The sequence below is a fragment of the Kitasatospora sp. Root107 genome (assembly GCF_001424875.1).
Lineage (GTDB): Bacteria > Actinomycetota > Actinomycetes > Streptomycetales > Streptomycetaceae > Kitasatospora.
The window spans coordinates 36993-94663 of sequence record NZ_LMCT01000025.1; the positions used below are offsets into that span (position 1 = coordinate 36993).

Sequence of the window (57671 nt, forward strand, 5' to 3'; positions counted from 1 at the left end):
CGACCGCCCGGCGTGACCCGAAAGAGAGGCCCTAGTGCGCGACCGCCCGGCGTGACCCGAAAGAGAGGCCCTAGTGCGCGCGAGTGACCGCAGTACCGACGGCGAACACCTGGCGGAGCCGGACCTGCAGGAGAAGGGTCTGCGCTCCGGCGCGGTCGGCCTGGTGGCGAGCGTGGTGCTCAGCGTCTCCTCGGTGGCGCCGGTGTACGCGCTGACCGCGACCCTGGGGCCGACGGTGGGTCAGGTCGGGCTGCAGATGCCCGCGGTGTTCCTGGCCGGCTTCCTGCCGATGCTGCTGGTGGCCTTCGCGTACCGGGAGCTGAACCGGGTGATGCCGGACTGCGGCACCTCGTTCACCTGGACCGCGAAGGCGTTCGGCCCGCACGTCGGCTGGATGTGCGGCTGGGGTCTGGTGGTGGCCACCATCATCGTGCTCTCCAACCTGGCCGGGGTGGCGGTCTCGTTCTTCTACCTCTTCCTGGCCCGGGTCTTCGACCACCCCGGCCTGGCGGATCTGGCGGACAACAAGGGCCTCAACGTCCTGACCTGCGTGGTCTTCGTCGCCGCCGCCACCGCGATCGCCTACCGGGGGGTCGGGCTCACCAAGGAGGTCCAGTACGTCCTGGTGGGACTCCAGTTGGTGGTGCTGGCGCTGTTCGCGCTGTTCGCCTTCGTCAAGGCCGACCAGGGGCGCTCCGAGCTGGCCATCGAGTTCAGCTGGCAGTGGCTGGACCCGTTCGCGGTCGAGTCCTTCGCCGCCTTCACGGCAGGGCTCTCGCTCTCGCTCTTCATCTACTGGGGCTGGGACACCTCACTGACCGTCAACGAGGAGACCAGCGGCAGCGCAAAGACGCCGGGCCGGGCGGCGCTGCTCACCATGCTGGTGATCCTCACCAGCTACCTGGTGGTCGCGATCGCGGCCCAGCGCTTCGCCGGGGTCGGCAGCACCTCGTACGGCCTGGGCAATCCGGAGACCGAGGACAACGTCTTCGCGGCGCTGGCCGATCCGGTGCTCGGCAACCTGGCGATCCTGATCTTCATCGCCGTACTGGCCAGCTCCGCGTCCAGCCTGCAGACCACCTTTCTGCCGCCGGCCCGCACCATGCTGGCGATGGGCACCTACCGGGCCGTCCCGGCCAGGCTCGCCAACGTCCACCCGCGCTTCGCCAGCCCGTCCACCGCGACCCTGGTCTCCGGGGTGGGCACCACGGTCTTCTACTCGGTGATGACCCTGGTCAGCGACAGTGTGCTGGTGGACACCATCTTCGCGCTGGGCCTGATGATCTGCTTCTACTACGGCCTCACCTCCTACGCCTGCGTCTGGTACTTCCGCCGTGAACTCACCCACTCGGTCCGGGACTTCCTCTTCAAGGGCTTCTTCCCGCTGACCGGTGCGGTACTGCTCACCCTGATCTTCGCCAAGACCACCGTCGACACCTGGGACCCGGACTACGGCTCCGGCACCTCGCTGTTCGGCGTCGGCACCGTCTTCCTGATCGGCTTCGGACTGCTGCTGCTCGGTGTGGTCCTGATGTTCCTGTGGCAGTACCGCGCCCCCGCGTACTTCCGGGGCGAGACCCTGCGGCACGACACGCCCTCCCTGATCGTCGAGGACTGACCGACGCACCCTGCGGTCACCGGCTGAAACAAGTCACCCTCCTTGCCGAACAGTTGACGATCCGTCAGGCTCGTAGCAGTGGGGGGAGACCACGAACCGTTCCGGCACGGCCTCCTCCGGCATGCCCGCCGCCACTCCGGCGCGGGCCGAGCAAGGGGGGAAACCATGCTCCGCAGACTCCTGCTGTCCCATCGCGTCCCGGCCGCACTGCTGCTCGCCACGGCGCTTGCCGTTGCGGGCGGCGCCCCGGCCGTCGCCGCCGACCGGGAGGGCGTGGTGCGCGGCGACGGTGCACCTGGCACCGTCCCGGGCAGCTACCTGGTCATCCTCAAGTCCCGGGCGCTCAAGGCCGATTCCGGCTCCGAGCTGGCCGCCCGCTACCACGGGAAGCTGCGCCGCAGCTTCGACGCGGCGTTCCACGGCTACTCGGTGGAACTCGACTCCCGGCAGGCCCGCCGCCTCGCGGCCGACCCAGCCGTCGCCTCGGTGGTACCCAACCGCCGGGTCCGGCTGGACGCCACCGCCACCCAGACCGAACCGCCGTCCTGGGGCCTGGACCGGATCGACCGCAGGCGGCTGCCGCTCGACAAGCAGTACACCTACCCCGACACGGCGGGCCAGGGGGTCACCGCGTACATCGTCGACACCGGGGTGATGATCGAGCACCACGACTTCGGCGGCCGGGCCAGTTACGGCTACGACGCCATCGACGGCGACAACGTGGCCGACGACGGATACGGCCACGGCACCCACGTCGCGGCCACCGTGGCGGGCACCCTGCACGGGGTCGCCAAGCAGGCCAAGGTGGTCGCCGTCCGGGTACTCGACGACTCCGGCTCCGGCACCACCGAGCAGGTCGTGGCGGGCATCGACTGGGTCACCTCGCACGCCGTCAAGCCGGCCGTGGTCAACATGAGCCTGGGCGGCGATCCGGACGAGGCGCTCGACACCGCCGTCCGCAACTCGATCGCCTCCGGCCTCACCTACACGGTGGCGGCCGGCAACTCCGGCGTGGACGCCTCCGAGCACTCGCCCGCCCGGGTGGCCACCGCGCTCACGGTCGGCGCCAGCACCAGCAGCGACAGCCGCGCCTCCTACTCCAACTACGGCCCGCTGGTGGACCTGTTCGCCCCCGGCTCGGACATCGTCTCCGCCGCCACCTGGTGGGAGGACGGCGAGACCAGCATGTCGGGGACCTCGATGGCCGCCCCGCACGTGGCGGGCGCCGCCGCCCTCTACCTGGCGAGCCACCGCACCGCCACCCCCGCCCAGGTGGCCACCGCCCTGACCGGCAGCGCCGTGACGGGCTCCCTGCACGACCTCGGCGAGGGCTCCCCCGACCGGCTGCTGTACACCGGCACCGCGCCGCTCCGCCCGCCGGGCCCGCGCTTCACCAACACCACCGACCAGATCACCGACGACGGCCCGATCACCTCCCCGGTCACCGTCACCGGCGTCACCGGCCGCGCCCCGGCCGACCTCGAGGTCGAGCTCGACATCAAGCACGGCTGGAGCGGCGACCTGCGGGTCGAACTGATCGCCCCGGACGGCACGGTCTACCTGGTCAAGGAGGAGGACATCGCCGACGGCACCGACGGCCTGACCGGCATCTACGGCATCGACGCCTCCAGCGAGACCGCCAACGGCGTCTGGCGGCTGCGGGTCACCGACGTCCTCCAGATCTTCAGCGGCTACCTGGACAGCTGGACCCTCCGGTTCTGACCCGAGCTGCTCCTGACATCCGCCGCCGGCCGGTCGATCACCCGGCCGGCGGCGGGGCGAGCCGCATCAGGGCCGTGTAAAGCAGCAGCGCCGCCCCGAAGCCGACCGCCCAGCCGTAGTCGGCCAGCGGCTTGAGCAGCGGGATCAGCCCGTCGGCCGGGAACGGGCCGCCGATACGCCGCCAAGCCATGCCGCCGGCTCAGTACGTGAGGGTGGGATTGGCCCCGGACGGCGGCCAGTTGTTGTCATTCTTGTAGGCCCAGTACTCGAAGGGGTTGTCGTAGTAGGCCGCGGTCTCGATGAGGCTGCCGAGGCCGGAGGCACCGGTGTCGGTGTGCCAGAGCCAGACGACGCTCCCGACGATCACGCCGCCTACCGCCCACACGACGTAGGTGGTCTGGAACAGCGGGCCGAAGAACCGCTGTTGCGTGATGTGCAGTTCCTCGTGGTTGGCGATGAACGACGCGTTGATGCCCTTGCCGCCCTGCCCGGCGTTGGAGATGACGTTGCCCTGGGTGAAGGCGAAGTCCTTCTTCAGCGCGAAGCCGCCCTCGTAGACGTTGCGATTCTGCCGTCGGCTCAGGTCCTCACGGTAGTTGGCATCCTTGTAGAACACATTGATCACGTGCACGACGTTGCCCAGCGAGGTGCCGATCAGACTCCAGGTCGAGTCGGACAGAAAGGAGAGCCAGCCGGACGGACTGGACCAGTCGTAGACCCCGTGCAGGCCGCAGATCAGTCCGTTCATCCCGCCCATGGCGAGCCCGAACGGGCCGGCGACCGTCCAGCCCAGCCAGGCGCCGGCGGCCGTGGTCAGCCCGGTCTCCAGGGCGGTCAGCAGACTGCCCCAGCCCTGGCCGTTCGCCAGGCCGTAGACCAGCCCGGTGACGAAGCCGACGGCGAAGCCGACCGCAACGACGATCAGGTCGTCGATACCGAACCACAGGCCGGACGGGTCCTTGAAGGACAGCGGGTTGTTCAGCGCGTACGCGTAGACGGCGAAGCCCTGCGGCAGCCGCACGACCTTGCCGGGGTGCTCCAGCACGTACCAGTCCGCGGACAGGAAGCGCCCCAGGGCCGGGTCGTACCAGCGGGCACCCAGCTGCAGCAGCGCCAGCTCCACGTCGGGCTCGCGGCCGAGGTAGCGGGCCGGTCCGCCTGGGCCGGCGGCCTGGGTCGAACCGAATGGCGCGTACCGCTGCCAGGCCAGCACGGTGCCGACGGAGTCCAGCGCCGCCACCACTGTGCCGTGGTGGTCGCAGAGGTGGAACCGGGTGCTCGGCACGCCGCCGACCGGGGTCTCGACCTCGGCCAGCAGCTGGGAGCCGAGGAACACCTGCCGCACGGTGCGCTCCGCGGACATCTCCCACAGCCCGGCCAGGTAGCGGGTCCGAGCCGTCAGCGCTCCCGCCCCGTCGCGCACCTCCTTGAGCACGCGGCGCCCCTGCGGGTCGTACCGGAAGCCGACCGTCGCCGTCCCCCCGCCGGGCAGCACGGTGACCGCGTGCACCAGCCGGTCGAAGGCGTCCATCAGCAGCCCGCTCAGACCGCCGTACCCGGTGACCTCACCGCGTGCGCCGTACGCGACGGGTGCCGCGGGCGCGCCGGGGCGGCGCACGGAAGTGACCCGGCCGGGGCGGGCCGCATCGGTGTAGTCGAGGTCCGCTCCCCCGGCGTCGCCGAACGTGAGCAGGTTCCCCGCGAGGTCGTACGCGTACACGTGCCGCCGCACCACCGCTCCGCTGGGGCCACCGTCGCGCACGGTGGCGTCGACGAGCCGGTGCAGTCCGTCGTAGCGGAATTCGCTGAGCTCCGTACCGCCCGGTGCGGTGTCCAGCATCCCGGTGATGCTGCCGTCTCCGCCGTACGTGTACTCCAGCGCGCGCAGCACCGGCCCGCCGCCCGCCGGCACGGCCCGAACGGCGGCCAGGCGGCCGGAGTCGGGGTCGCGCGGGGTCTCCACGCGGGCCCCGCCGGGCAGCCGGTACGCCAGCAGCGCCCCGTCGGCCGCGTACTCCACCGCGTCGGCGAAACCCCCGACGGCGAGCACGGCCCCGCCCGCGTGCAGCTGGTAGCCGACGCGCGCCCCGTCGGGGTAGGCGAGTGCGACCAGCCGGCCCTGGAGGTCGTACTCCCGGCGCAGGGTCAGAGTCTCCCCGTCGACGGTCTGCTCCTCGGTCACCGGCCGGCCGGCGGCGTCGTACGAGTACCGGAAAGTGGCGGCCGATCCGATGGGGCCTTCGTGCAGTACCGCGACCCGGCCGTCGAGGAACCGCCCGGCGGACGGGTGGGCGGGGTCGGGGTCGGCGTCGTACACGACCTCGCGCACACGCACCGGTGCCCCGCCCCCGACCGGGACCTGGTCCACTGCCGTGACCCGGCCCAACACATCGAAGGAATAACGCAGTTCGGCGCCGTCGGATCCGGTCTGGCGCACCAGCCGTCCGGCCGCGTCGCGCAGGTAGTGCCGGCTGCCCGCGTCGCGGTGGCTGATCCGTACCGGCTCGGACGGCCCGGCGTGCAGCCAGCTCGCCACCTCCGCCCCCATGCCGTCCCGCAGCACCGCCACCCGGCCGTCCGGGTCGAGTTCGTACCGGTGCTCCGCGACCGTGCCGTCGCCGACGTGTTCGAGCACCGCCGTGAGCCGGCCGCGTGCGTCGTACCGCTCCTCGCGGGTCAGCGCCCCGACCGGCCCGCCCTCCCGGTGCGCGATGGTGAAGGGCGCCCGCTCGGCGGCGAACACCGCCCCGCCGGGATCGGTGACTCCGGTCACCAGTCCCGCGGCGTCGTAGCTGGTGTGCTGGGTGGACGGGTGTGCCAGCTGTTCGGGTGCCGGGACGCCGGGCCAACCGAGGTCCGCGGCGAAGGCCGGGGCGAGCTTGGCCACGACCAGTGAGCGGCCGTCCAGCACCACTCGGTCGGTCAGCGCGGCCCGGGACGGGGCACCCGGCGGGCCCGGCACGGTGGTCGCGGTGACCAGCGGGTTGCCGAAGCCGTCGTGGAACACCCGGGACACCGAGACCCCGGCGGTGTCCGGCAACGTCATCGGGTCGGCAGCCAGCAGCGCGGCGCGCTGCGCCCCGGGCGCGGACGGGGCGTAGGAGGTGACCGACCCCGGCACGTTCGCGCAGTCCAGCGCCCACGCCTTGGTCAACTGCTCAGTGCCGTCCGGCCCGGACGGTGACTCGTACACGGCGATCAGGCGGCCGAGGAGGTCGAACTCCGAGCGGGTCGTGCGACCGCCGGGCAGTACGGTGGTCGAGGGCTCGCAGGAGCGAAGGTCGAAGGAGATCGTCGTGGTCCGCCCGGCCCCGTCCGTCGCGGCCGTCGGGAACACGCCGTCCGCGTCGTACGCGGTGACAGTGGCGGCACCGGTCGGATCGCGCATCTCGACCGGGTTGCCCCGGGCGTCCCGGCGCACCGCCTCGGCCCGCGCGTACCACCCCGCTGCCGGCCCCTCCACGCGTACGTAGCCGAGGTCGGCCGGATCGGTACCGTCGAAGTGGGCCGCAGGCAGGCGGGCGTCCAGCAGCCGGGCCTCCCAGACGGCGGTGGTCAGCCCGGCGCTCGCCGTGCCCGTGGCCAGCCCCTCGAAGTCGGGCCCGTCGTAACGGGTGATGCGGCCGCCGAACGGAGTTCCGTCGCCCGCCAGGGCCGTCACCCTCGCCGGAAGGTGCACCAGCCAGCGGTCGACGGCCGGGTCCGCCGGGGCCGCCACCCACTCGGTGCGCTCCTCGGAGCGCAACCACTCCTCCTGTGGCGCGCCGTCGGCGAAGCTCGCCCGCAGCTGCACCGTCAGATTGCCGTACGGGTCGTGGTGTGCGTGGGTGGTGCGCTCCACCCGGTCCGGGACGCCCGGTTCCGTTGTCTCGATCTCGGCGACAAAGGGGAACCAGACACTCCCGGACGGACCGTCGTCGTACTCGAGCCGGGCGTCCCAGCGCTGGGCCGAGCGCTGGAGCGGCCGCCACCCCGTGCCGTCACGCTCGAAGCTCTCGGTGCCGACCGGACTGCCGGCCAGCGCCCGCTGCCTGGCCCGCTCGACGAGGTCCGGCTCGTCCGGGTCACCCTGGAAGAAGCTCACCTGCTGGCGCACCGGTACCAAGGGATCCCCGCCGTCCACGGTCACCCCGCGGAAGCCGCGGAACTCCCGGTTCGGCCCGTCCCAAACTCCGTCGTGGTAGCGGAAGGCGGTGGCCGTCGTCCGACCGGTGACGGTGTCCGTCCGATCGAGCGACGCGAGCACGTGGACGACGAGCGGCAGCGACCCGCTCCACGGGTGCCCGTCCGCCTCGTCCAACCGTCGCATCGCGGTGGTGGTCCGGTACCGCATCCGGGAGATACCGCCCATGCCGTTGTCCACCACGGTCATGAGGTACGGTGCCTCGCTCGCGGCAGCGAACCGCAGCACCCGGTAGCCGCTGTCCCCGGGGGCCGCGCCACCGTCCCAGACGAACCCGGGCCGCCCGTCCCCGTACAGGTCGGCGGGCAGGACAGGTCGGCGGGCAGGACGCGGCGGCCCGGCGGCGGCGCGATCGGCACGGACACCGGCGGCGCGAAGCCATTGCCGCAGCGGTTCAGCCAGACCGTGGTGCCCTCGTCTCCGAAGTACACGACGTCCGCGCAGCCGTCGCCGTCGATGTCGACGAGGTGCAGCTGATCATCCCGGTAGCCGGGGGGAAGCACGGGCGCGCCGGTCAGCGTCACCCGGGGCCCGTAGCGACCGCCGCCGAGTGCCGGCCAGTAGCACGCCTGGCCGCTCCGCAGCAGCACGATGTCCTGCAGGCCGTCACCGGTCAGGTCACCGAGGCGCACCCCGCGTTCACCGAAGCGGACGTCGGGGAACGCGTCGAGGTCGCGGACGCGCGGGATCACGGCCGGTTCCTGCCAGCCCCGGCCCGGGGCGTGCCGGAAGGCGACGAAGGCGTCCGGGCCGGTCCAGAGCAGGTCGGTGACGCCGTCACCGTCGAGGTCGGTCAGCCGGGTCGCGGGGTCGGCCAGCCGCACGGACGGGCGCTGCGCAGCGACCTGCGGGAGATCCTCGAAGCCGCCGTGCCCGTCGGCGCGGAAGGTCAGTGAGGTGGGCTGGTCGACGGCGAACAGGTCCGCGCGGCCGTCTCCGTCGAGGTCCGCGAGGGCGACGTTGCCGCGGGCCAGCGACACCAGGGAGGGCAGCGCCGCCAGCCGGAACGGGCCCTCGAACGCGCCGCCGCTGTTGTGCCAGCGCAGGGCGACACCGTCGGCGAACTGCAGCACGTCTGGCAGCCCGTCACCGTCGAGGTCGACCAGTTGGGTACCCGGGTCCCCGATCCGGGGAGGCGGCAGCAGCGCGGCCATCCGGTCGACCCGGGCGTCGGCGACCTCGAACGGGGCGTAGTCGAAGGTCAGCGGGGGTTGTGCAATCCGCTCGGCGCCCTCGCCGGCGGACAGTTCGATTCGGCGCAGCAGCGAGGCGCCGTTCGCCGCCTCGCTGTACTCGAGCCGCCAGCTCCGCAGCGGCTGTGCCGCCCCGGACAGCGTGGAGTGCAGCGCGATGGTGCGGGCCCGCAGCCCGGTGGTCCGCAGGAAGCCGGCCCGGCCCGACCGCAGTACGTCCGCGCGCGGCTCGTACGCGACTTCCAACGCCCAGACCGACCAGCGGAGCGCGGCCGGGTAGAGCCGCTGTCCGTCCCGCAGGTACTCGTACCGCACGGTGTTCCCAGCGGGGTCGGACTCCTCGGCCAGCCACCACCCGAACACCTCGCCGGCTGGTCCGGTCTCCCGCGACGCCTCGGACACCCCGAGCAGCTGGGTGCCACCCCGGCCGTCCTGGATCCGCCAGCCTCGCGCCGGATCGAGACCCGGAAGCCGCTCGATCCTCCAGTGCTGGGTATCGGTACGGGGGCGGTACACCCCGCCGCCGATGTCGACGAGCACCTCCGCGCCGCCCAGGGTGAACTCGTCGTCGTCGGTGTAGCCGGGCAGCCCGCGGTCGGTACGGCGCTCGATCCGCAGGGGCTCCAGCCGCCAGCCGACCCCGAACGGCCCGTTGCCGGAGCCGGTCGAGTACGTCAGCGACGGTGCCGGCTGCAAGTCGTTGGGCCCCTTAGGGCACGGCAGCGCAACCGCATAGCTCCCGCTGCCGCGCACCAGGTCGGGCTGGAAACGGTCGCCGAGCGGTGCCACCCCTCCGCCGGCGCCCGGGAGCGCGACCTGCCCCAGGCCGGAGTCGCCGCGCATCTCACGCCTCCGCGGGATAGCCGAAGGAGTACTCGACGCCGACCTGCACCGACACCAGCCGGTCCGGCCGGACGACGCCGTCCTCGGTGACCGACGGCCCGCCGGTCAGTTCCAGCCGCCAGCCGCCGAGCGGGCTGGTGCCGACGAGCGCGGGCAGGGCCGCGGTCAGGTCGACGGCGCCCTCCGTGTCGCTGGTCACCGCGACGGGCGACTGCCCGGGTGCGGTCACCGTCAGCGTCATCCCGGCCGGATCGGTACCGGGGCGCGGCTGCACCCGCAGCTGCACCGACTCGATGGTGAAGTCGCGCTGGTTCGCCGGCATTCGGACGGGGTCGAGCGTGAAGTCGACGCCGCTGTCGCGGTAGAAGCCGTACCACGCGTCGGGTGCGTCGTAGCGCAGGTTGACGGTGCGCACGGCGGACAGCTCGCCGGGGCGCGGCGGCCGGGTCAACACGGTCTCCCGCAGCCCGAGGTCGAACTCGGCCGTGTAGTACACCACGAGTTGGACATCGGCGATCCGGGCGAAGTCGAAGTTGTTGCCGCGCCGCGGCAGCCTCAACTCCCAGGTGGTGCCCAGCCCCAGGCCCTGGAACAGCCCGCGCACACCGGTGTCCGTGCCGTACACGAAGAGGTCGTTGCGCAGCTCGAAGTCCGACAGCGCCATGGTGTCGACCTGGTGCACGCGTTGGCCGATCCCGCCGTCGCGCTGCCGGAAGCGGGTCACCCCGCCCGCGGCGAAGGTACCGTTGAGCCCCTCCTCCGGCACGAGGCCGACGAACTGCACTTCCACCGCCTCGATCCGCTGCTGGTGGAAGCCGGGGTGCAGTCGGTCGAACTCATACAGATCGGTCTCGAACGCGAGCACCCCGGTGCGCCGGAACTGCTCGAAGTGCGCGGGGAACTCGGCGGCCAGCGAGATGACGTCCTTGATCCTGCTCCGCTTGCGGCGCGTGGTGGTGATGGCGGTGTAGGTGAACGACTCGATATCGGCGAGCAGTCCGTCGCCGCCGAGCAGGACCGCGTCGGAGCCTGCCGCGTTGGCCAGCGCGTACCCGTACTGGTCCTTGATCACGTTCAGCGCGGCGTCGTTCTCGAAGTTGTATGCGCGCTCCATCAGCTTCGCGATGCGGATTGCGCGCCACAGGTAGTCCCGTGAGATGTCCCGCATGACGTCCGCCATCGCGGACCAGGCCTCGGGGGTGAACTCGTTGGCGTCGAAAGCGGTCAGTGCGGCATCCGCCAGCTGTACCCGCTGCAGCGCCGCCTGCCAGGCGATCTCCGCCGCCTTGGCCGCATGCTGCGCCGAGGCGGCCTGGGCCTGGGCGACCGGGATCGCGGCGGTCAGCTCGGCGATGCCGTCAGCCATCTTGGCCAGCTCGTACTCGCGGTTGCGGCGGCCGGCCCGGAGCGTGTAGGCCGCCGCGAGCTTGCCGCGCTCACCGCTGATCGACTCACCGCGGTCAAGCTTGTCGGCCAGCTCGCTGATCTCGTTGAACCACGAGTCCGAGCCCATGCCCTGGGCGGTGGCGGCCGCCTGCGACCAGATCTGGGTCCAGCTGGCGGCGGCGTAGGCGTCGCGCTGTGCGACGGCGTCATCGCGGCGCCGGACCGCCAGATCGACCGCACGCTGCGCGGCGGCCGCGTCGGCCTGGGCGGCGCGGTACTGCTCCTCGCGTCCCTGTGCCTCGGCCCGCGCCATCGCCCGCATGGTCTCCAGGTCGCGCCGGGTCGCCGCCTCGATCTGCTGCCGGCTGCGGAAGTTGACGTACTCCCGCTCGGCCTGGACCGCCTCCTGGGCGAACCCGCGGGCGACGCTCTGCAGGTACTCGAAGGTGTGGATGGGCGAGAGCAGCAGACCGTAGAAGTCCAGCCCCTCGGCCAGCTGCACCAGGTACGACAGAGCGCTGAGCAGGTGCTGCGCGATCTCCCACTGGAGCTCGGGCAGCGGCCGGTCGCCCAGGTGGGCGATGACGTCGCGGGCCGTGTCGGCCGGAGCCGTCAGGCCCGCCGTCGTGAACAGCAGCGAGGCCGCGGGCACGGTGGAGTCCTCGGCGACCAGCTTGGTGTACTGCGCCCGGGCACCGGTGAAGTCCTCGGCCCGATAGCAGGCGTGGCCCCACTCCAGGGCGTTGCGGGCGAGGCGTACCCAGAGCGAGAGCGCCTCGGATCCAGGGTTGAGGAAGCTGTATCCGGCGGCCGCCAGATAGTCCTCCTCGGCCTGCTGGTACCGGCCCAGCGCGTGTTGGACGTCCGCGCAGCGCACCAACAGCGCGTAACAGTAGAGGTGGGTGAGGTAGGCGGCAGTGCTGGCCGCGTCCACCGAGACCAGCCGCAGGTCGGCGGTTGTGGCCGCGGTCAAACGTCCCGCGTAGACCAGCTCGCTGAGGTGCTCGGTCATCGCGCCCGGGTCGGTGTGCACGGAGAACTCGGCGAGTCCCTGTCCCACCGGGATGGCGACCTTCCACGGCAGTGAGGCGGCCTTGTGCTCGGCCGGGCTGACTGCGGGAAGGACATGCCAGCCGTCGACGCGGCCCGGCAGCCGAAGGGCGATGGTGTGTACGTCGTGCTCACGGGCCGGGTCGAGCACCTCGGGCGAACGGCCGTTCCGTCCCACCAGCGCCGTCGGGACCACATCGGCCCGGTCGGCACCGGGCCGTTCGGCGAACGCGGGCCTCGCCGCGTCGACGCCCAACCGCAGCGCCATCCCGTCCCCGGCCACCTTGCGCGTCGCCGCCCGCAGCGCGAGGCCGCCGGCCTCACCCACCGGCTGGTGCCCGTCGGACGGGTGGTGCCCGTCGGACGCCGAGGCGCGCTGGAGCAACCCGTCCCGCTCGCGAAGTACCTCGTCGACCTGCACGAACAATTCCCTGGCAGTGCCGGAATCGCCGTCGGCCCATGCGCCGACGGCCTGCGTGTGCAGTGCCTGTGCCCGACCCACCTGGTCGCCCGCGTCTTCGAAGCTCCTGGCGGCCCTGGCCGCGGCCTTCCCGGCCGGCCCCGGGGAACCGTCCTGGAGCAGCGCGGCGGCCAAGTTCAGCTGCATACTCGCCAGTGCGTGCGGCGTCGCGTCCTGGCCGGACGCCGACCGCAACGCCTCTTGAAGCACCGGCACGGCCTGCCCGGCCTTGCCATCGGCGAGCAGCGTGATCGCCTGCTGTGCAGCGGCCTCCAGGAGCTCGTCGCCGGTGGACTCCCGGCGGAAGCCCGAGCCCGTGTACCGGGCCAACCTCTCGTCGACCGGTTCACCGACCGACATCTTGATCAGGGCCGGGGACTCGGCGTACTCGGGCAGGAGCGTCGACACCAGCCGTGCGCCCGTCTCGAGCAGCGACCTCTCCATGTCGGCTCCGGTGGGCAACGCGACGGCGTGCCTCTCCCGGACCCACTGCGAGACGTTGAACTCGGGGTGCAGAAGCCGGAACACCAGCCCGCGTGCCCGCCGATACCCACTCAGGGCGGCATCGTAGGCGCCACGCTCGGCTTCGGAGTCCGCGGCCTGGACGGCCAGCTCGATCTCGGCGATCGAAGCGCGCACGGCATCCGAGGCGCGCCCCGACCCGAGCCGCCCCACCTCGGCGAGGAGCACGTCCCGGTCGCGGAGCACAGGTGTCGGACGCATCACCATGGCACTGAAGTCCGGCATGACAACTCCTCGTCCACGCCGCCCAGAGAGTTCGCCGCAGCGTCACGACCGGGCCGGCATGGACGGCTTGGTTATCCCGGTGCGACAACGGATACCCCGTCGGCACCGTCACCGCTCCCACCCTTCCAGGACATGCAGTGACTCCCGGGGTTCGCCACGGCTCCCTCACCCGACCGGCGTACGGCCAACGATGCCTCAGCGCCGGGAGCGGGTGTTGAGGCTGAGGAGGGTGTAGGCGAGGAGGGCGGAGGCGAGGCCGACGGCCCAGCCGTAGTCGGCGAGGGGCTTGAGGAAGGGGATGAGGCCATCGGCAGGGAAGGGGCCCTGCTTGGCCCCGTCCGAGCCGATGGCCGAGTACGAGCCGCCGACGGCGAGGACGCCGCCGACCAGGAGGGCGAGGACGGCACGCAGGTTCCAGCCGGCGGTGTACCAGTAGCGGCCGGCCGGGCGGTACAGCTCGTCGAGGACGAGTTCGGTGCGGCGGATCAGCCAGTAGTCGGCGATGAGGATGCCCGCGACGGTGCCGAGCAGGCCGCCGACGACGCCGAGCCAGGTGAAGATGTAGACGTGCGGGTTGGCGATCAGCTTCCACGGCATGATGGCGATGCCGACCACGCCCGTGATCAGCGCTCCGGTACGGAAGTTGATGAAGCGCGGCAGTAGGTTGGCGAGGTCGTATGCCGGGCTGACGACGTTGGCCGCGATGTTCACCGACAGGGTGGCCACCAGGACGGTCAGCAGGGCGAACAGGATCGCCGCGGTGTTGTCCATCTTCGCTGCGAGCGCGATCGGGTCCCAGACCGGCACGCCGTAGACCGCCTGCGAGCCCGAGGTGACCAGGACCGACAGCAGCGCGAACAGGGTCATGGTGGTCGGCAGTCCGAGCGCTTGGCCGCGGATCTGGGCGCGCTGACTGCCGCCGAAGCGGGTGAAGTCGGGGATGTTCAGCGACAGCGTGGACCAGAAGCCGATCATGCCCATCAGGGCGGGGAAGAACACCTTCCAGAAGCCGCTCCCCCACCCGAGCGTCGAAGGCTGCGACAGCAGCGGACCGAAGCCGCCCGCCTTGACCGCGATCCACGCCAGTAGCGCCAGCGCACCCACGATCACGAAGGGTGCGGCCCAGTTCTCGAACCGCCGCAGCGTCTCCATCCCCCGGGCGATCAGCGCGATCTCCAGCGCCCAGAACAGTCCGAACGACAGCCACAGCGTCCACGGCTGCCCAGCCACCTGACCAGCGGTCTGCCACCACGTCCCGAGCAGCTTGCCCGCCAGCAGGAAGATGCCCTCGCCGCCGATCCAGGTCTGGATGCCGAACCACGCGCACGCCACCGCCGCCCGGATCATCGCCGGCAGGTTGGCCCCCCGCAGACCGAACGACGCCCGTGCGAAGACCGGGAACGGGATACCGTACTTCGTCCCGGCGTGGCCGGTGAGCAGCATCGGCACCAGCACGATCAGGTTGCCCAGCGCGATGGTGAGGACGGCCTGCTTCCAGTCCATGCCGAGCGCCACCAGCCCGGAGGCCAGGGTCCATGACGGGATGTTATGAGCCATCCCGACCCAGAGCGCGAGGAAGTTGTAGGTGGTCCAGCGCCGGTCGGTGACCGGCACCGGACGGAGGTCCTCGTTGGCGAACCGTGGATCGGTGAGGGCCACGTCAGGGAGCAGTTCGACCCGGCGGTCGGGGTGGACCAGCTGACTGGACAAGGGCAACTCCCGGGTGAGAGTGGTGGGGTGGCGTCGATGATCCCGCCTCCACCGCCCCTTGCCTAGCCCGGGGACCCAACCGTTTCACGCCGGAAACAGCCCGGGAACAGCCCCGGGAACGCGCCGCCCACCGGGAACACCCTCCCGGGGTACGGCGCATCCGGCCACGGCATCTCAGCTCACCGGGCTGCCGGCGGCGGGGGTGGTCTCGATCCGCACCGCGTCGACCACCGCCTCGGCGGTCCGCATCGCCGCCAGCGAGTCCGGCCCGCTCGCCATCACCGAGCCGACCCGGTCCCAGGAGCTGCGCAGCTCCTGGACGGTGTCGCCGGGCGCCACCTTCAGCGTCAGGGAGAGCACCCCGGGCAGCTCGCGGGCCGCCTCGACGCCGGTGACCGAGACCACCTCGCCAGGTACCGCCTCGAGGAAGCGGACCGCCGCGCCGCCCGCCGCCTGACGGGGCATCGGCTCGGGGCGGCCGCCCTTCATGACGGTGTAGAAGTCACCGGCCAGGTTGATCCGGTAGGCCTCCTCGATCAGCATCGGGATGCCGTCGCCGGGGAACCGGCCGGCGCACTCCACCAGGTAGGGGAGGCCGTCGCTGACGATCCACTCGCAGTGGATGATGCCGCTGCCGAACCCGACCGAGCGGATCACCGTCTCGGTCTGCGCCACCAGCAGCTCGCTCAGCTCGGCCGAGATCCCGGCGGCCGGGACGGTGTGCCCCTGCTCGATCGGGCGCGGTCCGGCGAACAGCAGCTTGCCGGTGACGTTGGAGAACAGCACCTCGCCCTCGCGGACCAGGAGTTCGACGCTGTACTCCTCGCCCTTCACGAACTGCTCGATCAGCATCCGCAGTTCGCGCTCGCGGTCCGGGACCACGTTGCCCTCGTCCTGCGTGGTGCACTCCTCCCAGGCCGCGTCCAGGTCCTCCAGCGAGTGCAGCACCTTGGTGCCGACCGAGGCCTGCCGGTTGGCCGGCTTGAGGACCAGCGAGCCGGGGTGGGCGGCGGCGAACTCCCGGACCTCGTCCGGGGAGGAGACCTCCCGGGACGCCGGGTTCGGGACACCGGCGGCGCGGCTGACCTTGCGCAGCACCGACTTGTCCCGCAGGATCTGGGCCGCCGCGGCCCCCGCCCCCGGTACGCCGTACCGCTCGGCCAGCCGGGCCGCGAACGGGGTGGCGTACTCGACCAGCGGGGAGACCAGCTCCGGCTGGAGGTCGGGGTAGGTGTTGAAGAACTCATCGGCGGCGCCCGGGAGTTGGTACTCCCACTCGATCAGCTCGCGGAGCATCGCGGCGCCCTCCAGGGCGGCCTTGACCTCACCCTTGCGGATCACGTCCGGCTCGTCGATGACGATCACCGAACCGGGAGCGAACTCCTTGATGTACGGGAGGACGTTCACGAAGCCGACGATGATCCAGGGCTGCTCGGTCATTGGTGCTTCTCCTGTCACGGAAGGAAGGAAGTATGTGGGGGGTCAGTGCCGGAGTTCGAGCGTGCAGCACTTGGCGCTGCCGCCCGCCTTGAGCAGCTCGGAGAGGTCCACCCCGTGGGTGTGGAAGCCCCTGGCCCGGAGCTTGGCGGCCAGGCCGGTGGCGGCCGCCGGAAGGATCACGTTGTAGCCGTCGGAGACCGCGTTGAGGCCGAAGACCACCGCGTCCGCCTCGTCGGCGAGCACCGCGTCCGGGAACAGCGTCTCCAGCACCCGGCGGCTCTCCGGGGTGAACGCGGCCGGGTAGTACATGACCTCGTCCTCGTCCAGCACGGCCAGCGCGGTGTCCAGGTGGTAGAAGCGGGGGTCCACCAGGGTCAGCCCGACCACCGGGCGGCCGAACAGCGCCTCGGCCTCGGCCTGCGAGCGCGGGTCGGAGCGGAAGCCGTTGCCGGCCAGGATGGCCCGACGGGTGGTCAGGTAGTCGCCCTCGCCCTCGTTCGGGTACTGCGCCTGCACGACCTCCACGAACCCCTGTTTGCGGAACCAGTCCACGTAGTACGCCGATTCACCGTCCCGTTCGGGGTGGCGGAACCGGGCGACCAGCGCCTTGTCGTCCACCACCGTGGCGCCGTTGGCGGCGAAGACCATGTCCGGCAGGCCGGCCTCGGCGTCGATGGTCTGCACGTGGTGGCCGAGCTCGACCAGCAGGGTGTGCAGCACCTCCCACTGCGCGATGGCCAGGTCGTTGGAGGTGGGCTTCTCCGGGTTCATCCACGGGTTGATGGTGTACGTGACGTCGAAGTGGTCCGGACGGCACATCAGGAAGTGCCGGATACGTGCCTGCCGCCGGGTCGCAGCGGTCTCGAACACATCGGTCTCGCGGGCGAGGAGGTCGGTCATGAGGGTGTGTGTCCTTCCGGGGGTGTTGGAAGATGTGCTCGGGGCGCCCGAGGTCTCAGCCGGTGATGCCGAGGCTCAGCGGGAAGCCGGGCTTGCTGCCCAGCAGGTACGCGCCGGCGGTCTGCAGGATCTTGTCCTGGGCCACCACGTGCTGGCACATCGTCATGGTGTCGCGAAGCCAGCGGTCCAGGGGGCTCGGGCGGTAGATCGACCCCGTCTGCATCAGGTCGTACAGCCGCATCACGATCGAGCGGGCGGTCCGGAAGGCGTGCAGCCGGGACAGCGGCAGCGCCGCGCGCTCGTCGGCGGTCATGTCGTCCATCGTGCCGCCGGCCGCCAGCACCTCCCACTGGCGCCGCATCGCGCCGTAGACCGCGCTCCGGGTGGCGTTGAAGTCCGCCTCGCACTCGGCCAGCGCGACCTGCATCCGCCAGTTGTCGTTCCAACCCCCGCCGCCCGGCTGCGACTTGGCGACCACCTGGTCCCGCACCCAGTCCAGCGCCGCCCGGGCCACCCCGAGCGGGACGCCCGGCATGTTGCGCATGTGCACCTCGGGCTGGGCCAGCGGGCCCTCGCCGTTGCGGACCTCGGCGAAGGTCATCGTGCGGTTCTCCGGGACGAACACGTCGGTGATCGTGTAGTCGCAACTCCCGCTGCCGGCCAGGCCGGTGGTGTGCCAGGTGTCGATCACCTCGACGTCGGACTGCGGGACCGCCAGCAGGATCGAGTCCTGCGGGCCCTCGGCCGGCCAGGGCTTGCCGCCCTCGGTGATGAAGGCGCCGGAGACCACCCAGTCGGCCTGGGTGATGCCGCTGCCGAACTGCCAGCGCCCGCTGAGCCGGTAGCCGCCGGGGACCCGGTCGGCCTTGCCGGTCGGGAAGAGCAGCCCGGCGGTGGCCATGTCGATGCTGGGGAACATCTCCTTGGCCGTCACCTCGTCCAGGAAGTTGGCGTACAGGCCCGAGTCCATCCCGATCATCGCGCACCAGCCGGCCGAGGTGTCACCGTAGGCCAGCGCCTCGACCACCTCGGTCTGCTCGATCGAGGTCAGCTCGGGGCCGCCCCAGGCCTTGCTGAAACCCATCCGGAAGGCGCCGGTGCCCCGGATCAACTCGACCACGTCGGCCGGGAGTCGGCGGTTCTGTTCGATCTCCACCGAGCGCTCCCGCAGCTGCGGGGCCAGCGCCTTGGCCGCAGCGAGGATCTCGACGGCGGTGTTCGGGACCGCCGGGTTGTTCGACGACATCTTCAGGACTCCTTCGAGGTGCTGGCGGACGCCAGGTGCTGGAAACTGCCGTGCAGGAAGAGCAGAGGGGGCTGAAGGTCACGGACGCCGGTGGAGACCACCTCACCGATCACCATCGTGTGGTCGCCGACGTCGAAGCTGTCCCAGAGCACGCACTCCAGGCCGCTGTGCTCGTCCAGGACGAGCGCTCCGGTCTTCGGCCCCGGGGTGGCCGGGAGGGCGTCGACCGCTTCGGCGCGGTCGACCCGTCCCTTGGCGAGCCGCCGGGCCAGCGGCTCCGCCTCGCAGTCGAGGATGGAGACCGCCCACTTCTTGGTCTCCAGCAGATCGGTGAGGAACTGTGAGTCACGGTGCAGGGAGAGCGAGACCAGCGGCGGGTCGAGCGAGACCGAGGTCAGGGAGTTGAGCGTCACCGCGTCGTGGCGGCGAATGCCCTCGCGGTCGGCGTAGGTGGTGGCGACACAGACTCCGGTGGCGAAATTGCGCATCGCGCCGCGCAGATCGGGTGACATGTCAGGGTCCTCTCGTGCTCGGTTCGGAAGACGGTACGTCGGGTGACGGTCCGTCGGTCGGCGGTATGTCAGATGCCGGAAGAGCGCCCGGCGGTCTGTCAGATCCCCTGCGGGAAGTCGAAGACCCGGTCCGGGTCGTACTGGCGCTTGATCTGCCGCAGCCGGTCCAGGTTGGGGCCGAAGTAGGCGGACTGGGCGCCGGGCAGGTCGGGGTCGGTGAAGTTGACGTAGCTGGCGTCCCGGGCGAACTCGCCCATCGCGTCGTGCAGTTCGGTCAGCCAGTCCAGGTTGGCCTGCCGGACCTCGGCGCTGTCCTCGGTGCTCCAGGAGGTGTCCATCGAGACCAGGAAGAGCACGTCCCGGTGCGGGAAGGCGGTCTCGGTGGCCGGGATCTTGTTGATCGCGCCGCCCCAGGTGAAGAGCGCGATGCCGGCGCCGTCCGGGTTGGCGCTGCCCGGCCACCTGGCCAGGGCGGTCAGCGCGGTGTGCACGGCCTCCTCGGAGAGCGGCTCGCTGACCGTCCTGGTGCGGACCGCGAACGGGTCACCCGAGGTCTCGTGGTGCAGGAAGTCCTTGGCCTCCCAGTAGCTCCGGTCCTCGATCTCGGCCCGGTCCGGCACCACGGTGTCCAGGACGGGGGCCAGGAGCGTCCGCAACTCCGAGGCGGGGCCCAGGTACTGACCGATCACCGAGACCACTCCGTCATCTCCGGACGAGCGGTTGACGCCGATCCGGGCGGAGAACTCGTTCGGGGCGCCCTGCATGATCAGCTGCATCACCGGCAGCACCGTGGCCGCGTCGGTCAGCGGCCAGATCAGCAGGCAGGTGGAGCTGGCGACGGTCGGCCTGGCCTGGAAGGTGAAGGAGGTGTTGACTCCGAAGTTGCCGCCACCGCCGCCCCGGCAGGCCCAGAACAGGTCCGAGTTCTCGTGCTCGTTGCAGGTCACCAGGGTGCCGTCGGCGAGCACCAGGTCGGTCTCCACCAGGGCGTCGCAGGTGAGGCCGAAGGCCCGGGAGACCGCGGCCACACCCCCGCCGAGGGTGAGGCCGCCGATCCCGACGTCGTTCGAGTTGCCGAGCGGCACCGCCAGGTCGTGGCGCTGGAGTTCGGCGTACAGCTGGCCGGCCCGGACCCCGCCGCCGACCCGGACCAGCTCGGAGCCGCGGTCCACCGTGATCGCGTCCAGTCCGTGCAGGTCGAGCACCAGACCGGTGGTGACGGCCTGGCCGGCGTAGCTGTGACCGCCGCCCCTGGCCACCACCGGCAGCCCCTGCGAGCGGGCCCAGGCGATCCCCCGGGCCACGTCCGCCACACTGGCCACCGAGAGCACCCCGGCCGCCGTGATCCCCGCGTAGCGCTTGTTGAAGGCGCTGCTGTTCTCCTCGAAGCCGGGCTCTCCCGGCCGGCTGACCCGGCCGTCCACCTGGCTGCGCAGGCTCTCCCAGTCGATACTCATCGCACTGCCTCCTGCTTCTGACGTTCCGTCACTTCCGACAGGTAGGAGGTTCCGGACTCGGCGTGCGGGCCGTAGCGCTCCCATTCCTCGCGCAGCAGCAGTTCGCCGTCCGCGCCTTCCTCCGGGGTGTTCGTCGAATGCCCCGCGATCACTTCTCCGCCGGTCAGCACCATGGTGTAGGCGAGCCGCAGCGTGCCGTCCTCACTGCAGGTGCCGGCCACGCTCCCCCGGCGGACCGGTCCGCCGGCGAAGTCCGCCCAGACCAGGTCGTCCCGCTGGTGGTAGACCGCCACCACCCCGTCGGTCGATTCGAGCTTCCGGAACTGGCGTCCGTCGTAATCAATCCTCATTTGTCCACGTCCAACAGCCCTGCAGGCATCTCCAGCACCGCACTCACGTCCTTTCGTTCCAGCGGATCTGCGTCCAGCTCAACTGCGTTCAGTGCAATCCGGAGGCGTTCGGTGACGCCCTCCCGGTCCTCGGCCTGGGAGACCACGAAGGAGTGCCTGGCCAGGTAGCCGCCGGGCGGCAGCCGCAGCTCGGTGCCCGGGTCGACCATCGGCGCGGCGGTCACCAGGCCTGGCAGGCCGGTCGGCACCCGCACCTCGCGGACGGTGACGTCCTCGGTCGGGTAGCCGAACCGGATGCCGGCCACCTCGTGCCGGGTGAAGGCGATGTCCGGGCGGATCCCGGTGGCGGCCTCCACCAGCACCTCACCGACGTCGATCCCGGTGGCGATCCGGCCCAGGAAGGGGATCAGGTCCCCGCCCAGCCGGCCGTTGATCTCGATGATCACCGGGCCGTAACTGGTCAGCTTGACCTCGGCGTGGGTCATCCCGTTCTCGACGTTCAGCACCTCGTGCGCCTTGGCCAGCACGTCCAGCAGCTCCTGGTCCCGGAGCAGCGGGTCGGCGGCGTCCACGACGTGGCCGATCTCCTCGAAGTACGGGTGGTGTCCGGTCTCCTTGCGGGCGATGAACATCGCCCGGTACTCGCCCTGGTGCACCACACCGTCGATGCTGATCTCGGGTCCGACGGCGTAGCCCTCGACGATCGCCCCGCCGCGGAACGGCTCGTCGCCGACCAGGCTGGCGTTCGAGGCGACCAGGTACGCCTGGTCCAACTGGGCCTCGTCCTCGGCGAGTACCACGCCCATCGAGGCACCCAGGGCCCGCGGCTTGACCACCACGGGGTAGCCGATCCGCTCGGCCACCGCCCGGGCCTGCTCCAGGGTGTCGGTCAACTCGAAGCCGGGCTGCGGGAGTCCGGCGGCGGAGAGCAGCGAGCGGGTCCGGTGCTTGTCCCGGCAGCCCTGCACACCCTCGAGCCCGAGACCCGGGACCCCGAACTCGGCGGCCAGCTCGGCGGCCGGCATCACCAGCGGCTCGTCGTAGCAGGCCACCCCGACCACCGTCCGGCGGCCGGCGATCTCCCGGGCCGCGTCCCGCAGTTGCTCGTGGTCGAAGACGTTGACCACGGTGATCTCGTCGAAGTACTCCTGCTGCCAGGTGGGCTTGAGGTTGTTGACCAGCACCAGCTTGAGGCCGAGTTCACCCGCCCGCCGGGCGGCGGACTCGATGATGTACTCGCGGTAGAGTTTGAGCCCGCTGCCGATCACCAGCAGCACTCGGTCGTCGCCGGTCATTTCGCTTCATCTCCAAGGTGGTTGGTGTCGTCGAGAGCCGCCACGATGCGGTCGGCGACCAGCGGGGCGGTACGGAAGCCGTCGCCGCCGCTGGCGGTACGGGCCCAGGTCTTCGGGCCGAGCTGGATCAGGTGGGCGGCGCCGGTGCCGGCATCCACCAGGTAGTGGCAGCGCTTGACCGCCATCACCGTGTAGCGCTTCGGGTCGGTCAGGATCGGCTCGGACAGCACCTGCTCGGCCCAGCGGAGCTCTTCGGCGGGGCTGCCGTCGGCGGCCAGGTCGGCCTCCCGGCAGACGGTGGCCGAGCTCGCCTTGAGCAGCGTCCCCTCACCGGGCGGCAGCAGCCAGGCGGTGCCTTCGGAGCCGATCCGGCCGATGCCGGGGGTCCGCTCCCAGACCGCTGCCAGGTCCTCCGGTGGCTTGAGGTAGACCAGGGTCTGACGGTGCAGCAGCATCGGCAGGTCGACCAGGTTCTTCGACCAGGGGCCGGTGGCGATCAGCGTCAGGTCGGACTCCAGGGTCTCCGCGTCGGGCAGGTGCACCTCGCCGGTCTCCGGGTCCACCGCCTTGACCTCCTGCCAGGGGCGGAGCGTGACGTTGGGCTGCTCGGCCAGCCAGCGGACCACTGCCGCCAGGGCGTGGTCGGCGAGCAGGACGCCTCCCTGGTGCTCCAGCACGCCGACCGAGTCGGCGGGGAACCGCACGTGCGGGAAGTCGGCGGTGTCCATCAGGGTGACCGGGAGACCGGCGTCGGCCGCGGCTGCGGTCACCTGGTCGATCCCGGCGGCCGGCCAGGCGGAGAGCATGCCGACCTGGCGGTAGAACTTGGTACCCAGCAGGGCTTCCATGGCCAGCCACCTGCGGTGTGCGACCGCGGTGCGCCTGGTTCCCGCCAGGTCGTCCGGGTCCAGTGCCCGGACTGCGCGGTGCTGGTCGAAGGAGGTGGAGCCCGGGTTGGGGATCGCCCCCCGGTCCAGCACGGTGACCCGGTGACCGGCCAGCGAGGCCCGTACCGCCGTCAGCAGTCCGGTCACCCCCGCCCCGACCACCAGCACCCGACGCGCTTCGGTAGCCATCTCAGACCGCCCCACCGGTGAGCCGGGGCAGGACCTTCGGGGTGATCTCGGTGGTCTCGTCCCGCAGCCGGACGGCGGTGTCGTCCAGGGCCGCGGCGGCCAGGTCGATCAGGATCGGGGCGGCGCCGCGCAGGACCGCCTCCACCTGGTGGCAGAAGTCACCGGCGAGCTCGGCGGTCACCTCCCAGCGGTCCAGCCGGCCGAGCTGCTCGGCCAGCGTCTCGGCCGCACGGCCGAGGCTGAAGGCGGGCAACTGGTAGGTGGCGGCGAAGCGTTGGGTGATCCGGTCGGCGGCGAAGCGGGAGGCTGCGGAGACCGGCAGGGTCTGTCCGGCCCACCGCTCGACCTTGGCGGCCACCCGGTTCCACGGCTGGATCAGCCGGGCTCCGGTGACGGCCTCCAGGGCGCCCCAGCCGAAGTTGGTGCGCTGGTTCTCCGGGCTGGTGGCGGCCAGGTGGAACCGGCCGACGTCCCGGGGCAGCCGGTCCGCCAGGTCCTGGCCCCAGACCAGGTGACCCCGGCTGGTGGAGAACTTCTGGTGCTCCAGCTCGTAGAACTCGTTGGTGACGAACCCGGCCGGCAGGGCGTACCGGTCCCCCAGCGCCAGCAGCATGGCGGCACCGGCGATGGCGAACGGGAAGGTGTTGTCGAAGCCGAGGAAGTAGACCACCTCGGTCTCCGCCTCCGGCCACCAGAGCTGGTCGTCGGCGGTCAGCAGCTCGCCGCGCTTCTCGGCGCCGAGTGCGGTGGTGTAGATGGACCAGGCCATCGTCTCGGCGTTCGGGTTGATGGTCTGCCCGGCCACCTCGGGGAACGGGGCGGGGATGCCCCAGGAGATCGGGTAGGTGATCGGGAGGTCGGGCAGCGGGCCGGCCAGGATCTCCTGCACGGCCTGCGCCATGTGCGGGCGGAGCGCGGCCCCGCTGCTCGCGAAGTACTCCTTCAGCTGTGCTCGGTACTCCTCCAACGGCAGGACCAGGACCGGGACTTCACGCATCTCGACGACGGCGTCGGGATACTCGGTGGAGTGTGGGTCGATCAGGTCGCCGGCCGCCGACGAGTGACCGCAGCTCTCGCAGAGACCTGCGCAGCCCTCGGTCAGGCAGACCGGGCAACCGCCCTTCACGTAGCCGTCCACCAGGTACTCGCCGGTGCTCGGCAGATAGGGGAACCGGGTCGGCCGGAGCACGATCTTGCCTGCGGAGTGCAGCCGGCCGACGAAGTCCAGCACCAGCTTGGTGAACCGCTCCTCGTCCCGGCTGAAGCCGTCGACCTCGATGCCCATCGCGGTCAGGGTGGCCTCGATCCGGGCGGTCGAGTCGGCCACCAGGGCCTCGGGGGTGGTGCCCAGACGCCGGGCGGTGGTGACCACGAAGGTCGAGGTGTCCTGGGCGCCGGTGCCGAAGACCGTCTCGCGGCCGGCCGCCCGCTGGTAGCGGGTGTAGACGTCGGCGGCCAGGAAGGGCCCGGCGAGATGGCCGAGGTGCAGGTCTCCGTTGGCGGTCGGGGCGGGAGAGATCACCGCCACGCGCTTGCTCATGCGTTCTCCTTGTGGTGACGGGCCAGGAACAGGTCCGACATCTCGGTGTCCCACCAGATCCCGTAGTACTCGAAGTCCTCCGGGTGGTTGTTGACCACCTTGTGCGTGCAGCCGGGCGGGAGTCGGACGATGTCGCCGGCGATGAACTCGTGGTCGGTGCCGTCGACCACCAGGGTCGAGCGGCCCGCCATCGCGATGAAGATCTCGTACTCGTGGTGCGAGTGCGGGGTGGACTCCCCGCCGCCGCCGATCACGCACCAGGCGGCCTCGAAGGGGGCGTTGAGCGCGTCCCAGGGCTTCAGGGGGTCGCCGAGGATGCCGTAGGCGGGGGTCAGGTTGGCCCGGTCGAGGCGACGGATCTCCATCACAGGCTCCGCTCGGCCGCGACGGTGCGACGGTCCAGCAGGTCGGTGGTGATCTCGTGCGAGCGGTGTGCCAGCACGCTCAGCAGCGAGTCGGAGATGCCGTGGGTGGCCTCGTTGAAGCCCTGCAGGTAGAGCCCGGCGCGGGTGGAGTCGCCGAGGTCGACCCGGTAGCGGCGGTTGACCGCGATGTCCTCGATGCCGACCTGGCCGGCCAGGTGACGGACCATCGCGGGCATCCGCTGGTCGTAGCCGGTACCGAGCAGCACCAGGTCGCAGCGGATCTGGTCGGTCTTGCCGGTACGGCGGTCGCGCAGCTCCAGCACCACCTCGCCGTCCTCCTCGCGGGCCTCCAGCACCTCGGTCATCGACCGGACGGCGGAGCGCTGCGAGCCGGAGAGCTTCTGCTCGTAGAGCATCGAGTAGGTCTCGTCCAGGAACGGGGCGGCCAGTCCGGCGTAGTTGGTCAGCCGGATCTCCTCGAGGATCTGCTTCCGGGCCTCGACCGGGCTGTCGTGGAACTCGTTCACGAAGGAGGGGAAGAAGAGCTCGTTGACGAACTTGCTGGTCTGGTAGTTCTGCAGACCGATCGAACGGTGGATCAGGGTGGGCTGGCTGAGCGGCAGGTCCTTGTGCACGGCCATGAACATCTCGGCGGCGCTCTGCGCTGCGCCGATCACCACCACCCGGACCGGCCGGTCGATCGGGTACTGGGCGATCCGGGTGCTGTACGCGGTGCTGTGGATGACCCGGTCGGTGGGGAGGTGGGCGAACTCCTTGGGGACGTGGGCGTCCCGGCCGGTGCCGACCACCAGGTCCCGGGCGTCCACCGTGTCGCCGTTGGTGAGGGTGACCCGCCACCCGATCACGGTGCCGTCGTCGGCCCGCCGCGGGGCGACGCTCTGGCCCTTCGCGTTGTAGCGGATGCCCACGTGGTCCAGCGAGTTGGCGACCCACTGCAGGTACTCGGAGAGCTCCCGGCGGAAGGGGTTGAAGGTGCCGAGGTTGACGAACTCGTCGAGCCGGCCCTTGGCGTGCAGGAAGGAGAGGAAGGAGAACCGGCTCTGCGGGTTGCGCAGGGTCACCAGGTCCTTGACGAAGGAGACCTGGCTGCGGGCGAAGGGCAGCAGCAGGTTCCGCTGCCACTTCACGTCCGGGTACTGCTCCAGGATCAGGGTGTTGTTGGCGAGACCGGTGGAGCCGGACTCCTCGATCGCCACCGCCAGGGCCAGGTTGGACGGGCCGGCACCGATTGCCAGAACCTCGACCTCGTGGTTCGTCATTGCTATGCCACCTCGCTACTCGTCCTACCGCCCCTTCGAGCGAGTAGGTGTTCCGGCCCCGTTCTGGTGTTCGGCGCCGTTCGGTAGGACGAGTCAAGCGAGTGCGGCTGTTGATCGGCAGCCTTGTCCGGCAAGGCCGATCAAGCAGCGCCGGCGGTGAGTTGGTCGGCCGGACCGGACAACTGCCCGGCGGTGGGCTCCGGCCGCATCCTCGGGAAGGGCAGTTCCCGACGAGGCTGCAGGTTGTGGGCCGGATCGCGGTCCGAGACGAAGGCCCGGACCAGCGGGTCGACCCGGTACGTGCCCTGCCGTTCACCGGCTCCGAGCATCCCCGCATCGACCAACTCGTCGATCAATTCGTCCGCTCCGGCCGGGATTGATTCCTCGGCACGCAGCTCGGAATCGGCCCGCTTCGCCAGCAGATCGAGCAACTCGGCCGCCCGATCGCCCAGTTGGACATGGGCGGAGTTGAGTGACTCACGCATCGACAGGTCACCGACGCTCAGCCAGTCCAGCAGGGTCTCCGGGCAGTCCAGCCGGCTCGCCGCCCAGCGCAGCGAGATGTCAGGACGGGCGGCCAGCTTGCGGGTGGCGATGTCCAGCGCCAGCGGCAGATCGCCGCAGAGCTCGGCCAGCCGGTCCGCCCCGGCCGGGTCGGCCTGGGCCCGTTCGGGCAGCGCCCGGGCGATCAGCTCGACCGAGTCGGCCCGGGGCAGCGGCTCCAGCCTGATCCGCCGGACGTCGCGCAGGCCGAGCAGCGGGGTACGGCTCACCACGATGGTGGTGCTGGTCCCGCTGTCCGCCAGCAACGGCCTGATCTGCCGCTCGCAGTGCACGTTCTCCAGCAGCACCAGCACGCTGCGCCGGGCCAGCAGCGAGCGGAACAGCCCGGCCTGCTGGTCCGGTGCGGCCGGTATTCGCTCCGGCGGCACCCCGAGCGCGGACAGGAAGCCGCCGACCAGCTCCGACAGGTTGAAGGTGGCCTTGGTCAACGGGCCCAGGTCCGCGTAGAGCTGACCGTCCACCAGCCGGTCGGCCAGGTCGTACGCGTGCCGCAGCGCCAGCTCGCTCTTGCCGACCCCGACCCGCCCGCTGATCAGCACCGGGCTGCCGCCGGGCCCGCCGAGCCGGGCGAGCTCGGCCGCCCGGCCGACGAACCCCTGCGGGCGCAGCGGCAGTTGGGCCGGCCTCGGCATACCGGCTGCGGGCACTCCTGCCCCCGGCACCCGCTGCTCCGGCACCGACACCAGTGCCGACGCCGACGCCGGCGCCGGCGCCGACGGGCGCTGTTCGGCGGCCGGCTCGGTGAAGGACACCGCCGCACGCGGCCCGACCATCGGCACACCACCTCCCGCGGCGGCCACCATCCAGCGCCGCCGCCACTCCTCCCGATCGCCCCGGCAGGCCTCCACGTACCCCAACGCCACCTGCAGGGTGGGCAGTCGGTGTCCGTTGGCGGCGCTGGACAGCACCGAGGCGGAGTACATCGCGGTCCTGGCCATGTCCCGATAGGTCGGGTTGCCAGCCTTGGCACGCAGTCGACGGAGCCCGCTCGCGAACTCCGCGACCGCGCCGCCCGTCTCGTCCACCGGCTTCTCCGGCCTCCCCATGTTCTTCATCCCCTTTTGCTCACTCGCACACAGACGGCCTGTGTGCCGACGGAAATGCCCGGGGGAATGGGCGGCCGGTGTCTCCGGCCGGTCCACTCCCCCGGGTGTTACCTACGGAAAAGCACGGCGGGCCTTGGTGGCCGGTGTCTCCGGCCGCTCAACTCCTCCGTGCGTCGTGACTTCGTCAGACCGCGGGGTTTCCCCGCATGCCCACCCGGGCGCAGAGCGCGGCGATCAGGCCGAGCACCCCGCAGACCGCCCAGATCCCGTTCCCCAGCGTGCTCCAGGCGAAGACGCCCAGCGTGGGGCCGAGCGCCAGGCCGAGCCCGAAGGTGGCCTGGTGGGCGGCGATGTAACGGGTCTTCACCGCTGCGGGATAGGTGGCGGGGTGCGCGAACATGGTCGGTCCGCTGGTCATCACCCCGAACACGAACAGCACCGTGCAGGCGACGATCGTCACGCTGGAGCCGAACGGCAGGCCGTAGCCCGCCACCCCGAGACCCATCAGGGCGGTGCCGCCGGCCCCGGCGACGTACGGCTTCCAGCCCTTCACATAGCTGGTGATCTTCAGTTCGCAGAGGATCAGGATGACCGAGGAGGCCGTCAGCACCCCGCTGTACAGCGCGGCCGGGTGCCCCTCCTCGGTGATCTTCAGCGGCAGCGCCACCGTGTACTGGACGTAGATCAGCGAACCGAGCAGCACCGAGGCCAGAAAGGCCAGGTACCGCCCGTCCCGGAACAGCACGGCGTAGGCGCCGCGCCGCGACCCGGGCTCGTCCGTGGTCTTCTCCTCCTGCGGCGCGGCCACCTTGGGCAGCAGCGTCAGCGCGAGCAGCGCGTAGCCGAGCGCGGTGGCCGCGTCCAGGTAGAACAACAGGTCCCAGTCGACCAGGATCAGCCCGGCCGCGATCAGCGGGCTGAGCGCGGCGCCGCCGTTCATCGCTATCCGCATCATCGAGAAGCCCATCACCCGGTGCTCGTCCGGGATCAGGTCGCTGAGCAGCACCGCGGCGGCCGGCCGGTACGACTGGGTGGCCAGGCCCGCCAGGGCGATCGCCGCCAGCAGCAGCGCGAACCGGCCGGGCCCGGCCAGGGTCGGGACCAGCGCCAGGATCACCGCCGACGTGGACATCGCGCCGACGATGGTCGCCCTGGGCCCGAACCGCTGGGTCAGCTCACCCCCCAGGACGGTGCCGAGCACCGCACCCACGCTGTACGCGGTGAGGGCGAAACCCGCCTGGCCGACGGACAGTTCACGGGCCGTCAGGTAGAGCACCAGAAAGGTCTGGACGAACGCGCCCATCTGGTTGACGAGCACGCCCCCGAGCAGGTACCTGACCTCGGCGGGTGTCTCCCGCAGGGTGGCCAGGACACCCTGCGGGGCGTCCGTTCTCTTGGCGGTGCTGGTGGTAGTGGTCATCAGTCCTCGATCCCGGTTGGCTGTGCACGGTTCGGAAAGGTCCGGGCACCGAGGTGCTGCCCGGACCTCACCGCCCGTACGTTCCAGCTGAGGTGGGACTCGGCCGACTGTGCGGCCCGTTCAACCGCTCAGCGGTTGAAGCTGCTGTTCACCGCGCCGAAGTCCAGCGCGCCGGCCAGCTCGTCGTACGTGCCCTTGCCGAGCAGCTCGGCGGCGGCCCGCTGGGCCAGCGTGTAGGCGGCCTGCGCGACGGCGGTGCCGACGCTCACCCGGCGCACCCCGGCGGCCTCGAACTCGGCCACCGTCGGCGCACCCGGACCGGCCATCACGTTCACCGGCAGCGGCTGGCCCTGCACCAGCTCCGCGATCACCGCGAGGTCGAGCAGGCCCGGCACGAACAGGCTGTCCGCCCCGGCCTCGGCATAGACGGCCGCGCGGGCCAGCACGTCGGCCTGGCGGCCCTCCGGCTCGCCGATCCCGAACAGGAACACGTCGGTACGCAGGTTGATCACCAACTCCGGCAGACCGGCCTGCTCGGCCGCCTGCCGGGCCGCGCGGATCCGGGCCGCCTGCTCCTCGGCGGTGAACAGCGAGTAGTCCGGCTTGGAGTCCTCGAGGTTCACCCCGACCACTCCGGCGCCGATCACCGCGGTGATGGTGGCCGCCACGTCCTCGGGCGCGGGCCCGTACCCGGCCTCGATGTCGGCGGTCACCGGCAGCTCGACCGCGTCGACGATCCGAGCGACCGCCGCCACCATCTCGTCCCGGCTGAGCGCCTGCTGGTCCGGCCGGCCGGCCGACCAGGACACCCCGCCGCTGGTGGTGGCGATCGCCTTGGCACCGGCCTGGCCGATGAGCGCCGCGCTCCCGGCGTCCCAGGCGTTCGGCAGCACCAGGACACCGTCCTTGTGCAGCTCGCGGAGGAGGACGGCCTTGGCCTGCTGACTGTTCGTCATGACGCACCTTTCAGTAAGGGGGTTTTACCGGAATACTCCCTATTCGATCGAAGCACCGTCAACGGAACCGAACGGACTCCATCACGTCATCCACCAGCGACGTTCACCCCCTGACACTTCGTCAGACCGGGCTCGGGGACGGGCGCACACGACGGTCGCCAACGCCGAAGCGGCGTCTCCGGTGATGTGATCCGGAGACGCCGCTTCGGCGTTGGCGACGGGTGGTGCGGACGAGATGACGTGCTCAGCTGCGTGCTTCCTCCGGCACGAGCTCCACGGCGGCCGGAGCCTCCGGGGCACTCTCGACGGGGGCCCGCTTGATCCGCATCGACAGCAGCGCCGCGCCGACGCTGAGGACACCGGCGACGTACCAGGCCGGCGCGTAGTCACCGAAGCTGTCGCGGGTGACACCGGCCGCCGTGGCGGCGAACGCGGCACCCAGCTGGTGACAGGCGAAGACCCAGCCGAACACGATCCCGGCCGACATCCCGAAGTGCTCCCGGCAGAGCGCCACGGTCGGCGGCACGGTGGCGATGAAGTCCATGCCGTAGAAGATCACGAAGATCACCATGGGCCCGCTGATCTCCTCGCTGAACAGCGAGGGCAGCACCAGCAGCGACAGGCCGCGCAGCACGTAGTAGACGGCCAGCAGGATGCGCGAGTCGACCCGGTCGGAGAGCCAGCCGGAGAGGATGGTGCCGATCAGGTCGAAGATGCCGATCATGGCGAGCAGGCCGGCCGCGGTCACGGTCGGCATGCCGTGGTCGTGGGCGGCGGGGATGAAGTGGGTCGCGACCAGTCCGTTGGTGGTGGCGCCGCAGATCGCGAAGCCGACCGCGAGCAGCCAGAACGTCCGGGTCTTCGCGGCCTGCCTCAGCCCGTCGACGGCGAGCCTGGCGGCGCTGCCCGTGGGTGCCGCCGGCGGCACGATCTCGTCCCCGCCGTACGGCGGGATCCCCAGGTCGGCGGGGTGCTCGCGGAAGAACAGCAGGATCAGCGGCACCGTGGCGAGTGCCACCAGCGACACCACGATCGCGGCCGTCCGCCAGCCGCCCGAGGTCTCGGTCAGCGAGGCCACCAGCGGCAGGAAGATCAGCGAACCGGTCGCACCGCCGGCCGACAGGATGCCGGTGACCAGCCCCTGGCGCTTGACGAACCAGCGAGTGCCGATGGTCGCCACGAAACCGAGCGAGATGGATCCGGCGCCCAGGCCCACCAGCACGCCCCAGAGCAGCACCAGCTGCCACGCCGAGGTCATGAACACGGTCAGACCGCTGCCCAGCGCGATCAGGGTCATCGCACCGGCCGTCACCTTGCGGACGCCGAAGCGCTCCATCAGGGCCGCGGCGAACGGCGCGGTGACGCCGTACAGCGCGAGGTTGACCGACATGGCCAGTCCGATGGTGCCGGACGACCAACCGAACTCTTGTTTGAGCGGCTCCACCAGTGCACCCGGGGTGGCCCGGAAGCCCGCCGCGCCGACCAGCGCGACGAAACCGATGGCCGCAATCATCCATGGCCAGATCTGCTTGTTTCGAATCACCTGGCCAGAGTGCTCGCCCCGGTCGGGTTCCGGATAGCGCTGGTCCTCAACTCTGTCAGGTTCGGGCCATGGCCCGGCGGTGCGTGATCCCATGCTTCGCTCAGCTCCCAATCGTCAGTTTCTGCACGGACGTTGCTTGGTCGATGTCGGAGGTCCTGACGGACAGCGAGGCCACCCACTCACCCGCCAGCGGGAGTTGGGCGGTACCCGTCCAACGTCCGGTCCCCTCCGGTTGCAGGGCCACCGTCAGGGGCCCGATGTCCCGGGCGGGCAGGGTGAAGGTCAGCTCGATCTCCGCGACCTCCACCGGCTGTCCGCCCGCATCGTTCAGTGCCAGCCGGACGGTGTTGTTGCCGACCACCACCGGGGCGATGCCCACGGTCGCGGTGCCCTTGGCGTTCGCGGTCCGCCCACCGGTGTCGTACGGCAGCTTCAGCTCCACCCCCCGGCCGGGTGCGGCCGGCGCCACAGTGCTCTTCGGCAGGGCGGCGACCGCCTGGGCCACCCGTCCGGGCGGTGCGCTGGTGAGCAGCGTGGTCACCACCAGCACCGCCACCGCGACGGCCGCCTCCACCAGCACCGAGCGCCGCAGCCCGGACCGCGCGGCTGCGCCGTCCGCCGCCGGTTCGGTCCGCACCCGGGCGATCCACCGGCGCGAGAACCAGGCCGCCCCGAGCATCACCGCGACGCAGCCGATCTTGATCAGCAGCAACCGTCCGTACTCGGTGTCGACCAGGGCGCTCCAGGAGCCCACCCCGCGCCAGGACTGGTACACCCCGGTCAGCACCAGCACCGTCACGGCGCCGAACGCCACCCGGGAGAACCGCGCCACGCTCTCGGCCCCGACACCCTGCCGCAGCCCCGCCAGCAGGGTGGCCAGGCCGCCCAGCCAGGCCGCCATCGCGAGCAGGTGCAGGACGGCCGTCGGCAGCGACAGCCAGACCTGGATGCCGACCGCCGAGTGGTCGGTGCCGACCCAGGTCGCCGACAGCGCGACCGCCAGCAGCACCCCGGTCAGGCCCAGCCTGGAGCGGGCCCTTCGCGGTGCGGGCTCCTCACCGGGCTGGCCCAACTGCCCGACCAGCACCGCCAGATAGACCCCGCTCACGGCGAGCAGCAGCAGCCGGACCGCCAGCGCGGTGTAGATCCGCCCGTCCAGTGAGACGTGCGCGAGCGCCGGATCCGCGGCCTGCGCGATCTTGCTGCCCCGCTCGTACGGGCCGCGCAGCAGCAGCAGGACCACCGTCGCCACCAGCAGGCCGAGCCAGCCGGTGACCAGCAGTTGCTGCACCTGCTTGACCGCCGCCCCGGCCGGCCAGCAGACCAGCACGAACGCCACCGCTCCGGCCAGCAGCGCGAACGCGACGTACGCCGCCACCCGGCCGGTGTCGTACATGAACGAGATCAGGCCGTCCGTCTTGACGCCCTGGGTCGAGTCGGCGGGCACCACGGTGGCCGAGGGCGCCCCGATCGAGAACGTGAAAGCGCCGCTGACCGGGTGCGAGTCGTCCGAGACGGCCCGCCAGGCCACCGTGTAGGTGCCGTTGGCGAGACCGGTGTGCAGGGTGACCCGCGCGGTGTCGCCCTTGCCGTCGGCGCGTCCGGTGTCGCCCGCGTCCACCTGCTTCCCCGCCGGATCGAGGACCCGGACCGAGTCGGCGCTGAGCGTCACGCCTTCACTGAAGGTCAGCGTGACGGCGGACGGTGCGGACGGCACCACCGAGTTCTGCGCCGGGTCGGTCGAGACCAGTGCCGCGTGCGCGGCTGCGGTTCCCGCCCCTCCGAACAGCATGTAGATGATCGGCACCTCAATCTAGGCGGTGCCACTCCTGCCCCGACGTCAGAAGGACGTCCTGGCAGGCGGGTTGTCCAGGGTCAGGGCGGTGCAGCGGACCCCGCCACCGCCCTTGGCCAGCTCGGTGGTCTCGAGTTCGATCACCTTCAGGCCGCGCTCGCGCAGCTCGGCGGCGAGCCGCGGCGCGCCCTTGGTCATGGTCACGGTGGTGCCGTCGCCGACCAGGTTCAGCGCGAACTTCGCCGCCTCCTCGACCGACACCTCGATCAGGTCGGCCCCGAGTCCGCGCAGCCGCCGCAGGCTCGGCGCGTCCAGGGCCTGCGGGCAGTAGGCCAGGGTGTTCGGCAGGCCGACCACGCCCACGGCCAGGTCGAGGTCGTACCAGCGCGAACTCACGGTCTGCAGCGGCACCACCTCGTACTCCAGCTCCTCGGCCAGCACCGCCAGCATCCGCTGGTCGGTGCGCTGGCCGTACGCGGCGAGCAGCAGGTCGCCGAAGGCCAGCGCGTCGCCCTGGCCGCTGAACGCGTAGGGCACCTCGATCACCTCGTACCCCCGCCAGGTCAGCCACTCCTGGAAGTACGAGACCTCGGCCTTGCGCTCCGGCGGAGGGTTGCCCAGGACCGCTCGGTCACCGCGGACCACGGCGGCGTTGGCGGTGAAGACCATGTCCGGGCACTCCGGTGCGGACGGCACGTACTCGACCTTGCGGCCGGCCTCCAGGTGCGCGGCCACGATCGCCTCGTGCTCGGCGACCGCGGCCGCCAGATCGGGCTGGATCTCGGTGTGCATGTACGGGTTGATCTCGTAGTCGACCCGGAAGTGGGCAGCGTCGGAAACCAGCAGTGCACTGTTCACGATTCATTCCTCCTGGCCTGTCGGTACCGGCTCGGTCGAGCCGACTTGACGGAGCGGACCGGGATCACCGGCCGAACCTGGTGGGGGCCTGCGCTCATCAACGAGTTCAACAGAGCGTCGAATTGGTCGCCATCATCGGGCCTCGAAACAATCAACTCGGGCCGACGGCAGGTCCCGTAGGCTCTCTCCCCATGAAGCTCCAGCTGACCAGGGACAGCGTCGCGATGGGCGACGACGCGGACGCACCGCACGAAGAGGAGCGGGACGTCGCGGCTGACCTGACGATCCGTGCGGCGATCGAAGCCGTCCTGGCGGACCGCTACCTCGCGTCCATCCACGGCGGTCGGGCCACCTGGGCGGCGCAGGCCGAGGGCGGCACTCCGCTCGCGGTGGTGGCGCAGCAGTGGGGGCAGCAGGCGCGGCTGCTGACGGCCGGTCAGGGCGGGCTGGCCACGCTGGCGGGGGCGGACGGCTCGGTCCGGCTGCACTTCGCCTACTACACCCAGCGCGACCCCGACGCCGTGTACCGCGAGCTGTCCGAACACGGGCGAGCGCCGCGTCGCTGACCTACGGCGACGCGGCGCTCGCGCGGTCTCACCCGAGGGCGGGGATCACCTCCGCCCCGTACGCGTCGATGGTGGACTCGATCGCGTCGTGCATCGCGTACACCGCGAACTGGTCGACGCCCAGGTCGCGCAGTTGCCGGAGCTTGGCGAGCTGCGCCTCCGCCGGGCCGATCAGGCAGAACCGGTCGACGATCTCGTCCGGGACGAAGGCCGTGTCCGGGTTGCCCGAGCGGCCGTGGTGGGCGTAGTCGTAGCCGTGCCGGTCCCGGATGTAGTCGGTCAGTGCGTCCGGCACCAGGCCGGAGTGCTCGCCGTAGCGGGAGACCAGGTCGGCGACGTGGTTACCGACCATGCCGCCGAACCAGCGGCACTGCTCCCGGGCGTGCGCCAGCGCCTCGGGTGAGTCGTCGGCCGTGACGTAGGCGGGCGCGGCCACGCAGACCGTGATCGAGGCCGGGTCGCGCCCGGCCCGCTCGGCGGCGGTGCGGACCGCCTTGACCATCCACTCGGTCAGGTAGGGATCGGCCAACTGCAGGATGAACCCGTCAGCCTGACGTCCCGTCAGATCGAGCGCTTTCGGTCCGTATGCGCCCATCCAGATGGGGAGTTCGGCGCCGGGCCGCACCCAGGGGATGTGCATCGGGGTGCCGTCCACCTCCGTCTCCCGGCCCTCCGCCAGCTCCTTGATCGCACGCATCGCGGCGGACAGCCGCTCCAGGGTGGCCGGGCGGCGGCCGGCCACCCGCATCGCGGAGTCACCGCGCCCGATCCCGCAGACCGTCCGGTTGCCGAACATGTCGTTCAGGGTGGCGAACAGTGAGGCGGTCACCTCCCAGGTCCTGGTCGACGGGTTGGTCACCATCGGACCGACCGTCAGGCGCGAGGTCTGCGCCAGGATCTGGCTGTAGATCACGAAGGGCTCCTGCCAGAGCACCACCGAGTCGAAGGTCCACCCGTGGGTGAAGCCCGCCGCCTCGGCGCGCACCATCCGCTCGACCAGCAGGCGGGCGGGCGGGTCGGTCTGGAGTACAAGGCCGATGTCCAAATCGCTTCTCCTCTAGAGGTACTGACAGGTCGAGCGCGGCTGGTAGCGGCCGTGCCCGGCCCGGCCGAGGTAGACGTCACCGTCGACCACCACCGCGCCCCTGGAGAGCACGGTGCGGGCCTTGCCGGTGAGCTGCCTGCCCTCGTACGCCGAGTAGTCGACGTTCATGTGGTGGGTGGCGGCCGAGAGGGTCTGCACGGCCGTCGGGTCGTAGACCACCAGGTCGGCGTCGGCGCCGGGCGCGATGGTGCCCTTGCGCGGGTAGAGGCCGAACATCCTGGCCGGGGTGGCGCAGGCGATCTCGACCCACCGGCGCCGGGTCAACTTCCCTTCCACCACGGCCTGGTGCAGCAGGTCCATCCGGTTCTCGACGCCCGGCAGTCCGTTCGGGATCTTCGAGAAGTCCCCGCGTCCGAGGTCCTTCTGCCCGACGAAGCAGAACGGGCAGTGGTCGGTGGAGACCACCTGGAGGTCGTTGGTGCGCAGCCCCCGCCACAGCGCCGCCTGGTGCTCGCGCGGCCGCAGCGGCGTGGAGCAGACGTACTTGGCGCCCTCGAAGCCCGGCTCGGCCAGGTTGTCGGTCGACAGGTAGAGGTACTGCGGGCAGGTCTCGCCGAACACCGGCAGGCCCTCGTCCCGCGCCTTCGCCAGCTCGGCCACCGCCGAGGCGGCCGAGACGTGCACCACGTACAGCGGGGCACCCGCCACCTGGGCCAGCTTGATCGCCCGGTGGGTCGCCTCGGCCTCCAGCAGCTCGCGCCGCACCTCGCCGTGGTAGCGCGGGTCGGTCTTCCCCGCGGCCAGCGCCTGTGCCACCAGCACGTCGATCGCGATGCCGTTCTCGGCGTGCATCATGATCAGGCCGCCGTTCTCGGCGCCGCGCTGCATGGCCCGCAGGATCTGCCCGTCGTCGCTGTAGAAGACGCCGGGGTAGGCCATGAACAGCTTGAAGGAGGTCACCCCCTCCCCCACCAGCAGGTCCATCTCCTTGAGGCTGGCCTCGTTCACGTCGCCGAGGATCATGTGGAACGAGTAGTCGATCGCGCAGACCCCGGCCGCCTTCTCGTGCCAGGCGTCCAACCCGGCCCGCAGCGAGGAGCCGACCGCCTGGACCGCGAAGTCCACGATGGTGGTGGTACCGCCGAAGGCGGCCGCCCGGGTGCCGGTCTCGAAGGTGTCACTGGCCTCGGTGCCGCCGAACGGCAGCTGCATGTGGGTGTGGGCGTCCACGCCGCCGGGGATGACGTACTGTCCGCCGGCGTCGATCACCCGGTCCGCCGTCCAGCCGTCGGCGACGTCGCTGCCGGTGGCGGCCAGCGCGACCACCTGCTCGCCCTCGATCAGTACGTCGGCGTGCATCTCCTCGGCGGCGGTGATCACCAGGCCGCCACGGATCACGGTACGGGTCATCTGACGCCCCCTCACGCTTCCGTCAGCGGGCCGTAGGCGTCCGGGCGCCGGTCCCGGTAGAACGCCCACTGCTGCCTGACCTGCTCGATCAGGTCCAGGTCGAGGTCACGGACCACCAGCTCCTCCTTCTTGTCCGAGGCGACCTCGCCGACGAACTGGCCGCGCGGGTCGACGAAGTAGGAGGTGCCGTAGAAGTCGTTGTCGCCGTACTCCTCCACCCCGACCCGGTTGATCGCGGCGATGTAGTACTCGTTGGCCACGGCGGCGGCGGGCTGCTCCAGCTGCCAGAGGTAGGCGGACAGGCCCCGGCTGGTGGCGGAGGGGTTGTAGACGATCTCGGCCCCGGCCAGGCCGAGCGCGCGCCAGCCCTCGGGGAAGTGCCGGTCGTAGCAGATGTACACGCCGACTTTGCCGACCGCCGTGTCGAACACCGGCCAGCCGAGGTTGCCGGGCTTGAAGTAGTACTTCTCCCAGAAGCCCTTCACCTGCGGGATGTGGTGCTTGCGGTACTTGCCGAGGTAGGAACCGTCCGCGTCGATCACGGCGGCGGTGTTGTAGTAGAAACCGGACTGCTCGACCTCGTACACCGGCACCACGATCACCAGGCCCAGCTCCTTGGCCAGCGCCTGCATCCGCTGCACCGTCGGCCCGTCCGGCACGGGCTCGGCCCAGCGGTAGTGCTCGGGCTCCTGGACCTGGCAGAAGTACGGGGCGTTGAAGACCTCCTGGAACCCGATGATCTGCGCGCCCTGCGCGGCGGCGTCGCGCGCCGCCCGCTCGTGGGCCGCGATCATTGTCTCCTTGTCCCCTGTCCACGTGGTCTGGAACAGGGCGGCACGTACGACACGACTCATGACGGACTCCCTCGCAGCAGCGGTGTGAGCGTGAGACTAGGAGTAATGCCCCCCGCTGACCCGCGTCACGCGCCGGGAAGTGGAACTTCTCTCTCACCGAGAGAGCGCTTCCGGCCGTCTTCACTCCCCGAACGCCAACCCTGGCGCTGAGCCTCCGTCAGGCCCCGTTTCCTGCACGCCAGAAGAAGTCCGCGCATTGACGTTGCCATGACTTGAAGGCGATCCGTAGGATTTCACCGGAGAGCGCTCTCAGCAAGGTCGTCCCCCTTCCTCCCCCACACAAGGGTGGTTCCCGCATGCCTGCTGCAACTCGCCCACGCCGCCGACCGCTCGGCGGGCTCATGTCCCTGCTCGGCGCCGGCCTGCTGGCGGCCGCACTGCTCGCCCCGTCGGCCCCCGCCGGCGGCACCATCCCACTGGACGGCACCGCACCGGTCGCCGCGCAGAGCTGGAACGACGACTTCAACGGTCCGGCCGGCTCGGGTGTCGACCCCGCCAAGTGGACGCTGGAGACCGGTGGTTCGGGCAACGGCAACCACGAGCTCCAGTACTACACGCCGGGCACCCAGAACGCCGCACTGGACGGCCAGGGCAACCTGGTCATCACCGCCAGGCGCAACACCGACTCCGGCCTCGCCTGCTGGTACGGCACCTGCCAGTACACCTCGGCCCGCCTGAACACCGCCCGCACCTTCACCCAGGCGTACGGGCACTTCGAGTCCCGCATCAAGATCCCGCGCGGCCAGGGCATCTGGCCGGCCTTCTGGATGCTGGGCAACGACCTCGGCTCGGTGGGCTGGCCCACCAGCGGCGAGATCGACGTCATGGAGAACATCGGCCGCGAGCCGGGCACCGTGCACGGCACCATCCACGGCCCCGGCTACTCGGGTGCGGCGGGCATCGGCGCCGCGTACAGCCTCGCGGCGGGCCAGTCCTTCGCGGACGCCTTCCACACCTTCGCGGTGGACTGGAGCCCCTCCGCGATCACCTGGTCGGTGGACGGCCACGCCTACCAGACCCGGACCCCGGCCGACCTCGGCGGCAACCGCTGGGTGTTCGACCACCCGTTCTTCGTCATCCTGAACCTGGCGGTCGGCGGCGACTGGCCCGGCAGCCCTGACGGCTCGTCGACCTACCCGCAGACCATGACCGTCGACTACGTGCACACCACCACCTGGGGCGACAGCTCCGGCCTGCCGTACACCGGCCGGATCACCGGCCCCGGCGGCATGTGCGTGGACGTGGCCGGTGCCTCCAGCGCCGACCGCACGCCCATCCAGCTCCACAACTGCACCGGAAGCGCCGCCCAGCAGTGGACGGTGGGCACCGACGGCACCGTCCGCGCCTTCGGCAAGTGCCTGGACGTGGACGGCGCCTCGCACAACGACGGCGCCGTCATCCAGCTCTACACCTGCAACGGCACCAGCGCCCAGCAGTGGACCTACCGCTCCGGCCACGACTTCCTGAACCCCGGCTCAGGCAAGTGCCTGGACTCCCCGAACGGCTCCTCGGCGGACGGCACCCGGCTCCAGCTGTGGACGTGCAACAACAGCGCCGCCCAGAAATGGACCCTGGGCTGACCTCCCGTCACAGCCCCCAGCGCGGGCGGAGCCGCCAGGTCAGTGGCTCCGCCCGCCCGGTTCTCAGTGGCCCGGTGCTACGCCCGGCCCACCAAGACCGGCACTGCCCGAGAACACCGCGGGCTCGGTGGTCAGGACCGGGTTCGGGCCGGTCTCGATGAGGTGCAGCAGGGCCCAGGCGGCGCCGTAGCAGTCGTCCGGTCCGAAGCAGGCGACCAGTGCCTGGGCTTCCTCGCCGGTGACGGGCTCGGTGATGCCTGTGATCTGGTCGTATCGGCGGTCGTTCTCCTCCCCTTCGGCGTCCCAGTCCGGGAGAGGTCCGTCGGCTACGAATACCTGTACTTCTGGTCTCATCCGCGAATGATCGACCGCTACGGCTGACCGGGGCAAGGTGCTCTGGCGGGTCGTACGGTGGCGGGTTCCCAGGTGAGATCGAGTCCCCACCCGCCAGGCCGTGGCGGCGCGCGAACGGGACACGGTGCTTGAGGAGTGGTTCTGGTCGAGCTACTCCTGTGACGGCGTGTCAGCCATTTGATCTAGGGTCACCCGCATGACCTCCGCGATGCCCACTGAAGCTGATCTTGCCAACCTGATTGACGTCCTGCTCGCCACCGGCGCAGCTGGGCGCAGCCGGGCCGTGTTGGAGGATCTCGTCCGTAGCCGCTTTGCTGAGGAGCAGCCCGAGGAGCAGCCGGATCACTGGTGGTTGGCGGTGCCGGGGGAGACGTACGAGGCGGCCTTCGAGGTGCTGGGTCTGCACGATCGGATCCCGGTGACGGTGAGCTATGGGCACGACTTGCAGACGGAGGACACCAAGTACACGCCGGATCCTGTGTACCGGGTGTTCGTGACTCCTGAGTACGCGGGCTGGCGGCTGATCTATGCGAACAGCCCGCTCGGTTCGACGTCTTGGTGGCCGCACCAGGTGATCGAGCGGCTCAGCAAGGTGTGCGGCCGGGCCCAGGTGTTCTACCAGGACCCGTTCGCGGACTCGGTGATCTGGGCGGCCGCGGAGGACGGCGAGGTGGTCCGGGGCTACTGGCGCGACGACGAGCCGGAGTGGACGGGCACACCCCTGCCGTGGGAAGTGGTGCTGACGGCCGCGGACTTCGGGGACGACGAAGACGAGTACGAGGCGTACTGCGAGGACCCGGGCCGGTCGCAGACCACGGGCATCAACACTGCTGCCGCCAACCTGTCCGTGGACCCGGCCGCGATCACCACCGACACGCCGGTCCGTGGCCATGGCTGGCTCGCCCTGACGGCCGCCGGCGCCGGGTACGACGGCTTCGACGAGTACCCCGCGCTGTAGCCGACGGGCTACTGGGAGGCCCGCCAGGATGCCCGTTCAGAGGTGGTGCACCGCGCCCGTGTCTTCCGACCAGAGCCAGTTCACCGGGGAGTGACGCTTCTTCAGCGCGGTGCGTTCACGGGCCACACCCGAGAGGGCGTCCGCCACGGCGGCAGGGAGGTCGGCGAGGTCCGCGGGGACAGGGACGCGCATCACGAGGTGCTGCTTGCGGTGGGCGAGCAGCAGGTCGCCGGTGGGGGTGGCGGTCAGCAGGGCGAAGTGGGTCAGAGCCTTGAACGGGGCGTCGGCGGTGGGGAGTTTCGCGCGCAGGGCGCCGTCGGCCGTCCAGGCGTACAGGCCGTAGCGGTTGAGGTGGAAGGCGCGGGCGCTGTGCGGGTCGGCGACCACCGTGAAGTTCTCGCCGGTGTAGGGGCTGTCCTGGTACAGGTCGAGGCCGTCGAGGCGGCCCCGTACCGTGCCGTGGTCGTCGAGCAGGGCGAAGGCGAAGGACTGGCCGCGGCTGCCCGCGCGGTAGGTGCGGCCGAACACCGGCACGACGTACAGGTCGTCGGCGAGCGGGACGGGGCGGGTCAGAAAGGCGTTGTGCCAGTCGTGCACGCTGCCGCCGAGGAGACTCACCATGGCCTGAGCGAGCGAGGGCGAGGGCCGGTTGTCGCGGACCACCGGCCCGTCACCATGGCGGATGTGCGGGTGAGCGTCCTCCTCGGTCTGCCGGGCGGCGGAGGACTCCAGCGTGGCGAGGGCCCGTAGAACGGGCTTGTGGCCCAGGACGGGCACGGCGCCGGGCTCGGTGACGGCGACCAGGTTGGGCAGCGGGATGCCCCAGCTGCCGAGCCGGTTCTCGGAGGTCAGGCAGACCAGCCGGCCCGCCGGGGTGACGGCAATGGACGCGGCGAACGGGTCGTCGGCGGAGCCCTCGTCCCTGGACCACGGCATCGCCGACATCCGCCAGCCGGCCAGCAGCTCGTCCAGGCCGGGCGAGAGCAGATGGGTGTTGCCGGGCCGGGAGCTGAGCGCGAGCGTTCCGTCCGGGAGCACCGCGAGGTTCGCCTCCTTGCCCCAGCTGATCGCCGACGGCGTGCCGCCCGGGACTTCGTACCCGATGACGGCGGTGGCGACGGTCGCGCCGTCCGCATCGTGACGGGTGATCAGCTGGTAGGTGAAGCCCTGCCCGCCCTCCTCCACCCCGCGCGGGACGGACCGCCGCAGGCCGCTCAGCACGTACATGTCCCCGCTCGCGGTTCCCACCGCGTGCCGGACCTCCTGCCCCCAGCCGTCGGCATCCGGGTCGAGCCCGTGCGACTGGATCAGCGAGGCGGGCACGGTGACCGGGAACAGTGTCATGGCCGCCATCCTCTCCCACCACCCCGACAGCCCACCCCGGGGCGGCCCCGCCTGCTGCTCAAGCTCCGCGAGGCCCAGCAGCGGCGAGCGAGAGAATCCGGCCCGGCCACCCGGCGGGGCAGATGCTGATGCCGTCGCGGACGAGTGCTGCCCCGTCGTGGAGGACGACGCCGCTGGCGTAGGCCCGTTGCAGCTGAGCCTCGAAGAGTTCCGCGCGTCCGTGGCCGGCAGAACGACGAGGACGGCGGGCCAGGTACCCGGAGACGCCGGTCCCGGCTGTGACGGTGAAACCGGACTATGGGCGCTGCGCAGACATTGCCTGGCGGGCGGCTACCACGACACCATGGGGCACGGAAGCACGGGGAAATGGGGAGCCGATGAGACGCTTCGAACTGCCATACCTCTCCACCTACCAGCCGGTGCTGCCTCAGCAGGAGCGCGCCGGTGAAGTGATCGGTCCCAAGGACGGCAAAGTTCATGTCCTGGAACACCAGGATCCGTGGCGCTACGACGCATGGCGCACAGAACGCGCAGGTTCCATGCCCGTACGTTCCTTGTTCCTGGTGCGAACCCCTCAGCGGCGGGACGAAGGCCTACAGTTCCTTTTCGACAACGCGGGTCGCCAAATCCAGATGAGCCTCCGGGAGAGGTGCCTGGTGCCGTGCACGGCGGAGACCTGCCGGCGCTGGGCCGAGGGCGCCATCGCCTACGCCACCGTCATGGACGACATCAGCGCCGACCTGGTGGCCGCCCACCGTCGTGCCTCGTCCGTCCCGCAGTGGAGGCGCTTCGCCGCACCTCTCGCCCTGCGCAAATGGGAGAAGACCCGGAGGCGCTACGAGCGGGTCATCCGGGAGGCCAGTGAGGCATACAAGCCGATCGGGATGGAGATCTGGCAGGCGATCGATGACGAGAAGAGCAAGGCCGCCGAAAACGCACGGCAGGCAAAGCAGGCACAGCGCCGCAGGGCCGAGCTCGCCGAACGGCCTGTCTGGGTCTGGTCATCGGTGGCAACGAACGGCCGGCCTACCGCGCACATCTCCCGGTACGACGTATCCGCCGGCAGCCGCCCCGCACCGACTTCGCCGCAGGTGAACGGACCCGTCGACCTGCCGGCGCTGCGCCAAGCACTCGAAGGTCTGATGCCGGTCCAGTTGGAGTGGGACAGTACGGCGATCACCGAGACGGAGCGTGAGCTGGAAGGCGTGAGCTTCGGGAGCTGGTGGCGGGAACTGTTCTCCGAGGACTACCGCACCTTCACATCACCCCCGCCAAACCCCAGCTCATCCCACCCCTCCATCGGTGGCACCGGCACCAGCGGATCAGGCGGCTACGCAGGCGGCCACGGCAGCTTCGGCGGCTTCGGCGGCTACTGACACAAGAAGAGCACCCGACCGTCGTCCGTCCCGGCGGCCAGGCCGGGATCTCCTCGCTCTGGCTGCCGGGGGCGCGTGTGGTCAGTGCTGCAGGAAGTAGATGACACCGTGTCCGCGGGCTTCGGAACCGCCGTCCAAGGCTGGTCTACTGCCAGTCGCGGTACCAGATGCCAACATCGCCGGCCCTGCCTGCGCTGGTTGGCCCGGCCTGGCAGGCGTGGGCACCGGTGCGGGAGAGCAGGACGGCTCGGCTAGGTACTGTCCTGGCGATCTTCGACATCGATAGGCTTTCAGAAGGGCCAGGACCTGACACCCCAGATACTCGACTACGACTCGCACGGACGACTTCTCGGCATTGAACTGTTCAGCGCCAGACGCCGGTTGCACTCAGATCTGCTGGACAGCGCGGAGAGGCTCGACCGTGAGTCACGTCCGCCGAGCGCGTGATTCGTCGGCAGGGCTATGGAGACTAGAGGAAGACCTTGTGCGGTGAGAGGACTTCGGGTGGCGTGTGCTGCAACGCTCATGATGGTGACTCAGGCCCGGCTGCGTGCTGTCCCGGACCGGCGCCGGTGAGCCGGGTACTGACCCGCCAGGCGCTCACCCGGGCCGTGCTGGCCCGTCAGCACCTGCTGGCCCGCACCGACCTGACCCCGGCGGCGATGGTCGAGCACCTGGTCGGCCTCCAGGCGCAGGCCGTCCCCGACCCGCCGTACCTCGGCCTCTGGTCCCGTCTCGAGGGCTTCCGCCCGGACGCGTTGACCGAGCTGCTCGAACAGCGCGCCGTGGTCCGGGTCGGCCTCCAGCGCGGCACCATCCACCTGGTCACCGCCGACAACTGCCTGACGCTGCGTCCGCTGCTCCAGCCGGTGCTGGACCGGGCGCTTCGCGGTTCCTACGGCAAGCAACTGACCGGGGTCGACCTGGCAGCCGTCGCCGCACGCGGCCGGGAGCTGGTCGAGCAGGAGCCGCGTACCTTCCAGCAGCTCGGTGCGTTGCTCGGGCCGGAGTTCCCGGCGGGCCCGCCTGCCGCCCTGGCACAGGCCGTCCGGGCGCTGTTGCCGCTCGTCCAGGTGCCGCCGCGAGGGATCTGGGGGCGCAGTGGGCCGGCCGCGCACACCACCGCCGAGCACTGGCTCGGCCGTCCGCTCGATCCTTCGCCCTCGCTGGAACGGATGGTGCTGCGCTACCTGGCCGCCTTCGGCCCGGCCACCGGCGCCGATGTCCAGCAGTGGTCGGGACTGACCGGTCTGGGCCCCGTACTCAAGCGGCTGGCACCGGAGTTGGAGGTCTTTGAGGATGAGCAGGGCCGGGTGCTGTACGACCTGCCCGACGCCCCGCGCCCGGACGAGCGCACCCCGGTGCCGGTCCGGCTGCTCGCGCCCTTCGACAACCTGCTGCTCTCACACGCCGACCGCAGCCGGGTGGTGCCCGAGGAGTACCGGCGCCGGGTGATGACGGTCAACGGCCTGGTGCCCGGCACCCTGCTGGTGGACGGCCGGGTGGCCGGGGTCTGGCGGCTGTCCGGCGGGACGCTGACCATCCGGCCGTTCGCCCCACTGCGACGGGCGGATCTGACGGGTGCTCAGGCGGAAGGTGCCCGGCTGCTCGACTTCACGGGCGGCGAGCGGTTGGTGGTGGAGCAGCCGGAGTAGGCCGGACACGGCGATCGACGACTCACTTCGGGGATCGGCACAGTCGACGGGGCAACCAGGGCGAGGGTGCGCGGTGCCTCACCGGCCAGTGAGGTTTTCTCCGTGAAATGATCTCTGCGGGGTCCGGTACAGCACACATTGGCGAAGCGGCCCTTCCGGCACGCTCGGATCTTCGAAGTCGTCGACCGGGTCCCGGGTCATGCCGATCCGGCGCATCACTGCCTGGGAACGCAAGTTGTTGACGGTTGTCGACGCAAGGACCTCCGGCAACCCGAGGGTTTCGAAGCCGAAGGCCAGGCAGGCCAGGGCGGCCTCGGTCGCGTAGCCGTGACCCCACGCCGAACGCATCAACCGCCACCCGATATCCACCCCCGCGAACGGCATGTCCTGGTCCACCTCGTCCAAGCCCGCGCGGCCGATGAACTCACCGGTCTCCCGTGCTTCGAGCGCCCACCACCCAAAACCGCGCTCGTCGAACTCGGCCTGCATGGACGCCATCGCGGCATCGCTTTGCTCCCGCGTCAGCAGGTCCCCCAGGTGTTCTCGGACTTCGGGATCGGCGTTCATCGCCGCCCACCGTTCGAGGTCGGACTCCCGCCACCGGCGGAGCAGGAGACGATCGGTACGCAGTTCGGGCATGCCGCCCAGCTAACGCGATCACGATCAGGGGTGTCGATCGGTTATATCGAGCCCTACGATGCTCGCCAATGCCAGACCCACTGCGTAAAGCCTCGCCGCCGACACCACCCGCCGGGGTACGACCGGAGTCCAAGTCCACCGAATCGGCATGAAGTTGCGGGCGCACCGGCTTGCGGACAGCCGTGAAGCCCCTGGTAGGACAGGTCTGCCAAGATCATGTCCGCAACTACCAGAGGCTTCATGTTGGTCACCTGTGTTTCCAGGCTCGACGTCCCGCGCCATGTGGTGGAGCATCTCGCCCGGCTGCTGGCCGCGCACCGGCGCCGGATCGGCACCCCGCGCGGCTCGCTGGTCCGACGAGACCTTCGCCCACACGGCTGCGGGCGGTGGCTGTGCATCCTGCGCGCGCCCAGCCGGGGCAGGTTGCAACTGCTCGCGGGCGGAGCCGCCAGGTCAGCAGCTCCGCCCGCCCACCCGGCCCGAGCGACCGTCAGCAGGTGCAGCTGACGGTCAGAGTGATGGACTCCGGCGGCGGCGGGGAGCCGGTGTACGGGGGGATCGTCAACCTGTCGTACGAGGGCAAGGCGGTCGACCCGGCCGCGNGCGGGGTGGGTGCCCGGCGGACAGTGGGCCACCACCCCGGCGGGGTGGGTGCCCGGCGGACAGTGGGCCACCACCCCGTCGGGGGAGCCGGTCACCGAGACACTGGTGCCGCCGTCGGCATGGGCCGGGCCGGCCAGCAGTGCGGCGAGGCCGACTGCGGCCAGGCCCGCCCCCAGGAGTCGCTTGCGCATGGATGCCCTTCCGTCGTCCGCCCAACTGGTTCGTGGACGGTCGACAGCATTCTCCCCATCACCCAGCGTGATACTCCGACCACGATGGGAAGTCACCCGCCCGGGTAAGCGGCGGCGCGGCTCGGCCGTGCGCGCCCGAGCTTTGCCCAGGGCGTTCCCGAGCAGGCAAGATGGCCCGGTGACCCTCCTGGACCTGATGCCGAAGCCCGCAACCCCCGACGCGCTGTACGAGACCTTCGCCGAGTGGGCGCAGGACCGTGGCATCACGCTCTACCCCGCCCAGGAGGAGGCGCTGATCGAGCTGGTCTCGGGCAACAACGTCATCCTCGCCACCCCCACCGGCTCCGGAAAGAGCCTGGTGGCCGCCGGTGCGCACTTCGCCGCGCTGGCCGAGGGCAAGCGCACCTTCTACACCGCACCGATCAAGGCCCTGGTCTCGGAGAAGTTCTTCGACCTGGTGAAGATGTTCGGCACCGAGCAGGTCGGCATGATGACGGGTGACGCCAGCGTCAACCCGACCGCGCCGATCATCTGCTGCACCGCCGAGGTGCTCGCCAACATCGCGCTGCGCGACGGCGCCCGGGCCGACGTCGGCCAGGTCGTGATGGACGAGTTCCACTTCTACGCCGAGCCCGACCGGGGCTGGGCCTGGCAGATCCCGATCCTCGAACTGCCGCACGTGCAGTTCCTGCTGATGTCGGCCACCCTCGGCGACGTCCGCCGCTTCGAGGAGGACCTGACCCGCCGTACGGGACGCCCGACCACCGTGGTCCGCTCGGTCACCCGCCCGGTGCCGCTGTTCTACGACTACCGCCGCACCAACCTCCACGACACCCTGGAGGAGCTGCTGACGACCGGTCAGGCACCGGTCTACGTCGTGCACTTCACCCAGAAGGAAGCCGTCGAGCGCGCGCAGTCGCTGATGAGCATCAACATGTGCACCAAGGCGGAGAAGGACGCCATCGCCGACCTGATCGGCGGCTTCCGGTTCACCACCAAGTTCGGCCGCAACCTCTCCCGCTACGTCCGGCACGGCATCGGCGTGCACCACGCGGGCATGCTGCCCAAGTACCGCCGCCTGGTCGAGCGGCTGGCCCAGGCCGGTCTGCTCAAGGTGATCTGCGGCACCGACACGCTCGGCGTGGGGGTCAACGTACCGATCCGCACCGTGCTGTTCACCGCGCTCTCCAAGTACGACGGCCAGCGGGTCCGGGTGCTGCGGGCCCGGGAGTTCCACCAGATCGCCGGCCGGGCCGGACGGGCCGGCTTCGACACCGTCGGCCAGGTGGTCGCCCAGGCGCCCGAGCACGTGATCGAGAACGACAAGATGGTCGCCAAGGCCGGGGACGACCCCAAGAAGAAGCGCAAGGTGGTCCGGAAGAAGGCCCCGGAGGGCTTCGTCAGCTGGTCCGAGGAGACCTTCGAGCGCCTGATCGGCGCCGACCCGGAGCCGCTGGTCTCCCGGTTCAAGGTCAGCCACGCCATGCTGCTCTCCGTCATCGGCCGCCCGGGCAACGCCTTCGAGGCGATGCGCCACCTGCTGACCGACAACCACGAGGAGCGCTCCGCCCAGCGCCGGCACATCCGCAGCGCGATCGCCATCTTCCGCTCGCTGCTCGCGGGCGGCGTGGTCGAGCGCCTGCCGGAGCCGGACGCCGAGGGCCGGATCGTCCGCCTCACCGTCGACCTGCAGGAGAACTTCGCCCTCAACCAGCCGCTCTCCACCTTCGCGCTGGCCTCCTTCGAGCTGCTCGACCAGGAGTCGCCCTCCTACGCGATGGACATCGTCTCGGTGGTCGAGGCCACCCTCGACGACCCGCGCCAGATCCTCGCCGCGCAGCAGAACAAGGCCCGTGGCGAGGCGATCGGCGAGATGAAGCGGGACGGCATCGAGTACGAGGAGCGGATGGAGCGGCTCCAGGACATCACCTACCCCAAGCCGCTCGAGGAGCTGCTCGGCCACGCGTACGAGGTCTACCGCCAGGCCCACCCGTGGATCGGCGACCACCAGTTGACGCCGAAGTCCGTGGTCCGCGACCTGTACGAGCGGGCGATGACCTTCTCGGACTACGTCGGCCACTACGACCTGGCCCGCACCGAGGGCATCGTGCTCCGCTACCTCGCCGGGGCGTTCAAGGCGCTGGAGCAGACCGTCCCGGACGACCTGAAGACCGACGACCTCAAGGACGTCATCGCCTGGCTCGGCGAGCTGGTCCGCCAGGTCGACTCCAGCCTGCTGGACGAGTGGGAGCAGCTGGCCAACCCCACCTCCCCCGAGAGCACCGAGGTCCGGCTCGACGACAAGCCCGCCCCGGTCACCGCGAACGCCCGTGCGTTCCGGGTCCTGGTACGCAACGAGATGTTCCGCCGGGTCGAGCTCTGCGCGCTCGAACAGTACGGCACGCTGGGCGAGTTGGATGGCGAGTACGGCTGGGACCGGGACCGCTGGGCGGACGCGATGGACGAGTACTGGGAGGAGCACGACGACCTCGGTACCGGCCCGAACGCCCGCGGCCCCAAGATGCTGCTCATCGAGGAAGACCCGGAGGAGGGCTCCTGGCGGGTCCGCCAGATCTTCGAGGACCCCGCCGGCGACCAGGACTGGGGCATCAGCGCCGAGGTCGACCTGTACGGCTCCGACGAGGAGGGCCGCGCCGTCCTCCGCGTCACCGGCGTGAACCGCCTCGACGGCTGACGCCTGCTCAGCTGCCGCGGCTCGCGTCCGCTACTCGTAGACGCGGGCCGCCAGCAGCTGTTCCGCCACACTCCCCCAGGTGACCGGTTCGAGGTCGCCCCCGCCGAACGGCCGCGGGCGACCGAGCACGGCATCCAGCCAGGCCGCCCAGCTCTCCAGGACGGCGGACAGCGTCCCGTGCGCCCAGTCCCCGGTGTCCCCCCACCACGGCCCCTTCAGCGCCACGACGGCGGCCACCTCCCGGCGGTCCCGGACGAAGTCCGCCGCCAGCGCTGTCAGCAGGGCGCCGAGCTGGTCCCGGGTGTGCACCTCCGGCTCGTCGAACTTCCCCTCAGCGGCCTCGGCACCGCCGGTCGGCTCAGCGGCGAGCGCGGCCACCACCTGCCTGGCCAGCCCCGGCCAGCCCGGCTCGCCGGGCCCCTCCCCCGGCAGGACCGCCGCCCAGCGCAGCAGAAAGTCGTCGACGGTCGGTCCACCCGACTCGAGCTCGCGGGACAGCTCTTCCAACAGCGCGATGAACTCCGCGCCCGATGTCACATTCTCCTGAGTGATCCTCACGCCCAGGAGGCTAGGCAACCGCAGGCGAGCCGTCGATGCAGTTTCGCCCCGTACACGCGCTCATAGCGATGCTGGTCACACGGATTCAGCGTCAGGACGGTTGTGCGACCAGGTGCAGACGTTCGGCGCCTCCCCGTGTCAGCGGCATTCGACTGTTGGTCACCAACTCGTGGGCCGCGGCACCGATCCTCATGCCGGCGGTTCTTCGCCCGTGCTGGTCCTCAACCACGGCCGGCCGTGTCGCCGAACGAAGGGCCTTCCAGACCGTGCGTGTCTCCTCGGTCAGAAGCAGGTGCGTCTCGGCCCCGACCTCCGCCTCGAACCAACGCACCGCGAGGCGGCCGGCTTCAAGGACCTCACCTTGCCGCTCCTGGACTCGCCGCGAGCACAGCAGCTGGAGCACTGCGCGGTGCGCGAGATCCGGCCGGGGAGAGGGAGTCTCGCTGGTCAGTACGACATCTGAGGGAACTGCTGCTCCTGTCGGCAGAAGCAGAAACGCCTGGCGGCCGCCGCACGTCAGGGCCGATGGAACCGAAGGGTGCAGGTGTACCTGGTGAAGGCCTTTCGGGCCGGGATGGCTACACAGCCAACCGGAGCGCGGCAGGGCTTCGCCAATGCGCTTCCCGACGAGTGCTTCGTCCTCAGGCAGCAGCCAGACGTCAGTCGTCTTCGTACGGGAACCGGGAAAAGCCATTGGGGCAGCATCGCAGACCGGGCTGCCGAGATCCTGCCCGGCCCCCGGGGCGGCGGCCGCATGGAGAGTGGACGACCGCACTGGAGGGAACCGTCCATCAACCCGTGCCCACGCGGGGCGGTCACCTCGTCCTCGTCACCGGCCACCACGACGGAACCGCGCTCTTCCGCAACCCGTCCGGCCACACCCCGGACGCGGTGGACGCGGCCCTCCCCGCCGAGACGTTCGACCGCTTCGCCGCCCGTCGCGGCATCGCGCTGCACATCTGATTCGGGTCGGACGGTCCGTCAGTTCATGTCCGATGGTCGGGAATTCCCCACCACCCTCCCGCCTGCTAGCCGGATGGGTACGGGACCGGTGATCGACAAGACTCCGGAGCATGAGAAACCGCATCGCAGTCCTGGCCACAGTCACCGCCTCCGTGCTCACCCTCGCCGCCCCGCTCGCCCAGGCAAACCCGACCCGGCCCGTACTCGGCTGGACGGCCTGTCCGGACGGCAGTCCGGACCAGCGCCAGCAGTGCACCACCGTCACCGTCCCGCTCGACTACCGTGAACCGCACGGGCAGCAGATCACCCTCGCAGTCTCCCGGATCGCCGCCGAACAACCCGAACGACGGCGCGGCGTACTGCTGATGATCCCCGGCGGCCCAGGCGGCGGCGGGCTGAACGGTCCGTCCAAGGCTGCGAAGCAGCTGCCGCAGTCGGTCCGGGACGCCTACGACATCGTCGGGTTCGACCCTCGCGGGGTCGGGCGGAGCACCCCCGTCAGCTGCGGGCTGGCACACGAGGACCTGGCGATGGTGAAGCTCCGGCCGTGGCCCGCCCCGGACGGGTCGATCACCGAGAACACCGACACCGCCCGCCGGGTCGCCGAGACCTGCCTGCGCAACGGCGGCCCGGTGCTGCGCAGTCTCTCCACGGCCAACGAAGCCCGCGACATCGACCGGATCCGACAGGCGCTCGGCGAACGGAAGGTGTCCGCCTGGGGTGTCTCCTACGGCACGTACGCGGGCGCCGTCTACGCCACCATGTTCCCGGGCCGCACCGACCGGATCCTGCTCGACAGCAACGACGACCCGGACCCCGGCAAGGTCGGTCGCGGCTGGCTGGCCGCCTTCGGGGTCGGCGTCGAGGACCGCTTCCCGGACTTCGCCGCCTGGGCCGCCGCCCCGGAGAACCCGAACCGGCTGGCTGCCACCCCCGAGGAGGTGCGGCCGCTCTTCCTCGCCCTCGCCGACCGGCTGGACCGCGATCCGGTCCCCTGGCCCGGCGCCAACCCACCGGTGCTGAACGGCAACGCGCTGCGCGAGACGATGCTGGAGAGCCTGTACGACGACGAGAAGTTCCCCGCCCTGGCCCGGCTGGTGCTGGCCGGGCTCGGGTCCCGTCCGCTGCCCGTCGTGCGAGCGCTGCCGGACGAGGCGCTGCAGAACACCGTCGCCGTCTCGGTCGGCGTCCTCTGCAACGACGTGCGCTGGCCGGGCCTGACTCCCGCGTACGACAAGGCAGTTGCCGCCAGCCGGCTCGAACACCCGCTCACGGCCGGCATGCCGGTCAACGTGATGCCCTGCGCGTTCTGGCCCACACCGACCGAACCACCGGTCCTCGTCACACCGGACGGCCCGTCCAACGTCCTGCTGGTGCAGAACCTCCGCGACCCCGCCACCCCGTACAGCGGCGCCCTGAAACTCCGTCAGGCCTTCGGCAACCGGGCCAGGATGGTCGCCGTCGACTCCGGCGGCCACGACGTGTACGCCGCCAACGGGAACGCCTGCGGCGACCGCGTGGTGACCGACTTCCTCACCACCGGCCACCGCCCGGCGCGCGATGTGCTCTGCGCCCAGGAGTAGGGCGCTCCCTGACGGCCGGTCACACCCGGCGATCCACCAGGGCTTCGGTCACCGCACGGCGGCCCACCGTGGCGAGCACGGGATTGGTGGCGCGGTAGTGGTGGTCCGCCACCAGCCCCCAGGCGAGGGCCCAGCCCCGGCCGCGTGCCCAGGTCGCTTCGTCCACCTCGGCGCACTCGCGGAACCGGCCCCGGGTGTCGGCGCCCAGCAGGGTCCAGGCCGCCAACATGTCGCAGGCGGGATCCCCGACGCCGACAGCGCCGAAGTCGATGACGGCGCTGAGCCGGCCCCGTTCGAGCAGCAGGTTGCCCGGCAGCAGGTCGCTGTGGACCCAGACCGGGGCGTCCTCCCACTGGGGCAGCCCGAGGACCTCCTCCCAGGCCGCCGTCACAGCGGCCTGGTCCGCGCCAAGGTCCCGGATCGCGGCCCGTACGTAGTCGTCGAGCCCGCTCACCGGACCGCCCCGGAAGGACGGAGGCCCACCGGCGGCCTCGACCCGGCGCAGCGCCGCCACGAACCGGCCGAGTTCGGCAGCGGCCCGACCCGGGTCGGCGAGCGTCGCGCCGAAGGCGTCCTCGCCGTCGAGCCAGCCGTAGACCGACCAGGCGAACGGGAAGCCGACGGCGGGGACACCGCGCCCAAGGGGCGCCGGCACCCGCAGCGGAAGGTGCGGGGCGAGGTACGGGAGCCAGCGCTGCTCCTTCTCCACCTGACCGGCCGCGTCGGGGATCCGGGGCAGCCGCACCACCAGCTCCTCCCCCAGCCGGAACATCGCGTTGTCGGTCCCGGCGGAGCGGACCTTGCGGACCGGGAGCGCTGCCCACGCGGGGAACTGCTCGGCGATCAGCCGGACGACCAGCGGTACGTCGATGTCGATCTCGTCAGCGTGCATGCGGATGCCGGACATGGAACTCCTCGGCCTGGCACGCACTCGGCGACGGCGCACCCTCGAAGGGCCCGGATGCTACCCGGCGGCCCGGGGCGAGGGCCGGGAATTTCCAGGCTGACCGACCGTCAGACCCTGGCCCGCAGGCGGCGGAGCATCCGAGCGTCCTGGAAGCCGACGGTGCGGGCGGCGGACTCGACCGTGCTGCCATGGGCGATCAGGTGTTCGGCGCGTTCCAGGCGCAGTTCCTGCTGGTAGCGCAGCGGGGTCAGGCCGGTGGCCTCGGAGAAGCGTCGGGTGAGGGTGCGTTCGCTGACACCGGAGGCGGCGGCCAGGTCGGCCAGGCCGAGCCGGTCGGTGTAGCGGGTGTCGATCAGGTCCTGGACCCGGTGAATGGCGTCGCTGAGGTGGGTGCGGTGCCGGAGCAGGGCGCTGTGCTGCTGTTCGTCGCCGTTGCGGCGGGCGTAGACCACCATGTCGCGGGCGACCCGGGCGGCCACCGCCGGGCCGTACCGGACGGCGACCAGGTGCAGCGCGAGGTCGATGCCGCTGGCGATGCCCGCCGAGCTGACCACCCGGTCGTCGACCACGTAGAGCACGTCGCGCACCACGGTGGCCCGGGGGTAGCAGCGGGCGAGTTCGTCCTGCGCGTCGTGGTGGGTGGTGCAACGGCGGCCGTCCAGCAGCCTGGCCACCGTGCCGCCCGCCGCGTGATGCGCCGTCAGCCGCTCCAGCGTGGCGGGGCGCAGCCCACCGTTCGCGTGCAGGGTGGGGGCGCGCCAGCCGGGCACGACGAGCAGGTCCTCGGCGGTCAGGTCCGGCCAGTTGGTGTCGGCGCGCAGCATCAACCCCTGCGCGGACGGGACGTCCTCCTGCTCGGCCACGTAGCTGACCCGGTAGTCGCAGCCGTGGTCCGTCGCGGTCGAGAACACCTGCGCGGGCCCGGCCAGGTCCAGCAGATGCAGCTGCGGAACGAGCAGGAAGACGACGTGGGTCACGATCCGGTCAGCTCCTTCACAGTGGTCACCCGGGCGAACCGGCCCGCGAGGGCGTACTCGGTGCGGGTGACGATCTCATCGGTGGTCAGGGTGAGCGGGTCCGCGAGGATCTCGGCCAGGCTGCGGCCCGCCGGTGCGTGCCAGTGCTCGATCGGGTGGGTCGCGGTGGCGTCGGTGACGAAGGTGACGTCGTAGCCGAGGTCCGAGGCGACCCGGGCGGTGGTCTCGCAGCACTGCTCGGTACGGATACCGCTGATCACCACCTCCCGCACCCCGCGCTGGGTGAGCTGCTGCTGCAGGTTCGTGGTGGTGAACGCGTTGTGAGCAGTCTTGATGACGGTCGGTTCGCCCTCGGCGGGGGCTCGCAGGCCCTCGATCAGGCGGACGTGGCCGAGGGCCGGATCGAAGACCGTCCCGCTGCCGGGCTCGGCGTGCAGGACCCACACCACCAGGTCGCCGGCCGCCCGGGTGGCGTCGACCAACTTGTTCACCTGCTCCACGATGTCGGGGTTGGACACGGCGGCCCAGTTCTCCCGCTGACGGAACGACTCCTGGACATCAATAACAATCAGTGCGCTGTTCATGTGCTCCATCCTGCGGCCCGGCCGAGCCCCGCGACAGACACCATCATGCCCCGCACCGGACCGATCCGGTCAGCGACCGTGCGGTCAGTCGTGGTCGTACACGGTGACCGCCACCCCGGCACCGGCCAGCCGTGTCTCGATCAGCGGCTCGACCTTCGACCAGCGCCCGCCCGCCAGCCCGCACCCGATCCGGGGCATGTGGACGGACGCGCCGAGCTCCACCACCTGCGGCGCGAGCCGCCCGAGCGCGGCGTCGATCGCCTCGTACCGGACCGGGACACCTTGGGACCGGCTGGTCCTGATGCCTCGTTGACCGACCAGGTTGGCCACCCACACGTACCGCTCGACCTGCACCAACTGCACCGCCCCGAGCCCGAAGTCATTGCCCGCCCGCTCCCGGTGCCACCGCCGGAACGCCGCCTCCGGCTCCGGCCAGCGCTTCGACAGGGCCAGCACGAAGCCCTTCCCCCAGCCGCCAAGGTCGTTGCAGACGTGGGCGATCACCTTGACGCCCTTGCCCTGCGGCGCGGTGGCGTCCCCACGCACGTAGTTGATCGAATCCCCCATCCGCGCAGCGTAACCGCCACCTCCGACAGCCCCACACCGAATATCGGTCACCGGCCGGCGAACGACCTGGCCTTGTCGAGGGCCACCGGGCCGTGGCCACGAGATGGCTCTGACCCCAGGGCCGCAGCAGCCCTCAGTTAACCCTTTGCCGAGGAACCGATAGGCCAGTTAAGTTCTCCCAGCCGTCCATGTCGTTGATCCGGACCGGCGCTGTCGACGAGGAGGTGTGGAGCACATGCGCAGGAGTGCCCAGCAGTTGAGCCCGCGTACTGACCTTTGCCACCTCCTCACGACGGAGACACCTTGTCGTTTCGTATCACCCCACTGACCGACCCCGCTCGCGGTGCACACAGCCGACGCCTTGCATGGTTGGCGTCCAACGCCGATTCCATCCCCGTCGGGACGGCCTTTCTGCGCCTGTTCGATGGCGGACAAGCGCACCTGGCCGAACTGACCCTCCACGTTCACCCCGTGGAGCGCCGCAAGGGTGTCGGCTCCCGGCTCCTCGACACGGCCGTGGCCGCCGCCCGGGACAACGCCCGACGCTGCGTCAGCGCGCAGGCCCAGGCCGGATCGCCCGGCGACCACTTCCTGCCGGCCCACGGCTTCCGCAAGGTGCTCACCCTGAGGTTCGCCCGCTTGCCACTGGCCGACGTGGACCCCACCGCCCTCGCCGAGATCATCGAGCGTCCGCACCCCGGCTACCGGCTGGCGTCATGGCAGGGAACCGTCCCTGACGCCCTCGCCCAGACGTTCGCCGCCTCACGCCGGGCCATGGACGACATGCCCATGGAAGACACCGACTACGGCACCGTGGCCTGGGACGTGGACCGGGTCCGGGCCGCAGCGAAGGCCGTTCAAGACCGCGGAGACCAGCTGCACACGGTCGTCGCCATCGACACGACCGACGACTCGATCGCCGGGTTCACCGAACTCGTCGTCCCCGGCAACGGCACGGGTGATGGCCAGCACTACGGCACCGGCGTGCTGCCCGAGCACCGCGGACACGGTCTCGGCCGATGGATGAAGGCTGAGTCGATCCGACAAGCCCACGGGCGCCATCCAGACCTCGGCAGCCTCCTGACCGACACCGCCGACAGCAACACGCACATGAGACGCATCAGCGACAGCCTCGGCTACGTGCCCACGCACACGACACTGCAGTATCAGCTCGACCTGTAGAGACGAGCTGACGGGCTCGTCCGGCCGAGCTGACGGGCCGGACCTGGGCATCACCTCGTCCGGCCCGTCAGCGGTCCCGCACCGGCCGCACGCAACCGGCTGCGGCCTCGACCCTCGTGCAGTCCCCCCCGGCGGCCATCCGTGCCTGGGCCAACTCTGCGATCAGCAAACCGAGTCGACGGCGCTGGAGGCTGGTGTTGCTCTGACACCGGGTCAACCTGAGCTCGGGACGGCGGAGAGCAGGGCCGCGGCGGCTCGGTCGAAGGGCGCGATGCTACCCGCAGCGCGACACAGGATGTGGGCGCCCTCGAGCGTGACGATCATGAGGGTGGCCAGATCGGCGGCCTGGGCTGAACCCATTCCCGCCTGGGTGAGTTTTCCGGTGAGCTCGCCCACCCAGCCGGTGAACGCTTCGGCGGCGACAGTGCGCAGCCTGCTCTGGTCGGCGATAGCCGCACCGCCGTCGACGGTGACCGCCGCGACCGCGCAGCCGCCGCCCTCGGCGGACGCCTGCACCACGGGGCG

General features: G+C 71.0%; 46 protein-coding genes (1 of these 46 only partly in view). 12 read left to right on the top strand and 34 right to left on the bottom strand.

Going from position 1 to position 57671, the window contains the following annotated elements; genetic code table 11:
• The first annotated feature begins 73 nt into the window (after nucleotides 1-73).
• Complete coding sequence (locus tag ASC99_RS21875; RefSeq protein ID WP_057234668.1) at nucleotides 74-1618, top strand: APC family permease; 1545 nt, start codon at nucleotides 74-76, stop codon at nucleotides 1616-1618.
• A 165-nt stretch (nucleotides 1619-1783) separates the two neighbouring features.
• A complete protein-coding gene (locus ASC99_RS21880) occupies nucleotides 1784-3340 on the top strand; it encodes a S8 family peptidase (protein WP_057234670.1) in 1557 nt (518 codons plus the stop codon).
• A 37-nt stretch (nucleotides 3341-3377) separates the two neighbouring features.
• Here ASC99_RS21880 and ASC99_RS38780 read toward each other — a convergent pair whose 3' ends face one another.
• The 22 genes from ASC99_RS38780 to ASC99_RS21985 form a co-directional block, all read right to left on the bottom strand.
• The gene (locus tag ASC99_RS38780) at nucleotides 3378-3530 is read right to left on the bottom strand and encodes a hypothetical protein (RefSeq protein WP_157531671.1); all 153 of its coding nucleotides are present in this window, start codon (nucleotides 3528-3530) and stop codon (nucleotides 3378-3380) included.
• Nucleotides 3531-3539: 9 nt separating this feature from the next.
• Entirely contained in the window at nucleotides 3540-7820 is a 4281-nt protein-coding gene (locus ASC99_RS21885) for an RHS repeat domain-containing protein (protein WP_235583093.1), read from the bottom strand.
• Nucleotides 7709-9559, bottom strand: a complete 1851-nt coding sequence (locus tag ASC99_RS21890) for a SpvB/TcaC N-terminal domain-containing protein (RefSeq protein WP_057234674.1) — start codon at nucleotides 9557-9559, stop codon at nucleotides 7709-7711. Before ASC99_RS21890 ends, ASC99_RS21885 begins: the two co-directional genes overlap by 112 nt.
• Before the next feature lies 1 nt (nucleotide 9560).
• A complete protein-coding gene (locus tag ASC99_RS21895) occupies nucleotides 9561-13202 on the bottom strand; it encodes a hypothetical protein (protein WP_057234676.1) in 3642 nt (1213 codons plus the stop codon).
• A gap of 195 nt (nucleotides 13203-13397) precedes the next feature.
• Nucleotides 13398-14912 carry an NCS1 family nucleobase:cation symporter-1 gene (locus ASC99_RS21900; RefSeq protein WP_369824259.1) on the bottom strand — a complete coding sequence of 505 codons (1515 nt, stop codon included), beginning with the start codon at nucleotides 14910-14912 and terminating at the stop codon, nucleotides 13398-13400.
• Between the two features lie 174 nt (nucleotides 14913-15086).
• Complete coding sequence (locus ASC99_RS21905) at nucleotides 15087-16352, bottom strand: ATP-grasp domain-containing protein (RefSeq protein WP_057234680.1); 1266 nt, start codon at nucleotides 16350-16352, stop codon at nucleotides 15087-15089.
• Nucleotides 16353-16394: 42 nt separating this feature from the next.
• Complete coding sequence (ddaH, locus tag ASC99_RS21910) at nucleotides 16395-17252, bottom strand: dimethylargininase (RefSeq protein ID WP_057234682.1); 858 nt, start codon at nucleotides 17250-17252, stop codon at nucleotides 16395-16397.
• Between the two features lie 55 nt (nucleotides 17253-17307).
• The gene (locus ASC99_RS21915; protein ID WP_057234684.1) at nucleotides 17308-18498 is read right to left on the bottom strand and encodes an acyl-CoA dehydrogenase family protein; all 1191 of its coding nucleotides are present in this window, start codon (nucleotides 18496-18498) and stop codon (nucleotides 17308-17310) included.
• A 2-nt stretch (nucleotides 18499-18500) separates the two neighbouring features.
• The gene (locus ASC99_RS21920; protein WP_057234686.1) at nucleotides 18501-19010 is read right to left on the bottom strand and encodes a flavin reductase family protein; all 510 of its coding nucleotides are present in this window, start codon (nucleotides 19008-19010) and stop codon (nucleotides 18501-18503) included.
• Between the two features lie 98 nt (nucleotides 19011-19108).
• Nucleotides 19109-20467 carry an FAD-binding oxidoreductase gene (locus tag ASC99_RS21925; protein ID WP_057234688.1) on the bottom strand — a complete coding sequence of 453 codons (1359 nt, stop codon included), beginning with the start codon at nucleotides 20465-20467 and terminating at the stop codon, nucleotides 19109-19111.
• Entirely contained in the window at nucleotides 20464-20817 is a 354-nt protein-coding gene (locus ASC99_RS21930) for a hypothetical protein (RefSeq protein WP_057234690.1), read from the bottom strand. Before ASC99_RS21930 ends, ASC99_RS21925 begins: the two co-directional genes overlap by 4 nt.
• Complete coding sequence (locus ASC99_RS21935) at nucleotides 20814-22112, bottom strand: acetyl-CoA carboxylase biotin carboxylase subunit family protein (protein ID WP_057234692.1); 1299 nt, start codon at nucleotides 22110-22112, stop codon at nucleotides 20814-20816. Before ASC99_RS21935 ends, ASC99_RS21930 begins: the two co-directional genes overlap by 4 nt.
• The gene (locus tag ASC99_RS21940; protein ID WP_200948372.1) at nucleotides 22109-23188 is read right to left on the bottom strand and encodes an FAD-binding oxidoreductase; all 1080 of its coding nucleotides are present in this window, start codon (nucleotides 23186-23188) and stop codon (nucleotides 22109-22111) included. The genes ASC99_RS21935 and ASC99_RS21940 overlap by 4 nt, the downstream gene beginning before the upstream one ends.
• Nucleotide 23189: 1 nt before the next feature.
• Nucleotides 23190-24728: a class I tRNA ligase family protein gene (locus tag ASC99_RS21945; RefSeq protein WP_057234693.1), complete on the bottom strand. Its 1539-nt coding sequence runs from the start codon at nucleotides 24726-24728 to the stop codon at nucleotides 23190-23192.
• Nucleotides 24725-25093 carry a cupin domain-containing protein gene (locus tag ASC99_RS21950; protein WP_057234695.1) on the bottom strand — a complete coding sequence of 123 codons (369 nt, stop codon included), beginning with the start codon at nucleotides 25091-25093 and terminating at the stop codon, nucleotides 24725-24727. Before ASC99_RS21950 ends, ASC99_RS21945 begins: the two co-directional genes overlap by 4 nt.
• Nucleotides 25093-26373, bottom strand: coding sequence for a SidA/IucD/PvdA family monooxygenase (locus tag ASC99_RS21955; protein ID WP_057234697.1), 1281 nt, complete (start codon nucleotides 26371-26373; stop codon nucleotides 25093-25095). Before ASC99_RS21955 ends, ASC99_RS21950 begins: the two co-directional genes overlap by 1 nt.
• Before the next feature lie 140 nt (nucleotides 26374-26513).
• A complete protein-coding gene (locus ASC99_RS21960; protein WP_235502709.1) occupies nucleotides 26514-27992 on the bottom strand; it encodes an ATP-binding protein in 1479 nt (492 codons plus the stop codon).
• Nucleotides 27993-28167: 175 nt separating this feature from the next.
• Entirely contained in the window at nucleotides 28168-29403 is a 1236-nt protein-coding gene (locus ASC99_RS21965) for an MFS transporter (protein WP_057234699.1), read from the bottom strand.
• Nucleotides 29404-29531: 128 nt separating this feature from the next.
• A complete protein-coding gene (locus ASC99_RS21970; RefSeq protein WP_057234701.1) occupies nucleotides 29532-30359 on the bottom strand; it encodes an isocitrate lyase/phosphoenolpyruvate mutase family protein in 828 nt (275 codons plus the stop codon).
• Nucleotides 30360-30603: 244 nt separating this feature from the next.
• The gene (locus tag ASC99_RS21975; protein ID WP_057234704.1) at nucleotides 30604-31902 is read right to left on the bottom strand and encodes an MFS transporter; all 1299 of its coding nucleotides are present in this window, start codon (nucleotides 31900-31902) and stop codon (nucleotides 30604-30606) included.
• 100 nt (nucleotides 31903-32002) lie between these two features.
• Entirely contained in the window at nucleotides 32003-33709 is a 1707-nt protein-coding gene (locus ASC99_RS21980; RefSeq protein ID WP_235583092.1) for a FixH family protein, read from the bottom strand.
• A 33-nt stretch (nucleotides 33710-33742) separates the two neighbouring features.
• Entirely contained in the window at nucleotides 33743-34555 is an 813-nt protein-coding gene (locus tag ASC99_RS21985; RefSeq protein ID WP_057234708.1) for a dimethylarginine dimethylaminohydrolase family protein, read from the bottom strand.
• 191 nt (nucleotides 34556-34746) lie between these two features.
• On the opposite strand from ASC99_RS21985, the gene ASC99_RS21990 reads away from it, so the two are divergent.
• Entirely contained in the window at nucleotides 34747-35121 is a 375-nt protein-coding gene (locus ASC99_RS21990) for a hypothetical protein (RefSeq protein ID WP_057234710.1), read from the top strand.
• 28 nt (nucleotides 35122-35149) lie between these two features.
• Here ASC99_RS21990 and ASC99_RS21995 read toward each other — a convergent pair whose 3' ends face one another.
• Genes ASC99_RS21995 through ASC99_RS22005 form a run of 3 tightly spaced genes read right to left on the bottom strand, consistent with a single transcriptional unit; the run spans nucleotide 35150 to nucleotide 38430 of the window.
• The gene (locus ASC99_RS21995) at nucleotides 35150-36166 is read right to left on the bottom strand and encodes a TIGR03842 family LLM class F420-dependent oxidoreductase (RefSeq protein ID WP_057234713.1); all 1017 of its coding nucleotides are present in this window, start codon (nucleotides 36164-36166) and stop codon (nucleotides 35150-35152) included.
• 12 nt (nucleotides 36167-36178) lie between these two features.
• On the bottom strand, nucleotides 36179-37576 hold the full coding sequence (gene hydA, locus ASC99_RS22000; protein WP_057234714.1) for a dihydropyrimidinase: 1398 nt from the start codon (nucleotides 37574-37576) through the stop codon (nucleotides 36179-36181).
• Nucleotides 37577-37587: 11 nt separating this feature from the next.
• Nucleotides 37588-38430 (bottom strand): nitrilase-related carbon-nitrogen hydrolase, encoded by an 843-nt coding sequence (locus ASC99_RS22005; protein ID WP_057234716.1) that lies wholly within the window; start codon nucleotides 38428-38430, stop codon nucleotides 37588-37590.
• Between the two features lie 296 nt (nucleotides 38431-38726).
• On the opposite strand from ASC99_RS22005, the gene ASC99_RS22010 reads away from it, so the two are divergent.
• Nucleotides 38727-40010 carry a glycoside hydrolase family 16 protein gene (locus ASC99_RS22010; RefSeq protein WP_057234718.1) on the top strand — a complete coding sequence of 428 codons (1284 nt, stop codon included), beginning with the start codon at nucleotides 38727-38729 and terminating at the stop codon, nucleotides 40008-40010.
• Nucleotides 40011-40073: 63 nt separating this feature from the next.
• Here the strand turns inward: ASC99_RS22010 and ASC99_RS22015 are convergent, their stop codons facing one another.
• On the bottom strand, nucleotides 40074-40364 hold the full coding sequence (locus ASC99_RS22015) for a hypothetical protein (RefSeq protein WP_057234720.1): 291 nt from the start codon (nucleotides 40362-40364) through the stop codon (nucleotides 40074-40076).
• A gap of 196 nt (nucleotides 40365-40560) precedes the next feature.
• Between ASC99_RS22015 and ASC99_RS22020 the strand changes: the two genes are divergently transcribed.
• On the top strand, nucleotides 40561-41322 hold the full coding sequence (locus tag ASC99_RS22020) for a hypothetical protein (protein WP_157531673.1): 762 nt from the start codon (nucleotides 40561-40563) through the stop codon (nucleotides 41320-41322).
• A gap of 36 nt (nucleotides 41323-41358) precedes the next feature.
• Here the strand turns inward: ASC99_RS22020 and ASC99_RS22025 are convergent, their stop codons facing one another.
• Nucleotides 41359-42666 carry a hypothetical protein gene (locus ASC99_RS22025; RefSeq protein ID WP_057234724.1) on the bottom strand — a complete coding sequence of 436 codons (1308 nt, stop codon included), beginning with the start codon at nucleotides 42664-42666 and terminating at the stop codon, nucleotides 41359-41361.
• Between the two features lie 377 nt (nucleotides 42667-43043).
• On the opposite strand from ASC99_RS22025, the gene ASC99_RS22030 reads away from it, so the two are divergent.
• Both ASC99_RS22030 and ASC99_RS22035 read left to right on the top strand, forming a co-directional pair.
• Nucleotides 43044-44042, top strand: coding sequence for a hypothetical protein (locus tag ASC99_RS22030; RefSeq protein WP_157531674.1), 999 nt, complete (start codon nucleotides 43044-43046; stop codon nucleotides 44040-44042).
• 572 nt (nucleotides 44043-44614) lie between these two features.
• Complete coding sequence (locus ASC99_RS22035; protein ID WP_157531675.1) at nucleotides 44615-45697, top strand: winged helix DNA-binding domain-containing protein; 1083 nt, start codon at nucleotides 44615-44617, stop codon at nucleotides 45695-45697.
• Nucleotides 45698-45775: 78 nt separating this feature from the next.
• Here the strand turns inward: ASC99_RS22035 and ASC99_RS22040 are convergent, their stop codons facing one another.
• Nucleotides 45776-46336 (bottom strand): GNAT family N-acetyltransferase, encoded by a 561-nt coding sequence (locus tag ASC99_RS22040; RefSeq protein ID WP_057234728.1) that lies wholly within the window; start codon nucleotides 46334-46336, stop codon nucleotides 45776-45778.
• A gap of 240 nt (nucleotides 46337-46576) precedes the next feature.
• Here ASC99_RS22040 and ASC99_RS39775 point away from each other — a divergent pair, with 240 nt between their 5' ends.
• On the top strand, nucleotides 46577-46843 hold the full coding sequence (locus ASC99_RS39775) for a hypothetical protein (RefSeq protein ID WP_200948375.1): 267 nt from the start codon (nucleotides 46577-46579) through the stop codon (nucleotides 46841-46843).
• 483 nt (nucleotides 46844-47326) lie between these two features.
• Entirely contained in the window at nucleotides 47327-49825 is a 2499-nt protein-coding gene (locus ASC99_RS22050; protein ID WP_235502715.1) for an RNA helicase, read from the top strand.
• Between the two features lie 30 nt (nucleotides 49826-49855).
• On the opposite strand, the gene ASC99_RS22055 is transcribed toward ASC99_RS22050, so the two are convergent.
• Entirely contained in the window at nucleotides 49856-50383 is a 528-nt protein-coding gene (locus ASC99_RS22055; RefSeq protein WP_157531676.1) for a hypothetical protein, read from the bottom strand.
• Nucleotides 50384-51181: 798 nt separating this feature from the next.
• Between ASC99_RS22055 and ASC99_RS38790 the strand changes: the two genes are divergently transcribed.
• Nucleotides 51182-51346 carry a hypothetical protein gene (locus ASC99_RS38790; protein ID WP_157531677.1) on the top strand — a complete coding sequence of 55 codons (165 nt, stop codon included), beginning with the start codon at nucleotides 51182-51184 and terminating at the stop codon, nucleotides 51344-51346.
• A 110-nt stretch (nucleotides 51347-51456) separates the two neighbouring features.
• The gene (locus tag ASC99_RS22065) at nucleotides 51457-52929 is read left to right on the top strand and encodes an alpha/beta hydrolase (protein ID WP_057234737.1); all 1473 of its coding nucleotides are present in this window, start codon (nucleotides 51457-51459) and stop codon (nucleotides 52927-52929) included.
• Between the two features lie 19 nt (nucleotides 52930-52948).
• Here ASC99_RS22065 and ASC99_RS22070 read toward each other — a convergent pair whose 3' ends face one another.
• The 4 genes from ASC99_RS22070 to ASC99_RS22085 all read right to left on the bottom strand — a co-directional run bounded on the left by ASC99_RS22070 (nucleotide 52949) and on the right by ASC99_RS22085 (nucleotide 55964).
• Nucleotides 52949-53836: an aminoglycoside phosphotransferase family protein gene (locus ASC99_RS22070; RefSeq protein ID WP_057234738.1), complete on the bottom strand. Its 888-nt coding sequence runs from the start codon at nucleotides 53834-53836 to the stop codon at nucleotides 52949-52951.
• Nucleotides 53837-53943: 107 nt separating this feature from the next.
• A complete protein-coding gene (locus ASC99_RS22075; protein ID WP_057234740.1) occupies nucleotides 53944-54813 on the bottom strand; it encodes a GlxA family transcriptional regulator in 870 nt (289 codons plus the stop codon).
• A complete protein-coding gene (locus ASC99_RS22080; protein WP_057234741.1) occupies nucleotides 54810-55397 on the bottom strand; it encodes a cysteine hydrolase family protein in 588 nt (195 codons plus the stop codon). Before ASC99_RS22080 ends, ASC99_RS22075 begins: the two co-directional genes overlap by 4 nt.
• An 84-nt stretch (nucleotides 55398-55481) precedes the next feature.
• Nucleotides 55482-55964: a macro domain-containing protein gene (locus tag ASC99_RS22085; RefSeq protein WP_057234743.1), complete on the bottom strand. Its 483-nt coding sequence runs from the start codon at nucleotides 55962-55964 to the stop codon at nucleotides 55482-55484.
• Nucleotides 55965-56267: 303 nt separating this feature from the next.
• Here ASC99_RS22085 and ASC99_RS22090 point away from each other — a divergent pair, with 303 nt between their 5' ends.
• Nucleotides 56268-57146, top strand: a complete 879-nt coding sequence (locus tag ASC99_RS22090) for a GNAT family N-acetyltransferase (protein WP_057234745.1) — start codon at nucleotides 56268-56270, stop codon at nucleotides 57144-57146.
• A 213-nt stretch (nucleotides 57147-57359) separates the two neighbouring features.
• Here the strand turns inward: ASC99_RS22090 and ASC99_RS22095 are convergent, their stop codons facing one another.
• On the bottom strand, nucleotides 57360-57671 hold the 3' portion of the coding sequence (locus ASC99_RS22095; RefSeq protein ID WP_057234747.1) for a TetR/AcrR family transcriptional regulator. 261 nt of this gene lie beyond the right edge of the window; the window shows 312 of its 573 coding nt (coding positions 262-573); its start codon lies off the right edge, out of view — the gene reads right to left on this strand; the stop codon is at nucleotides 57360-57362.

Bases quoted from the DNA above. Each gene is read 5' to 3' on its own strand.
- ASC99_RS21880 (WP_057234670.1), top strand. From the start codon at position 1,784: ATGCTCCGCAGACTCCTGCTGTCCCATCGCGTCCCGGCCGCACTGCTG.
- ASC99_RS38780 (WP_157531671.1), bottom strand. From the start codon at position 3,530: ATGGCTTGGCGGCGTATCGGCGGCCCGTTCCCGGCCGACGGGCTGATC.
- ASC99_RS21890 (WP_057234674.1), bottom strand. From the start codon at position 9,559: ATGCGCGGCGACTCCGGCCTGGGGCAGGTCGCGCTCCCGGGCGCCGGC.
- ASC99_RS21895 (WP_057234676.1), bottom strand. From the start codon at position 13,202: ATGCCGGACTTCAGTGCCATGGTGATGCGTCCGACACCTGTGCTCCGC.
- ASC99_RS21905 (WP_057234680.1), bottom strand. From the start codon at position 16,352: ATGACCGAGCAGCCCTGGATCATCGTCGGCTTCGTGAACGTCCTCCCG.
- ddaH (WP_057234682.1), bottom strand. From the start codon at position 17,252: ATGACCGACCTCCTCGCCCGCGAGACCGATGTGTTCGAGACCGCTGCG.
- ASC99_RS21915 (WP_057234684.1), bottom strand. From the start codon at position 18,498: ATGTCGTCGAACAACCCGGCGGTCCCGAACACCGCCGTCGAGATCCTC.
- ASC99_RS21920 (WP_057234686.1), bottom strand. From the start codon at position 19,010: ATGTCACCCGATCTGCGCGGCGCGATGCGCAATTTCGCCACCGGAGTC.
- ASC99_RS21925 (WP_057234688.1), bottom strand. From the start codon at position 20,467: ATGAGTATCGACTGGGAGAGCCTGCGCAGCCAGGTGGACGGCCGGGTC.
- ASC99_RS21930 (WP_057234690.1), bottom strand. From the start codon at position 20,817: ATGAGGATTGATTACGACGGACGCCAGTTCCGGAAGCTCGAATCGACC.
- ASC99_RS21935 (WP_057234692.1), bottom strand. From the start codon at position 22,112: ATGACCGGCGACGACCGAGTGCTGCTGGTGATCGGCAGCGGGCTCAAA.
- ASC99_RS21940 (WP_200948372.1), bottom strand. From the start codon at position 23,188: ATGGCTACCGAAGCGCGTCGGGTGCTGGTGGTCGGGGCGGGGGTGACC.
- ASC99_RS21945 (WP_057234693.1), bottom strand. From the start codon at position 24,728: ATGAGCAAGCGCGTGGCGGTGATCTCTCCCGCCCCGACCGCCAACGGA.
- ASC99_RS21950 (WP_057234695.1), bottom strand. From the start codon at position 25,093: ATGGAGATCCGTCGCCTCGACCGGGCCAACCTGACCCCCGCCTACGGC.
- ASC99_RS21955 (WP_057234697.1), bottom strand. From the start codon at position 26,373: ATGACGAACCACGAGGTCGAGGTTCTGGCAATCGGTGCCGGCCCGTCC.
- ASC99_RS21960 (WP_235502709.1), bottom strand. From the start codon at position 27,992: ATGAAGAACATGGGGAGGCCGGAGAAGCCGGTGGACGAGACGGGCGGC.
- ASC99_RS21965 (WP_057234699.1), bottom strand. From the start codon at position 29,403: ATGACCACTACCACCAGCACCGCCAAGAGAACGGACGCCCCGCAGGGT.
- ASC99_RS21970 (WP_057234701.1), bottom strand. From the start codon at position 30,359: ATGACGAACAGTCAGCAGGCCAAGGCCGTCCTCCTCCGCGAGCTGCAC.
- ASC99_RS21990 (WP_057234710.1), top strand. From the start codon at position 34,747: ATGAAGCTCCAGCTGACCAGGGACAGCGTCGCGATGGGCGACGACGCG.
- hydA (WP_057234714.1), bottom strand. From the start codon at position 37,576: ATGACCCGTACCGTGATCCGTGGCGGCCTGGTGATCACCGCCGCCGAG.
- ASC99_RS22005 (WP_057234716.1), bottom strand. From the start codon at position 38,430: ATGAGTCGTGTCGTACGTGCCGCCCTGTTCCAGACCACGTGGACAGGG.
- ASC99_RS22010 (WP_057234718.1), top strand. From the start codon at position 38,727: ATGCCTGCTGCAACTCGCCCACGCCGCCGACCGCTCGGCGGGCTCATG.
- ASC99_RS22015 (WP_057234720.1), bottom strand. From the start codon at position 40,364: ATGAGACCAGAAGTACAGGTATTCGTAGCCGACGGACCTCTCCCGGAC.
- ASC99_RS22020 (WP_157531673.1), top strand. From the start codon at position 40,561: ATGACCTCCGCGATGCCCACTGAAGCTGATCTTGCCAACCTGATTGAC.
- ASC99_RS22025 (WP_057234724.1), bottom strand. From the start codon at position 42,666: ATGACACTGTTCCCGGTCACCGTGCCCGCCTCGCTGATCCAGTCGCAC.
- ASC99_RS22030 (WP_157531674.1), top strand. From the start codon at position 43,044: ATGAGACGCTTCGAACTGCCATACCTCTCCACCTACCAGCCGGTGCTG.
- ASC99_RS22040 (WP_057234728.1), bottom strand. From the start codon at position 46,336: ATGCCCGAACTGCGTACCGATCGTCTCCTGCTCCGCCGGTGGCGGGAG.
- ASC99_RS39775 (WP_200948375.1), top strand. From the start codon at position 46,577: ATGTTGGTCACCTGTGTTTCCAGGCTCGACGTCCCGCGCCATGTGGTG.
- ASC99_RS22050 (WP_235502715.1), top strand. From the start codon at position 47,327: ATGCCGAAGCCCGCAACCCCCGACGCGCTGTACGAGACCTTCGCCGAG.
- ASC99_RS22065 (WP_057234737.1), top strand. From the start codon at position 51,457: ATGAGAAACCGCATCGCAGTCCTGGCCACAGTCACCGCCTCCGTGCTC.
- ASC99_RS22070 (WP_057234738.1), bottom strand. From the start codon at position 53,836: ATGTCCGGCATCCGCATGCACGCTGACGAGATCGACATCGACGTACCG.
- ASC99_RS22080 (WP_057234741.1), bottom strand. From the start codon at position 55,397: ATGAACAGCGCACTGATTGTTATTGATGTCCAGGAGTCGTTCCGTCAG.
- ASC99_RS22085 (WP_057234743.1), bottom strand. From the start codon at position 55,964: ATGGGGGATTCGATCAACTACGTGCGTGGGGACGCCACCGCGCCGCAG.